Origin of the sequence: Vibrio injensis (assembly GCF_001895205.1) — a bacterium.
Lineage (GTDB): Bacteria > Pseudomonadota > Gammaproteobacteria > Enterobacterales > Vibrionaceae > Vibrio > Vibrio injensis.
In genome coordinates, this window is sequence record NZ_BDJF01000011.1 from 57,672 (window position 1) to 115,342 (window position 57,671).

Below are 57,671 nucleotides of genomic sequence, written 5' to 3' on the forward strand. Positions count from 1 at the left end.
ATAACGATGAATCGATTCTTGCACCGAAGAAAACTTGGCAACTTCATGGGTCATTCCTGCGCCTCTTGCTGCTGGAACGACACCACAGCCCGGAGAGTAACACCACTGACCAAAATAATTATTCGCTTCAGTTGCAAAACGCGAGGTTCCCCAAGCGGACTCATTAGCAGCTTGAGTCAGTACCAACGCTTCGGGTAAAACATCAACACGCTGCAACATCGCGTTCAACCACTCCCCGCTCAGACGATTGCCCTTATTCAGTGCTAATCCGTATTGTTCAGCCAATTGAGCCGCCAGTGTCTTATCTTTGCTTGACAGTTTACCCTGCTGAAAACGGGTTGCTAATCGTTGCAATTGTTGTCTTTCTTGTAAAATACGCTGATTCTCGAACGCAACTCCTGGTCTTAAATAAGAAAAAAACGCCTCTTTTTTCTCTGCTATATCCGTTATCGATGAAAAATCAGGTGCTGCAGATACGGCATGGCCAGTTAACTCAACCGGCCGGGGATCAGTAGTCCGAGTTGAATAATAAACGCTCCATCCAATGAGTACGATCACTAATCCGATAAGGATAAGGCGTTTACGCATTAAAAATTTGTGAATTTGCATCATGATCATCATCGCTATTGGTTTTGTTAGTGGTAACGATTTGTAGACGAATACCAAACATATTGCGGTAAATAATACCTTTCACATGAAAAAAGAAAGGTAAAACAAAGATTAAGCCAATGCCATAAAACAGGACGGCAGCTACGAACATCAACATCAGTAAAGCGTAAATAGCGGCTAAAGGGAGTAGTTTTTTGTTCACCGCACGTAATGATAACCACAGCGCTTGCATTGGGGGAACTTTCTTCTCACAGATCAGTAAAATCGAATTACTAAAGGCCAATGAAAAATACATCGAGAGGAGTGGGAAAACCATCCCTGCAACTCCTTGTAATACAAGGCTCAATAATGAAGCAATAATTACCGGTATGGTGAACTGCAATCCTTTAGTGATGTGATTCGTCTTGGTTTTAAGCCCGGCAGCATGACTCATAGCCATTAAACTCACTCCAGCATAAATCGGAGCACTGACGACTTCGTAACTAAAGTTAGCAATCAAAATCCCTTGAATAACGCCCGGAGGGATATTGCCCTCTTGAGCAAATAAAGAAAAAATGACCGATGGGTCACCGACCATCAATCTAAAGGCAATAATAAAAATTGCCAATTGGATCACGACCAAAATAACAATGGCAGGAGAAAAAGACAGGAAGTGTTTTAGGGTACAGTCCCATGCTTCTTTTAGTATCTCACCTATCTTAAGTTGATAATCACCAGAAAGAGCGCGTTGCAACGTTCCTCCTAAGTTAAAGTCTTTCTCGATATTATTGCTCATATTTCGCCCTAGTTTGGCCTGTCAAAATGCTTTTGAAACAAACGGAGATAGTTTTTCATTATACTGAAATACCGTCGAGTCTAAAATCTTACTGTTAAACTCAGCTTGCTTTATGCTTCATATGGCTGATAATTGACCACTTTAAAGCCTTTATTATTCGTTAACGGGGCATGGTAAAGAATCATCACTCAACGATGCAAAATTTTTTCTGTTTCAAGATAAGAAAATACTTTGATTTCGTCGGGTATGCTAATTATGATGCGCCCTTTGAAAAGGTATAACCAGTGTATAAATTCGATCAATAAATGCACCAAGCATGATACTGATTTATGACTGGTTTTCGTGTTATCCCCGAACAGCTAAGAAGTGATGGCAAACTGTGCTGGCACTTTGAGCTAAACGGGAATAATAATGCACTGTATATCACGCTCCTATACTCAAAACCGTCAAGGACGATTGCTTGAATGCACCATTCAACGACGTTTTTGCCATTTTTGGGTATACAACCACTGTGGGAGAAAAACAGACGTTGAACAAACAACACTCGGTAGGAAAGCCAGTTATTCGTCTATCTGGCATTAGCAAAAGCTTTGATGGTAAAGAGATCATTTCTCACCTGAATTTAGATGTCAATCACGGTGAATTCTTAACTATACTTGGCCCATCAGGGTGTGGGAAAACCACCGTATTACGAATGATTGCTGGTTTTGAGACGGTCGATAATGGCCAAATCTTACTTGACGGTCAAGATGTGACTCAAGTTCCTGCTGAGCAGAGGCATGTCAACACGGTCTTCCAAAGTTACGCCTTGTTTCCTCATATGACCGTGTTTGATAACGTAGCCTTCGGATTGCGTATGCAGAAAGTACCAAGCGCAGATATTGAGCCACGAGTCATGGAAGCGCTACGCATGGTTCGCTTAGAGCAAATGGCACAACGTAAGCCACATCAGCTTTCTGGTGGTCAGCAGCAACGTATTGCGATTGCTCGTGCCGTAGTCAATAAACCAAAAGTGTTATTGTTGGATGAATCTTTATCTGCTCTCGATTACAAATTGCGTAAACAAATGCAAATTGAGCTGAAGCAACTCCAACGTCAACTGGGCATTACCTTCATCTTCGTGACTCACGATCAAGAAGAAGCGTTGTCCATGTCGGATCGAATCATTGTTATGCGCGACGGATGCATCGAGCAAGATGGTTCACCACGTGAAATTTATGAAGAGCCCAAAAATTTATTTGTTGCCCGCTTTATCGGTGAAATCAACGTATTTAATGCCGTCACTCAAGATCGTATTGATGATAAATGCATTAACGTACAGATCGAAGGCGTTCCTGCGATTGTCTATTATGATCAACCCGTGACTAGCGGCGATAAGTTGCAAGTTTTGCTGCGCCCAGAAGATTTACGCATTGAAGAGATTAAAGAGTCTGAAAATGCGGGTATTGTCGGCCATGTTATCGATCGAACTTATAAAGGCATGACGTTAGAGTCGGTGGTTGAATTAGAGTCAGGCATGCGCGTTATGGTGAGTGAATTCTTTAACGAGGATGATCCAGACGTAGACCACTCTATCGGCCAGAAAGTCGCCATCACTTGGGTTGAAAGCTGGGAGGTCGTCCTCAATGATGAGCAACAAGCTTAATCTACAAAACGCGATCATTGTTTTGATTGTCGGTTGGTTAGGACTGTTTGTTCTGATCCCCAATCTGATGATCATCGTGACCAGCTTTTTAACGCGTGATGAATCGAACTTAATCGCTTTTACCTTTACGTTCGATAACTATATTCGTTTAATGGATCCGATTTATGCCAGAGTGATGCTGCACTCATTTTACATGGCTATCGTAGCGACCTTAATCTGTCTTGTGGTCGGCTATCCATTTGCGTATATCGTTGCCAAAATGCCGCAAAAATGGCGTCCTATTATGCTGTTTTTAGTGATTGTTCCGTTTTGGACTAACTCGCTGATCCGTACCTATGGATTAAAAATTGTTTTGGGCACTCAAGGCATTTTGAATAAAGCACTATTAAGCATTGGCATCATCGATACTCCGATCCGTATCATGTTCACCGAAACGGCGGTAATGATTGGTTTAGTGTATATCTTGTTGCCATTTATGATTCTGCCTCTCTATTCTGCGATCGAGAAACTCGATCATACTTATATAGAAGCCGCACGAGATCTTGGTGCGAACAAGTTGCAAACGCTGATTAAAGTCATTCTACCCTTAACCATGCCCGGCATTATTGGCGGTTGTTTACTGGTACTGCTACCAGCATTAGGAATGTTCTATATTTCCGATTTACTGGGAGGCGCGAAAAACTTATTGATCGGTAACGTCATTAAGAGCCAAGTGCTCAACGCCCGAGACTGGCCATTTGGTGCAGCGACAAGTATTGCCCTCACCTTAGCCATGGCCGTCATGCTCTACGCGTATTATCGAGCAGGTAAACTCTTGAATAAGAAATCGGAGCTAAGCTAATGGGAAAGACAGTTCGATTTAGCTTTATGAGCTTAGTGTACTTATTTTTGTACCTACCGATTATTGTTTTGATTGTGAACTCTTTTAACGACAACCGCTTTGGGATTCGTTGGGGTGGCTTCACGACCAAGTGGTATCATGCTTTGATTAATAATGACAGCTTGATGCAAGCCGCCTGGCACTCTATCAATATTGCGGTATTTTCAGCGACCGCAGCGACAATTATTGGTAGTTTGACAGCTGTTGCCCTATTTCGTTACCAGTTTAAAGGTAAGAAAATGGTCAATGGCATGCTGTTTGTCGTCATGATGTCACCCGATATCGTAATGGCAATTTCATTACTGGCGCTGTTTTTAGTCCTTGGCTTTCAATTGGGCTTTCTAACTCTTTTGATTGCGCACATCACCTTCTGCTTACCCTTTGTGGTGGTCACTGTTTATAGCCGTTTGAATGGTTTTGATGTGAAGATGTTAGAAGCGGCAAAAGATCTCGGAGCGAGTGAATGGGTCATATTGAAAAATATTATTTTCCCACTTGCTAAGCCAGCAGTTGCAGCAGGTTGGTTATTAAGTTTTACCTTGTCACTCGATGATGTCATCATCAGCTCGTTTGTGACAGGACCAACCTATGAAATTCTCCCTTTAAAGATTTACTCTATGGTTAGGGTCGGGATTTCACCAGAAGTGAATGCGTTAGCAACCGTGATGTTAGTGGTTTCATTAATCCTTGTTATCACTTCACAGTTGTTAGCCAGAGAAAAAGTGAAGTAATATACTCACTGTAGGTTAAAAAACACGAAACAGAATGGCCACCATGACCATTCTGTTTCTCTATGTAACGCCTTAATGGGCAACGTTTGGTTTGGAGCTAACGTCGATGAAAAAATGGGCTACTTTATTAGCTGGTAGTGCATGTGCGCTTTCACTGTTGTCAAATTCAGCTATCGCGCAAGATAAAGAATTGGTTTTCATGAACTGGGGACCTTACATTAACAGTAATATCCTTGAACAGTTTACTCGTGAAACCGGTATCAAAGTCATTTACTCAACTTATGAGTCAAATGAAACTTTATACGCCAGGCTAAAAACCCATAATCAGGGCTACGATCTTATTGTTCCTTCGACCTATTTCGTATCCAAAATGCGTGATGAAGGTATGATTCAGAAAATAGATAAGTCTAAGCTGTCTAATTTCAGTAACTTAGACGCTAACTACCTGAATAAACCTTATGATCCGAACAACGACTACTCAATTCCGCACGTGGTCGCCATTACTGGTTTGGCAGTCAATACCGATATGTATGATCCGAATGATTTCCAAAGCTGGGGTGACCTATGGAAGCCTGAGCTAGCGAGACAATTGATGTTAATGGACGATACTCGCGAAGTATTCCATATCGCTCTGCGTAAACTCGGCTATTCCGGTAATACCACTGACGATAAGCAAATTGATGAAGCCTACGCAGAATTGCGTAAATTAATGCCGAATGTTTTGGTGTTTAACTCTGACAACCCTGCAGCCCCTTATCTTGCTGGTGAAGTTGGTTTAGGGATGTTATGGAATGGCTCTGCAGCGGCAGCGCAAAATGAAGGATTACCGATTAAACTGATCTTCCCGAAAGAAGGCGGTATTGGTTGGGTCGATAACTTCGCTATTGCTTCAGGCGCGAAAAATGTCGACGCCGCCCATAAGATGATCGACTTTTTACTGCGTCCTGAAATCGCTGAGCAAATCTCTCGTGACACTGGCTACTTAACAGGTGTTGCCGAATCGAATGCGAAGTTCAAAGATATCGCCCCCCTATTCCCATCTCAAGAAGATTTAGATCGCGTGGAATGGCAAGATGCGGTGGGAGATAAAACCATTAAGTATGAAAACTACTTTATGCGTTTAAAATCAGGTTTATAAACCAACGGTATTAAGTAAATAGGCAGCATTAGCTGCCTATTTTTTTGTGAGCTGATATACTTGGCGGCTGATTTAGCTAATCTCTCTAGCCTATTTGGGCTTTTGCTACCAAAATACGGAATTGTAATGAAGAAAAGTAAACTGTATGCGGGCGTACTATGCGCAGCGACTCTATTCACTACCCACGCGATGGCCAACGATACCGAACTGTATTTTTATAACTGGTCGGAATATATCCCTAGCGATGTACTAGAAGAATTTAGTAAAGAAACGGGTATCCGAGTTATTTATTCGACGTACGAATCAAACGAAAGCATGTACGCGAAGTTAAAAACTCAAGGCTCTGGTTATGATTTAGTGGTTCCTTCAACTTATTTTGTGTCTAAGATGCGCAAAGAAGGCATGCTGCAACCTATCGATAAAAATCAATTAAGCCATTTTGCGGATCTTGACCCTAATTTTCTCAATAAATCTTTTGATCCCGAAAACCGTTACTCAATTCCTTATATCTGGGGAGCAACAGGTATCGGCATTAATACCGATATGCTTGATAAATCAGCGTTGACCAATTGGAGTGATTTATGGGATGCCAAATGGCGTGGTCAGCTCATGCTAATGGATGATGCTCGTGAAGTGTTCCATATCGCTTTAAGTAAATTAGGTTACTCGCCAAACAGTACCAATCCAGAAGAAATTGAAGCGGCTTATCAAGAGCTAACTAAATTGATGCCAAATGTCTTGGTTTTTAACTCTGATTTCCCTGCCAACCCGTTTTTAGCGGGAGAAGTTTCGCTTGGGATGCTGTGGAATGGGTCAGCCTACATGGCGCGTCAAGAAGGGGCCAATATTGAGATTATTTGGCCAGAAAAAGGCGCTATTTTCTGGATGGACAGCATTGCTATTCCTGCAGGAGCGAAAAATATTGAAGCGGCACATAAAATGATCGACTTCTTATTACGTCCAGAAAATGCAGCAAAAATTGCGCTGGAAATTGGCTACCCAACACCCGTCAAAACAGCCCATAAGCTATTACCTGCCGAATTTGTCAATGACCCCAATATTTTTCCACCACAATCAGTAATGGATAGCGGTGAATGGCAAGATGATGTCGGCGAAGCATCGATACTATACGATAACTACTTCCAACGCCTAAAAGTGAAGTAATCACCATTCGATTCATATCAAAGCGGCTAATGCCGCTTTTTTCTGCTCTCTTTTCAGTGCTAGACGAAAACGATGTAACGTTACCAAAAAGTGAGCTTCTTTTCTTCTTATCTTGGGGTATCTTGCAGCATTAATAGCTCTTTAACTAAACGAGGGACCTCCAGCGTCGCTTTGCCATAACGTTTTTCAGCAAATTCACTCTCAATCGCGCTCGGTTCTAAATTAATTTCAATCGTATGTGCGCCATGCATCCTCGCATCATGCACAAAACCAGCCGCCGGATAAACCACACCAGAAGTACCAATAGAGACAAATAAATCGGCTTTTTCTAATGCGCTATAAATATCCCCCATCCTTAAAGGCATTTCCCCAAACCAAACAATATGAGGCCGCATTTGTTGCGGAATTTGACAGCAATGACACTGTTCGCCAGTCAATAAATCGCCCTTTTGCTCAACCACTTGATTCGATACGCTGCAGCGAGCTTTGAATAACTCACCATGCATATGAATAATATTTTGACTACCGCCTCGCTCGTGCAGATCATCGATATTCTGGGTAATGATGGTTACTGAACCATTCAGTTGTCGCTCTAAATCGCCAAGAGCAAGATGAGCCGCATTGGGTTGAATCTCAGAAGAACCCAGTTTTCTACGGCGCTGATTATAAAAATCTTGTACCAAATCAGGGTTACGAGCAAAACCTTCCGGTGTAGCGACATCTTCAATCCGGTGGTTTTCCCATAATCCATCTTGGGCCCGAAAGGTTTGAATACCCGACTCCGCAGATATCCCCGCGCCAGTCAATACTACAATATTGCGATAGGGAAAATTCATCATCCATTCCTTATTTTCAATCTTTACACCAGTTTAGCATTGATAAACGAGCCTCCCTAATTTCAAAACTTAGACAATAGTCGAAAAAACACCCAGACTCGCTGGGTGTGATGATTAAAGATTCGGACCTTTCGTCGGGCGATGAGCAATATCGGCTCGTAGCTGCTTCATACCTTGCACCATGCGCCAAAACCATAAGGTAATGGCACCTAAGGCAATGATCGCGCCAAGGTAAGGGATAGCGTAGCCAATCGTACTTAACCAAGTATTACTAAACCAATAACGGTTGACTCCCATCAGAACGCCATTTGCCGTAGCAACGGTGACAATTAGCACCACAAAAAAGGTTAAGAATAAGAAAAAAGTGCGAATTAATCCGTAATAATGGGAATTCGCCACCTCGCCATCTTGGTTTTTATCCAACCGATAACCAGCATAGATGATGCCAATCACCCCGGAAAGTAACCCGGTAAAGGGTGTCAGCAAACTGGCGATATACACAAACCAAACGGATTTATTTTTACTGGCGGGGATCATCATGACTCTCCTGTTGTACCTTTGGAACTTGATGGTCAGCCGCTTCAATTTCGCCTCGCGCTTTGACTTCTTCATACCATAAATCATGATGTTCTTTGGCCCAAGTCTCATCAACTTTACCCGTTACCATTCCCTCTAATGCCCCCTCCATACCAAATAAACCAATATAAATATGGAAAATAAAGCCACAAATAAGGATTAAAGCGGAGAACATGTGGATCAAATTCGAGAGTTCCATATCGCGGCGCGTCTGCCCAAAAATCGGAAAGTCTAAAATAAGTCCACTGATCGCGGCAAAGCTACCAAATACGATCAACAACCAATAGATGGCCTTTTCACCACCATTGGAAAAGCCAGCCGAAGGATGGGTTCCTTTATGTTTCCCCACCATTCCTCCCAATTTTAAAAACCATTGGAAATCGACCTTATTGAATAAAGATTTTCGCCACCATTTCAGCAGCATAAAAATCAGCAACACAAAGAATAAGGGGCCAACGTAATTGTGGTATTGCTTAGCGGAATAAATGACCATTCCCCACCAATCGGTAGGAATGTAAGGTTTAAGAAAGTGTTTACCATAAACCAACATTAAACCACTGAACGCCAAGGTAAGAAAAGTAAACGCCATACTCCAGTGCAACGCTCGATCCAAACGCGACCAACGTTTTAATTTTCGCCCCGTTCTTGGCTGACTAAGCATGATCGGGCCCATCAACCAATAGGCCATTACAACCATGACAATACTACCAAAAATCGCCACTGCTCCAGCAGGAGACATCCATTTCTCTTTTAAGACAAACCACATCTCACCCGGTGTACTGATTAACACGCCATGCTCAGGAGAACGTGATGTGGTATAGCCTTCTTGACCTTGCCTCACTTGACGCCAAAAGTCGGCACCCGCTAATTGAGAAATCTCTTTTTGCGCCACATTGTGATTAGTGGACTCGCCCTCATTGGCTAATAATGGGAGAGATAAACAACTAAGAGTTAAGATCAATAGCACCAAGACCTGCTGAAACGCACGCTTTATCCGATATTGCATCGCTACTTAACTCCTTGTGGCATCGAAAGCGAGATCTTCGCCATTGGTCCACCCAGCATTTTTAGCACCGCGCTCTACCACTCGCTGACGGAAAATATCCGAAACCACCGCTGCATCACCAGCCAGTAGTGCTTTAGTCGAACATAAGGAAGCGCACATCGGTAATTTACCTTCAGCAATCCGGTTAGCACCATATTTACGACGTTCTTCTGGTGAGCCGGGTTCCGTTTCAGGTCCACCAGCACAGAACGTACATTTATCCATTTTCCCACGCTCAGCAAAGGCAGACTGCTTAGGAAACTGCGGAGCACCAAACGGGCAAGCAAATAAGCAGTAACCACAACCAATGCAAAGATCTTTATTGTGCAGCACGATGCCATCTTCCGTTTTGACAAAACAGTCCGCCGGACAAACCGCCATACAAGGCGCATCAGTACAGTGCATGCAAGCTACCGAGATCGAGTTTTCTCCAGGTTCGCCATCATTGAGTGTGACCACTCGGCGACGTTGAATACCCCATTGCAGAGCATCGTCATTTTCATTTTTACAGGCCGTGACACAGCCGTTGCATTCGATGCAGCGTTTGGTATCACAAAGGAATTTCATTTTAGCCATTGGTTTACTCCTTACGCTTTACGAATGTTACACAAGGTGACTTTAGTTTCCTGCATTTGAGTAACAGGATCGTACCCATAAGTGGTCGCAATATTCGCTGACTCACCAATCACATAAGGATCGGTACCTTGTGGGTATTTATGACGAAGATCTTCACCTTGAAATTTTCCGCCAAAATGAAAAGGAATAAACGCCATACCGGGTTTAACACGACGAGTCACCATCGCTTTCACATGAATACGCCCTTTTTCTGCCCCTTCAACCCATACCATGTCACCATCCCTGAAACCAAGATCATTGGCATCTTTAGGGTTCACCTCAACAAACATCTCTTGCTGCAGTTCGGCTAACCAAGGGTTTGAACGGGTTTCTTCACCACCACCTTCGTACTCGACTAAGCGCCCAGAAGTCAGAATGATCGGATATTCTTGGGATTTATCGATATCTTGAATCGATTTGTATAACGTCGGCATTCTAAAGATCGCGTCTTTATCTTCCCAAGTAGGATAATCAGCGATGAGATCGCGTCTTGGTGTGTAAAGAGGCTCACGATGTAGTGGCACTCGATCCGGAAATGTCCACACGATCGCACGAGCTTTCGCATTGCCAAATGGAATGCAGCCATGCTTAATCGCCACTCGTTGAATACCGCCAGAAAGATCCGTTTTCCAATTTTGTCCTTCTGCGGCGACTTTTTCAGCGTCTGTCAGATCGTCCCACCATCCTAAATGTTTGAGCAATTTATCGGTGAATTCCGGATAACCATCTTCAATCTCACTGCCTTTTGAAAAACTATCTTCTGCGAGTAGTGATTGGCCTTCAAACTCAACACCATAGCGAGCTCGGAACGTCCCTCCACCCAGAGCAACCGGTTTAGACGTGTCATACAAAATATGCGTTCCAGGATGCTTCATCTCTGGAGTCCCCCAGCAAGGCCACGGTAGACCATAAGTCTCACCATGAATCGGTCCCCCTTCAGCTTCTAAAGTGGTCTTATGGAAAGTGTGCCAATGCTGTTGATGCGCTTTTAAACGTTCAGGGCTTTGTCCGGTATAGCCGATGGTCCACATCCCTTTATTAAATTCACGGGTAATGTCTTCTATGAGTGGTTGATCATTCTCAACTCGAATGTGTTTACAAAGTTGCTCGGCAAAACCGAGTTTTTTACTCAGTAAGTACATGATTTCATGATCAGGTTTGGAGTCAAACAACGGTTCAATGACTTGATCACGCCATTGCAAAGAGCGATTTGACGCGGTCACGCTGCCGTAAGTTTCAAATTGGGTTGTGGCCGGCAGCAAATACACGCCATCACGGCGCTCATTCATCACTGCAGCAACAGTTGGATAAGGATCAACAATCACCATCATGTCGAGTTTTTGCATCGCTTTTTTCATTTCTACACCACGGGTTTGCGAGTTAACCGCATGACCCCAATAGAACATAGCGCGAATATTTTCTCGTTGTTGAATATTGTCTTTATTCTCCAGAACGCCATCAATCCAACGAGATACCGGAATTCCGAAACTATTCATTGGCTTAGTGCCACCGTAAGTCCCTTGATCAAAACGATTCGCTATCCAATCAAAATCAACATCCCACACCTTGGCCCAATGACGCCATGCCCCTTCTGCGACGCCATAGTAACCAGGCAACGAATCAGAAAGCACCCCTAAATCCGTTGCTCCTTGAACGTTATCATGACCACGGAAAATGTTCGCACCGGAACCCGGTTTACCCAAATTCCCCAAAGCCAATTCAAGTACACAATAAGCACGAGTATTGTTATTTCCTGTTGTATGCTGAGTGCCGCCCATACACCAAATGATACAACCGGGGCGATGTTCAGAGAGTAGCTTCGCGGTTTGATAAACATCCGACTCACTCACTCCGGTAACCCGTTCCACCTCTTGAGGTGTCCATTTCGCCACTTCTTGACGAATTTCATCCATGCCAAACACACGTTGGCGAATGAATTCTTTATCTTCCCACTGATTGTTAAATACGTGCCAGAGCACGCCCCAAATAAAGGCGACATCCGTTCCGGGACGCAATGACACATAGTGATCCGCTTTGGCTGCGGTGCGCGTACGACGAGGATCGGCAACCACAATTTTGCAATTATTCTTCTCTTTGGCGATCAAGATATGTTGCATTGCGACCGGATGTGCTTCCGCAGGGTTCGAGCCAATGAACAACATCGACTTACAGTTATGCATATCATTAAAGGAGTTGGTCATTGCACCGTAACCCCAAGTATTGGCAACGCCTGCTACAGTCGTGGAATGGCAAATTCGCGCTTGGTGATCAACGTTATTGGTTCCCCATAATGAGGCCATTTTACGAAAGAGATACGCTTGTTCATTGCTGTGCTTAGCGCTGCCAAGCCAGTAGACCGAATCTGGTCCCGATTGTTGACGAATTTTTAGGATCTCATCGCCGATTTCATCGATTGCCTGTTGCCATGAGAGCTTTTTCCATTTTCCGCCCTCAAGCTTCATTGGATATTTCAAACGTCGCTCACCATGACCATGCTCGCGTAAGGCTGCCCCTTTTGCGCAATGCCCACCCGCATTAAAGGGGTGATCAAAAGCCGGCTCTTGGCCTGTCCAAACCCCATTTTGAACTTCAGCATAAATGCCGCAGCCAACGGAACAGTGCGAACAGATGGTGCGCTTAACTTCCGTTTTAACCTGATTAGATCGCGAGGTTGCCTGAGCTTTTTTAATCATTCCAGGAGCAAATAAAGCGGAACCAACAACCGCACCACCCGCAGCTAATGAACTGTTGCGAATAAAAGCTCGACGACTGAGTCCTAATGTATTTGGCTGTTCGACCTGCTCTGAACGTTTGGTCAGTTTCATTATTGGCTCCTATAAACTCGCGTAGTAATCACGGATATGTTGAGTTTCGTGATACCCTTTTTGTAATGGCTGTGGCGTCGCCTCTTCCGCTGTCTCTACCGCTAATGCAGACTGACCAGTGGAAGCCACCACACCTCCGACAACGGCGGCACCGGCCATACTTTTTAATACCGTGCGCCGACTCTGATTAATATCTGATTGTTTTTTCATCGCTTCCTTCCTTTTTTCCATATAACCGCGGTGATGGTTCCACTGCCGTCGTAGGATGTTTGTTATCATTCGCTGACATTCTGCTCAATGGTGTTTTTGACATGCATAACATGGGTATTACCTTGACTAGCAATGCTAGCTGGTGTCATCTGAATACTCTCTAGGCTTAAAAATGCCTTGCACACTTGAGATACCGCTCGATAAAAATTCGCATGTTCGGCTTGCTCAATTTGTCGTACTAGGTGATTAAACCAAGGACCAATATGGCGATGAAAAAACTCACCTTGTTGCTCAGGCGTATCGCTGATCAACCAAGCCATACTTTCACATAAGGCGGCAATGTGATCTTCTGGCTCTTTCACCGAGTCTGAACGCTGCAAACCAAGCTGTGCCATATGTTGGCGAAGATCCGCTAAAGGTTTTTCCATTAATGATCCAGTCAGGTGCCATGAGGCAAAGGGCACCACTTCACCTCTTCCGATACCAATAAATAGCCATTGATATTCCTCTTCAAGGCTATCAACATCAGTATGTTGTGCGGCGTGTCTTAAAGCTAACCAACACCGGCTCATTACGCTTGAGTTATCTTCAATCTCTAAGTCAGCCAAAAACTGCAATTGTGACTGACTAGGAGGAGCGCGAAATAAGGAGGCTAACATCAGATAAATATCGGTGCGGATAGTGTCTGTAACTTGCATAAACATCGCCTTAATAGTGAAGTTGCTGCTCTGGGTTTTCAGCCATCGCTTCAAAAATATCAATCACTCGACAGTCTTCGCACATGGCGATTCGATTCAGAGACATGGGATCTGAAAAATGAGAGTGACCACGTAACTTATCTTGCAGCATGGTGATCATTGATTGAGGCGCAAATGCTTTTTGACAACGTAAACAGCGAGCTGGCTCTTCTTGATGTAACACCTGCGCTGCTTGTCGCTCATCATGGTCCCAATTGATTCTTGGTACCGCCGTCAAGACTTTTTCAGGACATGCAGTGACACATAAACCGCACTGCACACAATCTTGTTCAGTAAAATGCAAAGCAGGTATATCACCACTATGATGCAAAGCTCGCGTAGGACAGACCGCGACGCAGCTCATACACAAAGTACAATCTTGACTGGCGCACTCAATTGAACCAAAAGGGGCTGAGCTATTCAGTGGTTGAATCATGGAGTCTGGTTGATACTGACTGGCAAGTGCATCTAATGCTTGATACAAACGTTGGCGTTTATTACCAGAGAGCTCACCCAATCGAAGCATCAAATCTTCTTCACACATAACTGGGAGTCCTTCGCTCAGCGATTCCAAATAGAAAATATCAATCCGCTGCTTGTCTAAGCCTAATGACGCTAATAGTGTTTGTGCTAACGACACTTCTTGATGAAGAATACGCAATACGGTCGCAGGCATATGCTGGCTAGCTGCAAACAGTACCTGAGTCGCGCCATTAACCAGTGCCGCGAACCAAGTATCCATACCGACAGAAAGAAGTTCTTCTAGCATCACCGGAATAACATTATCGGGTAAAGCTTTCAGCGCCATAAGATGATGAGCTTCGTGGCGATCACTGCAAAAAAGAATGATCGGTGTTTCGCCTTGGGCCTGAAAATAATGGTTAAGTAGTCGCTCAACAAACTTTTGTGTATCGGTAGGGTTAGGTAAAGCGTAGTGGATCGCTTCCGTTGGGCAAGCCGTCGCGCACGTTCCAATACCTTGACAAAGATAGGGATTGATTTCTATTCGGTGTCCTGTTTGTGCTGACCCTTCACTAGAAAGCGCACCCGCCGGACAAGCATCAACACACCGCTCACAACCTTTCACCCCTCGTGAGCTGTGTGCACACAAATCGGTATTGAGACGGAAATATTTCGGTTTATCAAAAGTACCGATTAATGTTGGAATGGTTTCTAACGCTTCAACGAGTTTGTTTTCGCCTCGCCCCACAGGAAAGTATCCAGGAACAGGCACTTCTTCACTCATGATTCCGCTGAGTGAGAGATCCAATACAATATCAAAACATGCTTGCCCAATTGCCGCTTGTGCCAAATTGATACTTTGACCACGATTGACCACCTGAATATCGAATGCCCCCAAATAGCCACTGATTTGTACCGAATCGGCAAAGTAAAGTGTGCTTGAATGCCCCTGATGGCCGTCAATCGATAAAAGCGTCAAAGAGCCCATTGCAGACAGTTGTTGGACCGCACGTTCAATCAAACTGGTGGGACCAATTAATAATGTATGACCACCACTTTGATAACTAACCGTTGGTGGGATCAAATTCTGCAGCTCAACAGTATGTTGCAGCGCAAACCAACGCGCTTGACCAGAAGCACTGGAGGCTTGTTGTAGATAGTCGTTTAACATTGCTCAGTTCCATGCTGAAAGCAGGCTCATTGGCCTACCCTTATTTATTACATGGATTTAGCAAATAACGTTCCAATTAAAAATATAATTTATCTAATTGATTTGTATGCAATTTAAGTGAAATTCTTATCAGAAAGAATCCAATAAGACATTTTGTCTCATTAGCAAGCTAAGAAGTGAGACAAAATGTCCCTACTTTTTGTCCGCCCATACTGCCTCATCTTCATCCATCCGATCACGCGGCATAATTGGTTGATGGTGAGCGAAGTGGTTATGGTTATTTTGGTGTTCAGATTGGTGTTCAGGTATCAGATCTGCATTCGATGGGTCGACATCAATAAGCCATTCACGGACGCTTTGTGCTAGTTCACTCGCCAAGGGTTTTAACGCATGATAATCACCATCATAATCATCTAGACCATCGACTTGATTGAACTCGCCATTGAAAAAAAGCTGCCGTAACGCCTTTTTTTTCAACTCAGCAGAAGCCGAAACCAATAGCGTGGAAAGCTCATTTTCGGTAGCAAGGCTCTCTTCTTTCACCGACTCTGCAGGAGAGGCTGTCTGATTGCGGGTTAAGGTCGTAGACAGTTCAGAATCACTCTCAGATTGTAGATCACTCGGTAATGCTTTATCGCCACTATCCGATGCCTCAATAACCTCGTCTTCTGATACCGTTGCTTGATCTAATTTACGCTTTGACCAGCGATTAAAGAAAGAATCAGTTGCCACATGATCTCCCGGCACCTTTACGCTTTTTAGAACGGTAGTCGAGCAATTCGCCTTCTCGACCAATGAAGGCTTCAATCCACGCTTGCACCGCTAAAGGCATAGGCTCAGAAAGTACTACATAGTCGCTATCCATATAACGAGCCGCCACACCTTGCGAGGCGGTAATGCACACCAGTTTGGGTTGATCATCATCGGTACTATTTTCTACGATCACGAATAACTTAGGCTCTCGCGAGCTGAGGTTAAATCGATAATCGCTTCGCTCATCGCGAAAGAGCTCCAATACGGCTCGCGCTTTGAACTCAACCTGAGGCATTAATTCAAAACCGCTTAATTGCCATTGGCTCGTTACCCAACGCCCAACATTAAACGAGCGTAAATGAAGTAGGCAGCCAATGGACCATTGAAATTCGTTTTTGATCAACGGCACTGAATGTGAAATGGGGAAAGCCATGAAGAGTAAATCCTTGCTTGAGTCAATACCATCAACAACATATGCTCATTTAAGCAATTATTACGCCACCCCCATTAATCGACATAACATACGACGAAAAAGAGAATATGGAATGATATTTGCTGCTCTCTTTATCTCTGCCTCACTCGTATCATCGATCACGATTGGCGATTAACACACTTTTAGCATCGGTATAGGAAAATTTTGTGTCAGCATTCTCTCTCATTCAGCCGACTGAAAATCCACAACAAACCATGGAAGTAACGGTTTATGATCAATATGGTGAACCATTAAGCAAATCCATCGCCTGTGAACGCCCTTTAACCGTACTGTTAAATTGGCAAGAAGTGGTGACGCTAATGACTCTAGGCTCTCGCCCCGAAGCGTTAGTGCTCGGCTACCTAAAAAATCAAAGTTTTATTTCTGATCGAGAGCAACTTCAATCAGTGATCATTGATTGGCAAACGCATTCAGCCGCCGTGGTGACTAAAGAGAATATAGACCGTGTTCAACCGGCGCTTAAGAAAAAAACCGTTACCTCTGGATGTGGTCAGGGCACGATGTATGGCAATGTCATGCAACAATTAGAAGGCTATCAAGTGCCACAGACACGCTTGAAACAGTCACAGATCTACGCAACGTTAGAGGCGCTCACCCATCATAATCAAACCTATAAAAAAGCCGGCGCCGTTCACGGCTGTGCGATTTGCCAAAATAACCATGTGCTCTCTTTTGTCGAAGATGTAGGTCGGCATAATGCTGTCGATACATTAGCTGGCGAACTCTGGCTGCAAGGGGATTCGGGTCATGACAAACTGTTTTATACGACTGGACGGTTAACCTCTGAAATGGTGATTAAGGTTGCGCAAATGGGTATTCCCGTCCTACTTTCTCGCTCTGGGGTCACTCAAATGGGCTTAGACTTGGCCAATCAGTTTGGTATTACCACCATTGCGCGAGCGAAAGGCCTGCGTTTTGAAATCTACAGTGGCGCAGAAAAAATTGATTTTGATATCAAAGGCTAATCTTACGTGAAAAGATTGATGTTCCTCTCTGAATGAGTGCCATCACTCATTCAGAGAAAAGGATTATTCAGAAAATGAGTGAGTCGTCGTGATCAATAACGGGCTTTCCGCTTTCGCCAGCAAGTAAATACTAAAAGTACTGCCTTGTCCCTCAACAGAGTGAACTCGAATTTCACCGCCAACTTGACTGAGTAAGCTCTGTGATACCGATAACCCCAACCCCGTTCCTTGCCTTTTGGTTGTATAAAAAGGGGCAAAAATTTTGCTCAGTTGCTCAGGTTTGATTCCACAGCCATGGTCTTGAACATGAATGATCGCGCCGAATACTTTTCCGTCTTGTTGCCAATCTTCGCTACTAATGATCAGTTGACCTTTGCCTTGCATCGCGTGAATAGCATTGATCTGTAAATTGACTAAAATCTGCAACAGATGATGATGATTCACTTCAACAGAGCAGTGCGCTTGCAAGTGTGTAATAAACTCAACGTCGCGTCTCTTACTGCCCGCTTTAACGAGTGTAATACTCTCTTCGATAATTGGATTAACACGCTGCCAGGTAATTTTATCTTGCACGCCACCATGACGACTGTATTGCAGTAAACTGCGAGTAATATTGCGGATCCGATCGACTTGCAGCAAGATTGCCTCAATTTCCTCGGCCACCCTTGGTGCTTGTTCTGCCAGCTCAAAACGGATAAGTTCGGCATTACCAAGAATCACTGCGGTAGGATTATTAATCTCATGCGCGATACCTGCGGTTAGCTCTCCAAGTGCCGCCAGTTTTTCATGAGCAATCAATTTATTACGAGTTTGATTCAATAACTGAATGTGGTGTTCTAATTGCTGAGTTTTTTCATGCAAACTGGCGGTGCGCGATTGAACCTTTTCTTCTAATTCATCGGCAGCGTGCTGAATCTGCTGATTACGCTGTTGCAGTAAATCCAGCATATGATCAAACTGTTTCGCCAGTTGAGCTAGCTCATGTTTTTCATCCAACCCTAATGAGCCAATACGTTTATTTTGATCAACTTGAACCTGTTTAACAACGTGATGGATACGTTCAATGGGGCGAAACAAATCACGTGAACCGCGATAAACGAAAAAACCTGAAACAAGCAATAAAATCAATGCCATACTGCCCATTTCGACAATGTTGGTTAAGTAAATTTTAACCAATGGCCACAGTAAATAGCCCGTATAAAGCATACCAATAACTTGATCATATTGATCACGAAGTGGCTGATAAGCACTGATATACCAAGCATCATAGACATACGCCTTATCTACCCATTGCTCACCTTGTCTTAATACCTGATCGGCTACTGGTTGAGAGACTCGTGTACCAATCGCTCGTCCAGCTAGAGTAGAACTATCCAACGGTACATTAGTGCTAACCCGTAAATCATCCAAAAATAACGTTAGCGTGCCTGCTGGACTTAATCGATTGGCTTGTACGGGGTAGATTAAATCTCGAATTTGGTCGACGAGTAACGTGCTATTGTTGAGCAGCAACCCTCCTTCTAAAAAACCGATGATCTTTTGATCAATCAAGATCGGAACAACAGTTCGGCTGACTAATCCACGCGATTCTACCGAGCGATCGTTTAACATCGGGGTTTGTGCGCGAATCGCTAAATCGGGATCCAATTGCTGTAATTCAGCCGCACTCAGCACATCAAAAAAAGACTCTTTTCGCGTCAGATCCAAATAACGGAACTGCTGTTCTAGCGTGTTAACCAATTGAAAATGCAGAAAGTCTAATTCGTAACGTTTTTTCTGTTGCTGAACCCAATCCATAAACTCTGGCTGGTAGTAATAACCCTCTCGAAGCCCATGTTGAAAATCATAAGAATCAGCGAAGGCGTGAACATAACTGGCCTGTTTTTGTTGCAATAGCGTCACACTATTTTGAGCAACCCCCAAGCGCTCTGATACATCCACCAAGACACTTTGCCACGTGTAATGCAAAGACCAATAAAAGCTGATACCGATCAAGGCCATTAATGTGACGGCTATCGGTACGGAAGTCAGAATCAACAGTCGGTAGCGGACCATACTTCGGAAGCGATGGTGCCAAGCTCGCCACCATGAAGGTTTAGCGCACCTTGATTTGCTCATCACTTTCCCACTCTTTGAATTTTCGCTCTAATGTTTTGCGAGCAACGCCTAAATCCCGAGCGGCTGCCGATTTATTGCCTTGATGAAAAGCAACGATTTGTTCTATATGCGCCTTCTCGACTTGTTTTAAACTCCAATCCGTCGGATAACCACAAGCTTCCTCTCGGTTTGGTCTATCACTTTCCGATGATAATTGTGACAATGTCACTTCAATGTCACTGTTTTGACCATCACGGGGTAATGGCTGCCAGTAATGCGCTAACGGTTGACCGATTAATAAACAGCGCTCAATGAGGTTTTTTAATTCGCGAATATTCCCCGGCCAGTCGTAATCAAACAGTGCATTAATATCTTCATGGGCCCATTTAGGCGTCGGCAACGACAGATCTGCACACAGGGTTTGTGTAAAAAAAGGCACCAACTCATGCAAATCGGCTTTGCGCGCTCGTAGCGGCAAGACCTCAATTTTGAGTACATTTAATCGATAATAGAGATCGGCGCGAAAACGGCCTTCTTCTACCTCCTGAAACAGATTTCTATTTGTCGCAGCCACAACTCGTACATCAACTGGCAGCTCTCTTTCTGAGCCAACCGGACGGATCGCTCGCTGCTCTAACACTCGCAACAAAGACGATTGCATATTAAGTGGCATCTCACCGATTTCATCTAAAAACAGGGTTCCACCATGAGCAACCCGAAAAAGGCCCTCACGATTTTTCTTAGCGCCAGTAAAAGCGCCCTGTGTATGTCCAAATAGCTCACTCTCTAAGAGCTCTGGGGCAATTGCGCCACAATTAACAGGCACAAACGGTCCCTGCCTTCCACTGGCTTCATGAATGCCGCGCGCCACCAACTCTTTCCCCGTGCCAGATTCACCTTCAATCAACACGGAAGCACGAGAAGGAGCAAATTGCATAATCAATTGTTTGAGTTGCTCGGTCTGTGGCGATTGCCCCAAAATTTGGCTAACACAATGACGTTGGACGTCACGTTGTAACGCATATTGCATGCGTTGATGTAACCGCTTATCCATGCATCGTTCAACCGCTTTGAGCATCTGTTCAAGGTTAAATGGTTTGAGAATAAAATCAGCAGCGCCCAACTGCAGCGCACTGATGGCTGTCTCTAAGTCGGCGTAACCCGTCATGAAGATCACATCGGGTCGCTGATCTTGTTCAGCAAAGATCGCTTCCCATTCAATCCCTGAGCGGCCGGGTAAATTAATGTCTAAAATAATCAAATCATAATGGGTCGTCGCGCGTAGTATTTCTGCTTCATCAATGCATCCAGCACAATCTACTTTCGAAAACCACTTACGTAATGCTTTTTGTAAAATAGACTGCATGCCTGTTTCATCATCCACCACCAATACCGAAAAAGCGTGGTAGTGTTGCGCTGATTTACGATCACTCAAATAAGCCATGATTTCCCTTGGGTTTTACTATAAATAGAGAGACAAAAAACCTTATCATTTATCAGGATAAGTTGAGACATTTTGTCTTAGCTTGAACAAATTGTCACGCGGCCTGAGTCAAAGGAATAGCAACTCGCTGAAATTATTGATGTTTAGTAAGCCATTTCAAGACTCAATATTGGCATCGACTTTGCTTGTCAACACAGCATTAACCACCACTAAAAATCGATAGGGATATGAACAAGACCTTACTGCGCTTGCTGACTTGCTTGTTATTGTTAAGCAATAGCCACTTCACTTTCGCCGATGCTTCGTTACGCATTCGTTTAGCCACCACCACCAGCACTTATCACTCTGGTTTACTGGATTATTTATTGGATGAGTTTAAAAAAGACTCAGGCTATACGGTGGATGTTTTAGCAACAGGTACGGGAAAAGCGTTAAAACTGGGTGAAAATGGCGATGTGGATCTTGTGATGACTCATGACCCAAAAGCTGAAGCGCAATTTATCGAGAAGGGTTATGGTATTTTGCCACGTAAAGTTATGTATAACGATTTTGTTTTAGTCGGTCCTCAAAATGACCCTGCAAAAGTCAGCGAACAAGACAATATCCAACAGGCTTTTAGCGCAATTGCCGAGCATAACCATTTGTTTATTTCTCGCGGAGATGAGTCTGGGACCCATAAAAAGGAACTGACGATTTGGCAAGCGAATCAGATAAAGCCGATTTTTTCTCAATATCGCTCGGTAGGTCAAGGCATGGGCCCCACTCTGACCATGGCATCGGAAATGCGAGCTTATACCTTGACCGATCGAGGAACGTGGTTAGCTTATCAGAATAAACTCGACCTTGTGATTTTGTATCAAGTCGATCCCTTACTGTTTAATCCGTATCAGGTGATTTTAGTGAATCCGGAACGTTATCCCCATACCAATTATCAAGGCGCCAAAGTATTCAGTGATTGGTTAGTCAACCCTAAGGGCCAGCAACTAATTAACCAGTTTCGAGTCCATGGACAAGCGCTATTTGTCGCCAATGCCAATGAGTAAGCCGTAATGAGTCTTTGGCAAACGACACTCGATGCGTTAGCACTTCTGCTCAATTTCGACGCTGAACTTTGGCATATTGTCGCCGTCTCATTTAGCGTCTCTTTAGCCGCAGTGGGGTTAGTTTTACTGCCTGCGTTATTGCTGGCTTTTGTCTTAGCCTACAGTCACTTTCCGGGCAAATGGTTACTGCTTTCGCTGATCAATACCTTACAAGCCGTACCCACCGTGGTGATTGGTTTACTGCTGTATATGTTACTGTCTCGAGCAGGACCTCTAGGTGATTGGCAACTACTGTTTACCCAAAAAGCGATGATTTTAGGTCAAATGCTCATCTGTCTGCCGATTTTAGTGTCCATGATGCACGGCGCGTTACAATCGAGTGATCGGCGTTCAGTCGAAACCGCGATGACCCTAGGAGCATCACTACCACGGATAGCTCTGACCATGATGTGGGAAACTCGCTTTCCACTTTGTGCAGCCGTGATCGCTAGTTTTTCGCGTATTGTCACCGAAGTTGGCTGCTCAATGATGGTCGGCGGGAATATTATGGGGTTAACACGTAATATCCCAACCGCGATTGCGATGGAAAGTCAAAAAGGCGCGTTTGCACAAGGAGTGGCGCTCGGAATGGTATTACTCAGCTTAGCGCTCCTTCTGAATTTTTTGCTCTCTAGCATGCGAGGGAAAGGTTATCTACGCGCATAATATACGAGGTCACATGTCGATATCACTTACTGCCCATCAGCTATCCATGCGTTTCAAAGATCGAGGCTTATTCCATATTCCGACGTTAACATTAGGCCCTCATGAAGCGGTTTATCTTAAAGGCGATAATGGCGTTGGCAAAACCACGCTATTAAAGATTCTCGCTGGATTGCTGAAACCAACGACGGGCTCGGTCTCTCATCATCGCGTTTGGTGGCAACGCTTATTGGGTTGCAGAGCTAATCCGCGCATTATTTATCTTCATCAAACCCCTTATTTATTTGATGATACCGTCTATCGCAATATTGCTTATGGGCTCCGTTTCTGTGCCTTATCAAGCCAAGAAAAACGCCGCCAAGTAATAGTCGCCTTGCGTATGGTTGGGTTAGAAAGTTTAGCGAACGAACACATGTCTGTACTTTCCGGAGGTGAAAAGCAACGTGTGGCGATGGCAAGAGCATGGATCTTGAATCCTGCTATTTTATTAATGGATGAGCCCAGCGCTTCACTGGATGAGGAATCTATTGCCAGATTAGTTATAATGGCCAACGATTTACTGAATCGTGGCTGCAGCTTGGTGATCACCAGTCATCAAAATAATCCATTAACCGAATTGTGTCATAAACAATGGTGGATAAAAGAACATCAGCTGTTTGAATCACCACGGCTACACGTTATTTCCCCTACTACCACAGAGAATCGCAATGTTACCTCCATCTCACACTAGCTGGGTCATTTTAGCCGGAGGGCAAGCTCGGCGCATGGGGGGCGACGACAAAGGATTAATCCTCCTTAATGGTCAACCATTAATTGCCCATGTTATTGAAAGACTACGCCCGCAAACAAGGCAAATTTTTATCAATGCCAATCGAAATCAAACGCAGTATCAACAGTATGCACCAGTGATCAGTGACATTGTTAAGGACTTCCCTGGCCCACTGGGCGGAATTCATGCTGGATTAACTCATTCTCCAACAGAGTGGGTGGGCTTTGTGCCTTGCGACAGTCCATTAATTAACGATGATCTGGTCGAGAGGTTCTGCGCTGCGGTCAATCCACAGAGTGAGATTTTAGTTGCCTTTGATGGCCAGCATCAACAACCCGTATTCACCTTATTTCATCGGCGAGTATTACCTAAGCTGGATGCCTTTTTAGCGCGTGGCGATCGTAAAATCGTTTTACTCTACGATGAATGCCATACCCAACAGGTCGACTTTAGTGATTCACCAGCCTGCTTTTTTAATTTAAATACGCCAAAAGAACTGACTCAATTTGGAGCGTTAAATACATGACAACGTCACGTCCTACTCTACCAATTCTGGGGTTCGCCGCTTATTCTGGAACGGGAAAAACAACATTACTGGAAACTCTGCTCCCCCATCTTACCCAGCAAGGATTGCGTATCGGAGTCTTAAAACACGCTCATCACGATTTTGATGTCGATGTACCCGGTAAAGATAGCTATCGCTTGCGTAAGGCCGGTGCATCGCAAATGCTCGTCGCTTCACGAAAACGTTACGCGTTAATGACCGAAACTGTCGATGCTGAAGCGGAATTTGATTACCTTTTGCAGCGTTTTGACTCACAACAACTCGATTTAATTCTGGTTGAAGGATGCAAAAATATCGCTTTTCCCAAAATTGAACTCCATCGAGCGGCACTGGCCAAACCTTGGCTCTATCCCAGTGACCACAATATTATTGCCATTGCCGCCGATGAAACCGTTGATACCTCGTTACCGCAAATGAACATCAATGATATTGAAGCGATAAGTCAGTTTATTTTGCACTATGTAGACCATTATCAACCGCACTCTGATCTAAAGCCTCAAAAGCCTTCTGTAGCTAAAGCCAATTGCGACACCTTGTCACCCGCCTCTCTCTCGGTAGAACAAGGGCTCGAAAAAATTCTTTCTGCCGTCTCATCTTTAAGTGACGTTGAAAGCATTGCGGTCAGTGATTCTTATGGCCGAGTTATTGCTGAGCCAGTTTTCTCACCAGTGAACGTCCCTGCTTATCGTAATTCTGCGATGGATGGCTATGCCATCCGCAGTGATGATTTACAACGCGAACGCTATACACAGGTCGCAGAAGTGATGGCAGGCCAACGTTATGCTTCCCCTTTGGCGTTAGGTGAATGTGTGAAAATCATGACTGGAGCGGCCATGCCCGATAATGCCGATACAGTGGTGATGCGTGAGCAAGCGGTTGTCGAATCATCTTTGATCTCATTTTCTCACGCCTCGATTCAAGCTGGGCAACATGTTCGTCAAGCAGGGGAAGATATCGCTTTAGGCAGCCGCGTTTTTTTACCGGGACAGCGTATCCAATCGGCCGAAATGGGTTTATTAGCCTCACTCGGTATGACCGAAATCTCGGTGTTTCGCCGTCTCAGCGTCGCGATCTTCTCCACTGGAGATGAAGTACAAGCCCCGGGTAGCCAAGCCACACCAGACACTATCTTTGATGCCAATCGGTTTACATTGATTGGCTTACTGACCCATCTTGGTTGCCGTGTTATTGATCTTGGTATTCTCGGCGATGATCAAACACTCATGACACACGCTCTTGAGCAAGGCGCCAATAAAGCTGATGTGATTATCACGTCTGGAGGCGTTTCTGTCGGTGACGCCGATTTTATTAAATCAGTATTAAACCGATTGGGGCATATCGATTTTTGGCGGATTAATATGCGTCCCGGTCGTCCGTTTGCTTTTGGTCATATCGCGACGCGTCCTTTCTTTGGCTTGCCCGGAAATCCTGTCGCGGTCATGGTTTTATTCATGCAATTTGTCGAGCCTGCACTGCGTAAAATGCAGGGCGAAACAAATTGGCAACCATTAAAAATAAAGGCCATCGCCAGCGAAGAACTACGTTCACGCCAAGGGCGCAGTGAGTTTAGCCGAGGCATTTACCATATTGACCACAATGGACAGTTAACCGTACGTACAACGGGGCAACAAGGCTCTGGAATTCTTCGTTCGATGAGTGAGGCAAACTGTTTAATTGAAATTGAACCCGCAGTCGACAAGGTTAATATCGGTGAAAGCGTGACAATCATCCCACTTCAAGGCAGAATTTAGCCCATGACAATTTGTTCAAGAGCAAAACATGGTTCGTACAATTATTTATACCTATAAAGAACAGCAAAAAACCTTAACCTTTTCTTATCAAAAGCACCGTAATATTCATGAAGCGGTTGCGGAAGCCGAAGGTATTGATATATCAGACTATTTAAAAATGGAACTGCAGCTAGAGGCGATTTCGGATACTAAAGCGGTACGTAATTACCGTGATAATTATTTTAAAAAGCTCGGTTTTGGGGTCATCACGTTACAAGCGAAAGAGAATCATGGCGTTGGTAAAAAACCAAAGAAAACCAATTAGCGCTCTTGTAAAAACAACGACTCTATCAATAAAAGTGGGCTTGTCGAATGACAAGCCCACTTTTATTTGAATGTGCAACAATCAGTAATTACTTAATGTTGAGAAAAGCTGCGCCTCTAACACCACCTGAATCACCATGTTTCGCTTTAATGATTTTTGGACATTTTGCGATAGGTAGTAGGTATTTAGGTACACGTTTAGGCATTTCTTGATAAATCAGCTCAAAGTTTGAAAGACCGCCACCCAAAGCGACAACATGCGGATCATTGGCGGTGAAAAGATTAGCAAAGCAGATAGCCAGCAGTTCCATAAAGCGCTCAACATGTTCAACCGCTTTAGCTTCACCGGCTTCATTGGCATGGATAATATCAATCGCTTTTTTCTGTTCACCATAATAGTGTTGATAAAGTAACTCAAAACCACGACCAGAGAGATAACTGTCTAAACAGCCTTTCTTACCACATCCGCAGCCAAGCAGTGGTGCATTATCCCCAAGATGAAACCAAGCGTCGATCGGTAAACGCATGTGGCCTACTTCACCTGCCACATGGTTGCGACCAGAGAATATCTTACCTTCATAAACTAAACCGCCACCAAAACCAGTACCGAGAATTAATCCCATCACTGACGGTTCATTTTTCAGTTCCTCATCCCAAGCTTCGGAAAGCGCAAAACAGTTGGCATCATTTTCAATTTTGACCGTACGCCCAATTCTTGCTTCTAAATCCGCTCGTAAAGGTTTGTTTTTTGCTGCGGGGATATTAACTGTCAATACATTCCCTGTATCGGCTTCCTCGGACCCCGGTAAGCCAAGGCCAATTTTACCTTCAACAGCAAATTGAGCATCGTATTTAGCCACCAATCCAACCAGCGTATCGACCAATAAAGCGTAGTCTTCTGTAGGGGTTGCGACACGTTCTGTCGCCACGCGTTGTAAATTCTCATCAAAAGCACCAAACTCAATTTTTGTGCCACCGACATCAAAGCCGTAATACATGCTTATCTCTCCTTCAACACCCAACCTTGGGTTAAAATATCAAAAATAAAAACGCCGATATTATCCATCATAGCGATGGTTTTATCCGTGACTCATCCCCGAGTTTATCGTTTTCTGCTGCCCGTTTGCACAGGAAACCAGCATACCTTTATGTAACGTTAGAGGCAGTTCACTTTATTGTTATGGGCATTGGGATCCCAATAACGTAGAACTTGAGTAATCTTGCCAGTGCTGCAAAGCCGGTCTTTCTCCTTTAATGTGGAGCAAATTCTGAGTTTTACCGAACAGATAACTCTCTTTAAATGCTTCAAACCACAGTTGTAGTGTTTCTGAGGCTTGTTGTTCTTCGCAAAGGGAGAGCACTAAACTCGCGACTTCAGCGGTGGCGAGATATTGATCCTTACTGGCTTTACGCATTAAGTAACTAGAGACTTTTTCAGGCTCAATCGATAATAAAGGCAAGGCGGCTAAATAGGGAGATTTACGAAAAATCCGCTTGGCTTCTCGCCAACTACCATCAATAAAGATCAATAAAGGTTTACGTGTTCCTCTATTCTCGGCCACGGTAGTCAGTTGACGTTGTTTATCTTGATCGGTTTGGGCTGGAAAAACAACAACAGGGAAAAATTTCGGGTCAGATAATAATGAGAGTAAATGAGGATCTGGCTGAGTTCGATGCCATTGATACACATAAGTTTCTTTCACCGTATCAGCGATCAAACGCCCAGTATTACTCGGTTTAAATACTTCATTGTCAGAGACTAAGAGTATCACCGCGACTTGAGTCTCTATATTCGGTTGAAAATCACACAAACAGTATTGTTGCGCGACCTGACAAAACGAGCAACGAGAAATTTTTGAACCACGGGCAAGAAAAGGTTTGGTTGATTGCTGTAGACGTTCCTGATACAAACGATGAAAAGCGTGGACTCTCATAACTCGCACACAATGATAAAATAGGGACGGCGATTCTACCGCTCACGACGATGAGCGGCTAGTGTTTTACGATGAGAACATCCGGTTTATCTTCCAAGGAGGCTGTTAAGCATGCAACCAGAAACGGTTCGTTTGATTATTTTCGGTGTCGTACTGATCAGCTGTGCGATATGGGAAGTCCTCTGTCCTAGGAAAATGCTTACCCAGAATAAATGGCTACGCTGGGCTAATAATCTTGGCTTAGTTGGTCTCAATAGCTTATTAATTATGCTATTAATGCCTATCGTCGCATTTTCTGCTGCCCAATGGGCACAAGAGCAGCAGATAGGTATTTTTTACTACTTAACTCTTCCTTCATGGCTAGTCATTCTGCTTTCATTGCTCTTATTGGATATGATCATTTATGGGCAACACGTCTTATTCCATCGCGTGCCTTATCTCTGGCGCTTACATCGCATGCATCATGCGGATCAAGATATTGATGTGACAACAGGAGCACGCTTTCATCCTATCGAAATACTGTTATCAATGTGGATAAAAATTGGCACGGTGTTATTACTCGGGATTCCACCTAGCGCGGTCTTATTGTTTGAAATCATCCTTAACGCAAGTGCTATGTTTAATCACAGTAATGCTAAGTTAGCTATCCCGATTGATTATTGGCTGCGAAAATGGCTCGTAACACCTGATATGCATCGAGTTCATCATTCGATTATCCCTAAAGAAACTCATGCTAATTTTGGTTTCTGTTTGTCAATTTGGGATAGATTATTCGGTACTTATCGTGATCAACCCGAGCATGGGCACGATAAAATGATGATCGGCTTACCCCTTTTTCAGAAAAGCAGAGAACAATGGCTGGATAAAATGCTTAGCCAGCCTTTTCGTCGTGATTAAGAGAAATAGTATGAGATTAAAAACGGTCGGAATGGTATCACTGTTGATTATCAGTGGGTGCGCATCACAGCAAGAACAAATAAACCAACAAGAGGCATCAAATTGGCAGCAGGCCGAGCAATGGCCAGACACGTCATTATTTAACGTGTATCAGCAGTGGCAAGGCGTTCCTTATCAATTAGGAGGAAACGGTAGAAATGGCATTGATTGCTCAGCTTTTGTACAAATCGCCTTTCGTGATGTCTGGCAGCATCATTTACCACGAACCACATGGTTACAGAGTCAACAAGGCAAAGCTGTCGCCTACCGCGACGCACAGTACGGTGATTTGGTTTTTTTCAAAACTTCATCTTCTACTCGCCATGTCGGGGTGTATTTAGGAAACAAAAGCTTCGTTCATGCTTCAACCTCGCAAGGCGTAACCATATCAAGATTAGATAACCCTTACTGGGCTGCAAGATTTTGGCAAATCAGAAGAATAGAAAAGCCACTTTAGTCATCAGTGGCAAGGCTGGCATGAGCATCTCTACCTAATCCGATTAAGACTCTCAGATCAGTCGTACTTACTCACTGCGGTATCAAATAAGTTTTTAACTAAAGCGACATACTCATCAAGAAATAAAATTTGCTCGTTGGTCGCAGGTTTATGCCAAACACTCGTCAGGACTTCACCTAAATCATCGACAACTAAATCCGCTTCTTTTAACAAGCGAAAACGAACACTTGAGTGTAACTCTGGATTTTGCTCGAAGATCGCCATGATGTTACTGGCAATCATATCGGTAATGACATCTTCAACGCTCTCTTGCCCAATATCACCATCACGGGTAAAGATATCCATGTTCATCGCCAAATGTTCGATCAGAGCTAAATAACCATCGGTTTCTACAACCACTTTTCTTCTCCGTTTACCGCTTATTGCCAGAATCAACGTTGCCTTGAGTAATATTAAGTCATCAACACACTTTTTCACAGTCTAATGACTGAGAATCTTTATGTTATGTCTTAGCTTTTCTCAAATTATAGGTCGCTTTTGCTGTTAATGAATGCCTAACTACAAGAGCGTGGCAAGATTTAAGGTATGACATTATTGTATCTTAAAGCTGGTGTACAGCTAAATGTGCCGCGGGTTATGGTTAGGAAACTTGATTGTAATCACATTTATTTCTTTTTACTTCCGTCAAACGCTAACTAAATGAAATTATGTGCATTTGAAGTCTGAAATCCTCACCTATTTCACCTAAACTATCGGTAAGTTCATCGACATGGGAAAAGCATTATGTGGCAAGCCATCGTGCAACAGCTATCAGCGGCCCTAACATTTCAATTTGATCTTGTTGAAAAAAGCAGATTAGAAGCGGGAGATATTCATGATTGTTACATGATTTCTAATGGCAATGAACGCTACTTTGTCAAAGTTAACCATCGTGACAATTTACCTCTTTACGAAGCGGAGGCGAATAGTCTGCGTCTGCTCTCAGAGAGTCAATCCGTCTTGGTTCCACAACCGATAGTCGTCGGAGTGACCAAAAATCACTCCTTTATTATCTTAGATTATTTGCCAACCAAACCACTAGATGACCTCAATAACCAGTATCGATTCGGTCAACAGATGGCGAAACTTCATCGGTGGGGAGAACAAAAAGAGTACGGCTTTGATGAAGATAATTATCTCGGTGAAGTCCTTCAGCCCAACCCCTGGAATAAGAAATGGCATCTTTTCTTTGCAGAGCAGCGTATCGGCTGGCAACTACAATTACTCAAAGAAAAAGGGATATTTTTAGTTAACATTGATGAATTTGTCGATGTGATTAAACAGCAACTGACCTCTCACACACCTAAACCTTCTCTTTTACATGGTGCACTCTGGTTTAGTAACGTTGCCCATTCTGTCACCGGGCCAATTTGTTATGATCCGGCTTGCTATTGGGGTGATCGTGAATGTGATATTGCAATGACAGAGTTAGTGACAGGATTCCAAGATGAATTTTATCAAGGCTACCAAAGCCTACTTCCTCTAGACAATAAATACCAACAACGTAAAGAAATTTATAATCTTTATCATCGCCTTAATCATTGTAATCAATTTGGTGGTCACTATTTAAATCAAGCCGATGACGCGATACAGAAAATTCTCGCTTTTTAAATTCAAGGTAGGAATAACAAGATCCCTATCTAACGAACCCACTCATCCCAACACGGCATGCTCTAAAACATACCGTGTTGGTTTTAAACCTCAAATGATCACTTTAGTTTGACCGCCGTACCAAAAGCCAATACCTCGGAAGAGCCATTCGTAATCGCACTGGTGGTAAAACGAACCCCAACCACAGCATCCGCTTTGAGTTGTTTTGCTTCTACCAGTAGACGCTCAATCGCCACCCCACGAGCCTCAGTCAGTAGTTCAGTATAGCCATGCAACTCACCGCCAATGATTCCCTTTAAATTGGCCATAATATCTCGCCCTACATGCTTAGACTGAACGACATTGCCCATTACAACACCAAGAATATCAACAATCTCTCTACCAGGAATGGTTTCTGTTGTGGTGTAAATCATCAAATACCTCACTATTTATCTATTTGCTTTTACACAGATTAATTAAATTTACCAGCTATACTTTATAAAGTCGCTGACTATTTGGAAGGTATGTAATGACACAACAATACACAGATGCCGTAAGCAATCCTTTTTCAAGTCGGATAGGCAGACGTATCATTATCATTATGGTGATCTTGAGTGGTATTTTAACCCTCACGACAACATTGCTACAAATCTACTGGGACTATAGACAAGAGATCAATGACATCAACCAAAAACATTATGAGGTAGAGAATGTGCATTCCGAGCTGCTCGTTAGCTCACTATGGTCTTACGATTTAGCGCTATTACAACAGCATCTCGACCTATTGGTTAACCTCCCAAAAATTCAATACTTAGAAATACAGTCGGTCCAAACGGTATTGAGCGCCGGAGAAAAAGTGGAAAACTATCCAATCACCGATACTTATCCATTGGTTTATTTCAATTTGCCTGATCAGAGCTTTGAAACCATTGGTACCATTTATGTTGAGTCTAATGCAGAAGAAATTTATACCGCCCTCTTTCAACAATTTTTAACCACTTTAGCGATTAACGCGTTTAAAACTCTTTTTGTATGTGGGATATTATTAATAGTTTTCCATTCCAGTATTAATCAGAGAATATTTCAAATCGTTGAGTATTTACGCCGCTACAATCCAAGGCACCCCGCTTTACCTTTACAGTTAAATAATCATAAATGGGTGATGGAAAAAAATGATGAGCTTGATCTTCTTGGTTACGAAGCTAATCGTATTACGGCTAATATCACCAAGCTATATCAAAATATCCAACAAGAAAAAGAACGGCTGGCTGATTTCACACAAGTCTCATCAGATTGGCTATGGGAGACCAATCAACAAGGAGAGTTAATTTATTGTTCAGAAAGCATGATAAATACCTTAAAAATCGATCTCGAACAAAAACCTACTTTTAATGACATTGACTGTTTTTCTAAAACTGATGATCTATTGATTGCTCTCGATCAACAACGCAATTTTAATCACTGTGAAGTCACAATAGAACAAGCTTCTGGCAAGCAATATCTGATGTTACAAGCTATCGCTCGTTATAAAGAGGAGACTTTTATTGGTTTTCGTGGTACGGCATTAAATATCTCCTCACTCAAAAACACTCAACTTCAATTGCATGAGTTAAATGAAAGTCTTGAACAACAAGTCGTCATTAGAACTCACGATCTCGAACTGAGCATGGCGCAATTAAAAGCGACGCAAAAACAGCTGATTGAAGCCGAAAAATTATCGGCATTAGGGGGATTGGTCGCCGGCGTTGCCCATGAAGTGAATACTCCTCTTGGTATCTCTGTGACTGCCGCATCTGTCATTAATGAAACTGCCATGGCACTCAATCAAGCGTTTTCTAATCAAACCTTAACCAGCACTGAATTTTCAGAATTAATGCAAAGAATGACTTCTAGTGGTCAAATGCTCGAAAACAATTTAAATCGAGCAGCAAAATTGATCCGAGATTTTAAACAAACAGCCGTAGATCAAGTATCTGAAAGTCGCTGCGAATTTGAGCTTGTACAAACCTTAGATGCTTTAATGGCCAGTTTGCATTCCGAGACAAGGAAAATTCCTGTTGAACCGGAAATTATCAGCCCTAGCGGTCCAATAAAAATGAATAGCTTACCGGGTGTGATTACGCAAATTATCACTAATTTAGTACTCAATAGTGTTAATCATGCTTTCGACCAGCAACCTAATGCAAAAATCTCGATTCAGTTATCGGAAATCAATGACAGTGTATTAATTAAATATCAAGACAATGGTTGTGGTGTAGCTCGCCATTTACATCACAAGATATTTGAACCTTTCTATACCAGTAAGAGAGGTTATGGCGGTTCTGGTTTAGGACTAAACTTGGTGTTTAACTTAGTCAAACAAAAATTATGCGGAGATCTTACTTTTGAATCTGAGATTAATCATGGTGTTAAATTTATAATTCGTATCCCTAAAAAACTACCATTAGTGATTGATGACACTAAAGAAGAATGATTAAATGTTCGAGATAAGTGGGTTATTGGTTATTCAGTGAAGTATTTTTCTATCATTTTATCCAGTTGACCCGCTGATCGTAACTGTTGTATTCGCTGATCAAAGATAGATTTAAGCTCTTGACCATCAGATATTGAGCGTGAAATAAGCATATAAAATTTATCACCACTAATGCCAGGAATACTGACCACTTTTAACCCATTAGTAAGATGATCAATTCCCTCTGATGCTTTAAAGCCAGCCAATATTTCATAACGAGCGAGAAAGACATCACATCGATTCGCTTCTAGCATTTTTACGACCTGCTCAAAGGTTCTGCTATTTTTACGAACTTTGCTATCATCAACGCCAAACCCTGTATAGTTATATCCTTGTAAGCCACAAGTTCTTAAGTAATCGAGATCTTGCGCAGTTCGGATAGGTAATCCTTCAGGATAAGTGATTGATGAGTATACATAACTAGGTTGAAGAGTGTAATAATAATCGGTTAAAATATAATCTTCATCTCGCTCTTCACTATAAGCGGCACTCAAAGCGATATCATATCGACCTAATTTTGTTTCACGTAAACAACGTTGCCATGGTGGTAGATCTACCGTTATCGTTAGGCCTAATGGCGAGAAAATTTCCTCTAAAACATCGATGTCATAACCAATTACTTTTCTCTCTTTTTCAAAATGATAAGGTGGCCAACCACTGCCATCCCCACAAATTGCAAGCGATGTTCTTTCTAATGCCATTGTCGATATGGATAAAAATATACCCGTAAGTAGTATTACTACGGTAATTACTTTTCTCATCATAACATCCCTGAAATTTAGCTACTATTTTTAATAAGTATTAGAACTGCCAATCATCATAAGGTAGATGGATCGCTTTATAAATAGCCTCTAACTCACCACTATCTTTAAGTTTATCAATCATTCTTGTTAAATAATCATCAATCCAATCACCTTTAGGCCCTTTAGGAATGATAAATACATCCTCATGGTCATAAAAATGCTGGCGATAAATATTTGTCAGGTTTAGACTTCTTAGAGCAATGTCGGCTTCTTCTTGTGCCCAAACAAACCCATCAATACGACCAGAAGACAGTTTAAGTAATGATGTATTAATACTATTAGAGCGCATTACTGGAAAAGGCATATCATCAGGAAATGCTTCGATTATATAATGATTAGGGTTCGCCCAAAGCTGATCGACGCTAAATGGTTTATCCTTATTAGTATAAAGAACAGAGGCCACTAAACCAAAAGAACGACTACTAAACCGGTAAGCCAGTTTGTCATCCGGATCATCCACTCTAATCGCTGGCAATGCAAAATCAGCTTGACCATTCACAACACCATAAATAGCACGATGGAGTGGATAAACATGAATAATAATATTTACATTAGGATCAATTGCATCAATACGTCGTACTAAATCAACAAAAGGCCCACTACCATCAGCATTAATCAACCCAGGAATTTCACCCAGATGGGCAATAATTTCATTCCTAGATTGTTCTTTTTCTTCTGCATTAATAGAAAATAAAATAGGAAAGACAATAAATGATGCATATATAAAAAATCGATTGCAACCCATTAAAAAACTCATAACAACACCTATAATTAATAAGTAAATAAACTTAATCAGGATACTGTTCACGAATAGCAATAAAATATTCCCAATTTTCAATTAATAAATTAACTAAATTTGGGTCGAAATGTTTACCATTTTGAGAGGTTAATTCATTTTTAATATCATTTTCCGACCAAGGCTCTTTATAACTACGTTTAGATCCTAAAGCATCAAACACATCCGCTAACGCGGTGATACGACCACTGATGGGAATCTGTTCACCGACCAATCCATTGGGATAACCGCTGCCATCCCATTTTTCATGATGACTAGCAGCAATTTCTTTTGCTTTCACAATCAGTGGACGATTGGATTTACTCAGTATTTCAACACCATAGTCAACGTGCTTTTTCATAATTTCCCATTCATCAGCCGTTAACTTACCTGGTTTATGCAAAATACTATCCGGTATTGCGACTTTACCTACATCATGCAATGGTGAACCGTTTTTTATCATGTACACCTCTTGCTCTGGTAAACCACACAACTCAGCCAGTTTTTCAGCAATCAAGGAAACCCGTTGTACGTGTGCCCCCGTTTCTTTACTTCTTGCTTCTACCGCATTAGCTAGGTTGTAAACCAACTCTTTGGATGTTTCTCGTAAATCAAGCTGTAAGTTTAAGTTATTAAAGGTCAGTGCAATATTTTGCATGTAAATCTCAAGCAACTGAGCATCCGCCTCTCTCAACTCCTCTAATAGATTAATATATAATAAATTTTCAGTTCCTCGACTATCGAGCATATAAAGAATAGCCGCGTCATGAAAATTTTCAGAGCGTTGATTATTTAATACTTGCTGACACCGCTGTGCGACTTCATCAGGTAAATGTGAAAAATCACACTCACTAGAGAGATCAACAAACCCACCTATCGCGGCCAAAGTTAACGCATAAGTTGCAGTACCGTCTGCTTTCGGACGCACCACGCAATAAAAACCAGAAGCGGGTAACTTTAATAGTGACGTAAGTTGATTGAGAACTGATTCGGCATACGCTTTTAAGGTTGTGGTATTTTGTACTTGTGCCGATGCTTGAATTACTCGCTTTAATCCCTGTTTTTGTTCTTCGATTAAGCATAAATCGCGATAAGAACGTAGCATCGAGTACATTAATGTGCGCAATTTTTGAGTCGTTAATTCAGTTTTTTCTTTATAGTCATCAATCTCATATTGTTGAATGACTTTATCTTCCGGCGCTTGTCCCGCTTGCCCTGTACGCAACACTAAACGGATATTTTTATTGCTGCACTCTCGGCGAATGTATTCCACCAAATCCAAGCCTGCGTGCTCCGTCTCCATAACAACATCAATCAGCGCCAAAGCGATGTCTGGGTTATCTTGAAGTACCTGCTTCGCTTCTTTAGCCGATAATGCAGAAAGCAGCTCTAACTTTCTGGATTGAAAAGTAAAACCGGATAAAGCGATTTGCGTGATCTGATGGATTTGCTCATCATCATCAACCAGCAATACTTGCCAAGGCTTTATGCTTGCCGTCATGGGGCTTTTTTTCTCTGCTCCTGAATTGTCTTGGGAGCGATAATCAGCAAATAGATCCATAATAACCATCTTATTGTTTAACGACCTACTTATAGGTTTAGCACATCAACGATGATTTTATAAACTCAAACATCGTCCTTGATGGAATAAGTCTCGAGGGGAACAAACTTTGCACTTAATTTTCTGTTTTAAGCAACTTTACTGGCTAAGATTAACGATGTGAGAGTAACAGTAAGGAAAGCGGTATGAAGAATTTTACGGAGAGAGCGGTACTATGCCCACACTGTGGTCATACAATCCGCATCACTTTAGATTCCAGTAATGGCAGCCAAGATTTCTATGACGATTGTCCAGCGTGCTGCCATGCTATTCACCTTAATATGCAAGTTAATGAACAGCAAGATTGTATTGATCTTTATATTGATGCCGATGACGAACAAATTTTTTAATTTAATGGTATTTATTCTCTTAAGGGCGCGCTTTTCAACACGCCCTTAACACTTCGTGACTAAGATTGCTTAACCAACACCCGTTCAACGGTATCAACGATCGCTTGCGTCTGAGGATCAATTTCTACATTAATTTTATCGCCAATTTTACGAGATCCAAACAACGTACGCTGCAACGTCTCTGGTATTAGATGAACATTGAATCGATTCGCTTCCACTTGGCCAATCGTTAATGAGCAACCATCAAGGCCAATATATCCTTTAGGTAATACATATTTCATTAGCGATTCTGGGATTTCAAACCATAAGGTTTTGTTATGCGCTGAATCGATAATATCAACCACTGTTGCCATGCAGATAATATGCCCAGACATTGAATGACCACCAATTTCATCGCCAAATTTAGCCGCTCGCTCAATATTTACTGCGTCGCCAACATTAAGTTGACCTAAATTAGTTAAGCGCAAGGTTTCTTGCATGAGATCGAAAGAAACTTGATGCCCATTAATATGAGTCACCGTTAGACAACAACCGTTATGCGCCACCGAAGCGCCTACGGCTAAGCCACTAGAGAGAGGCTCTGGAAGATCGATAACATGAGTTTGAAACTGTGCTTTTTTATCGATAGCGACAAGTTTTGCCGTCCCTTGTACAATACCTGTGAACATAATGTGATTCCGGTAGATTTTCGTGGTGCTTAGTGTGACATTTCTTTATCATTCTCTCTAGACCCTAAGTACTCGAAAGTACCTCCCTTTTTATCTCTTGAGTCACTATTTGACCTAGATTTTCCTTTTTCGGAGAAGTGTGTGCAACGTTATAAAAAAGAAGCCTCAACGTTAATTAAACTGGCTACCCCTGTATTAATTGCCTCTATTGCCCAAACAGGGATGGGGTTTGTCGATACGGTAATGGCCGGAGGCGTGAGTGCGACAGATATGGCTGCGGTGTCTATCGCAGCGAGTATTTGGCTGCCCTCGATCTTATTCGGTATTGGCTTACTAATGGCATTGGTGCCGATAGTCGCCCAACTTAATGGCTCTGGACGCAAAGAACAGATCGCATTTGAAATACAACAAGGCGCAATATTAGCATTATGGGTGTCGCTACCGATCATTTTGGTCTTATTCCAAACTAAAATTATTTTAGGCTTTATGGACGTAGAAGCGCTAATGGCAGAAAAAACCATCGGCTATATGTTTGCTGTCATGTTTGCTGTTCCAGCCTTCTTGTTATTTCAAACCTTACGCAGTTTCACTGATGGAATGTCATTAACCAAACCCGCCATGGTCATCGGCTTCTTGGGTTTACTATTTAATATTCCACTCAACTGGATCTTTGTCTATGGCAAGTTTGGTGCGCCCGCCCTTGGTGGTGTGGGATGTGGTGTTGCGACTACCATTGTTTATTGGATCATGTTTTTGATGTTACTGGCTTATGTCGTCACATCGAACCGTTTAGCTCACATTAACCTATTTGGGCAATTTCATCCGCCGAAACTAAAAGCACAACTGCGCTTGTTTAAATTAGGTTTTCCTGTTGCTGCAGCATTATTTTTTGAAGTAACACTTTTTGCCGCTGTGGCTTTATTAGTCGCTCCGCTTGGTTCTTTAGTGGTCGCGGCACATCAAGTTGCGCTCAGCTTTTCTTCATTAGTCTTCGTCATTCCGATGAGTATAGGTGCTGCCGTATCCATCCGTGTTGGACATACTATTGGTCAGCATAATCTCCCCGGTGCTGCCGTTGCCTCTAATGTAGGTTTGCTGGTCGGTGTCGCGGCTTCTTTGTTGACCGCGACTTTTACCCTGATCTTTCGACAAGAGATTGCTTTGTTGTATACCAATAATTCAGAAGTGATTACCCTTGCAATGCAGCTACTGATTCTGGCTGGTATTTATCAATGTGTCGATGCTATTCAGGTAGTTGCTGCAGGCGCTTTACGTGGTTACAAAGATATGGCGGCGATTTTTAATCGTACCTTCATTGCGTATTGGATTTTAGGTTTACCGACCGGCTATGTGTTGGCGATGACCGACTGGATTGTTGAGCCAATGGGCGCAAGTGGTTTCTGGATTGGCTTTATTGTTGGCTTAAGCTCTGCGGCTTTAATGCTTGGTTTACGTTTATATTGGATGCAAACCCAAGATGAAGAGATACAAATGCAATTTGCTGCTAAGTAGCTAAAAACACGGTAGTTTCAAGTCGTAATAACCAAGGCCAAGTGATGACTCTGACTGAACTTGGCTTTTTTATTTTACGTATACAGACAAAGATGGTTTTAGGAGGACAATCCGTGTATCACAATCATTTTCGGCAAGCCAATAGAAATAAAATACTGACTAAGTATCTGTATGCGATTGTCGTAATGAGTGTATTGGCTGGCTGTGATAACTCTAATCCATCATTAGAGAGTGATTTTTCTACTTATTTAACTCGAATTGCCAACGTTCAACAAGCCGAGCGGTTAACCAATCCCCAGATGTTATCGCAAACGTTACCGGACAAACGCAACATTGAGCTGACGATCACGCCACGGACTTTGGGCTTACTTGATAGTTATGAACTAAGAAAATGCCAGCTTTTTCAACTCATTGCCCAAAGAAACTCCTCCCTTGGTCGAGTCCAAGATGAATTTCGAGGGTTTGACTACGAGATACAATTATTAAACGGCATCGAACACTGTTTGCAAATAAACTCGCTTTCTGAAAGCGTCAGTACACAACTAAAAACGATTGCTGAAATTAAAGGAGAAGATCTTCATAAACATTGGTATAACTTACTCTATACCAGCGTGGCGATGCGCGCACAGCTGACCAGCCATTCGTGGTTAGCAAATAACATCGAACTCAGTGAATTAACTCAAGCGTTAAAAACCTTTACTACCGTTCATCAACGTCTAGTACTTGAGCAAAGCTTACCCGATACAACGATTACCCCTTATCAAGAGGTGCTTGAAAAACAGCGAATTTTAGGTTCACTCAAGTTTTCATTAGACAATGCAACGCGTTGGCTTAAGACGACGACTCGGCAATTACAAGATAACGATAGCGCAATCTTATGCGGTCCAAACCAAGATCGTACTCGTCTTCATTACTTACAAAATGTCTTCAACCGTTATTATATTCAACAAATTCAGCCAGCATTAACTCGGATTGATAGTGTCTATCTTCAATTAGAAGAGTTCTTAATCATTTTTGAATCCAACGATAATATGAAGAGCCACTTTACCGTGCAAGACAGCCACCAACAATTTCGTGATGCCCTTGCATTACACGTACACTATTGGCAGCAATTATTTCAACGCTGTTCAGTCAGCGTCGGCCGTTAACATATAACGTCTCGATTACGCATAAAACGAGCAAAACGAGGGATGCCTGAATCGGTATAACCATTATATTGATAAGTAATTAAACAGCCTATTTCAGGTGGAGTTTGGCGTAATCGATCCGTTAAACCACTACCGATCGCAAATTCAATACCGTCTTCAGTACGTACAATCAGTGCTCCAATCATGCCCGTATATTTACCTTTTCCTGGCCGATAACCAATCACTTGGGCCTCTGCATCTTGATGTTTTTTTAACTTGAGGAGATCATCACTGCGCCCAGCTTGATAATCGGCGGCAACTCTACGTAGCATTACCCCCTCCCCACCTAATACGAATAGTGTTTCAAGGTCACTTAGCAACGCCTGCTCTGATTCAATCGGCTGATGGACGATATACTGAATATGTTTCGCTCCAATGCTCGTCGTTATCTCAATTAAATGTTGATACCGTATCCGAAAATCGCCTTCCATCGTGGGCAGATCAAACAGCATAAAATTGATTTTTTGCCAAGCCGAATCCGAAGGCTGTCTATCCAATACGGTTTGTTGAACAAAAGAAAACTGCTCGCGTCCCGCCCATAATTCACCTTCTAACGGGTAGCTGGGCAGCGGTTCGGTAAACCATGAAGGCGCATGGATCGGGTAGCCATTACGAGTGGTGAGTTGTTGCCCATCCCAAATCGCACGAATACCATCCAATTTTTCACTTTGCCAATAATCTCCTAACTCAATCCCTTGGCGATATTCTTTTGCATAGACAATGGGTAACGGTTGGTAATCGGCAGACCAAACTGGCGTAATTGTTATAGTTGGTGCAATAAGCAGCAGCGAAGCGGTAATTAACGAGATTTTATATGACATTACTTGCCCTCAAATTTTCACTCTAATGATGCGCTAGACATCTGATTTAAAAGTGAGGAAAGTATGCCCACATCAGCAGTTATTTGAGTGACAGAAAAAGACAACTAGCGAGGTATTTCACACTAATTGATGCCCTAAATACACGAGATTCACTCCCCATCTAGCCTAAAGATCATCATCAATAATGATATTCACAATAGAGTAGATGGGGCATAGAGTGGTAATAAAACCACGATTCTAAGAGGCTTGGTGCCTTGAGTTAATTTCACGCAACTGGGTTAAATAGTTAATCCAGCCTTGAGCTTCATTATTGGAAGGTTGTAAATGTTGAGCTCTTTTAGCCTGAGCTAACGCATCATCGAGTCGATTTAACTTATACAGGGCACGAGCACGAGCTAAAGCAACCTCAGGTTGACGCGCTTTATCAGTGACTTTATCCAGTGCGCTTAAAGCTTGTCGATATTCACCTTGCTGATTGTAGAGTAATGAGACGTTCCAATAGTATTTAGCATCAAATTGCGCAGCTAAAGTCCAAGTTTCAATCGCTCTATCCCACTCTTTGGCTCGTTGCCAATAAGAAGCTCGCTCGGTGATCAAATCAAGATCACTGTCAGCATTCTCTATTGAACCAAGAATTTGAGCCGCTCGCTCAGGAATTCCGTTTTGAGCGTACAGTTGAGCAAGCAATCTTAACTCTTGCTGATTGAGTTCAATGCCGTGTAACTTGGCTAAGCCCAAGCTACTCAAGGCTTCTTTCGGTTGCCCAGTACGCAACTCCAAACTCACCAATTGTAGCCACCAACTGCTCTTGTCACTTTCTAAAGCAATCAAGCGTTTTAAGGTTACAATCGCTGGCTTCCATCGTTCGAGCTGAAGTTGAGCACCAAGTTTCAGCGATAGTGGTGTCACCTCATCGATTGACGTTAGTTGCTCATAGCGATCAATCGACGATAATGTCTTGGCCCATTGCTGCAATTGATAATGGACTTGGCTAATCCTCAGCCATAATTCGCTAGTGGTTTGCTTTTCATTACCGTCTTTGATCACTTCTTTTACAAGCTGATAGTAATGCGGTAAGGCGGATTGATATTGTTGATCCATAAGTAATAAATCGGCCAACATGCGACGAGTGGCCCAGCCTTGCTCATCAACCAATTCTCCGCTACCCACCGCTTCTGTCAACGAACGTATCGCCAAAGAAAGCTGCTCATTTTGCCAATAAAAAACCCCCAGCATACGGTCAAAATACGCTTTATCGTATCCTCGGCTTACTTTGGTTTCTCTTAATAGTTCGATCGCTTCGGCAAAACGCTCTTCTTGAGCGAGTTGATTTGCTTGCAGCGCTTTATTCGCCGCATAAGGGCTGAGTTCTACCGCAAAAGAAGAAGTAGAACCAATCAGCAATAAGTAAACTATCCATCGTCTGATCATTTGGTTAACTTAAACTCCAATTTAATCGTTTGACCGGGTTGAGAAACCGCATGCCCATCCAGCAATTTAGGCTGATATTTCCAACTCCGTAAGGCTTGCATCGCTTCACGCTCAAACATTCGCCGCGGATTGGCATCCACCACCTCAATATCCGTTGGTCGTCCCGTTTCATCTATTGTAAAACGCAGTAGAACATAGCCTTCAACATTGCGTTTTAAAGCACGTGCTGGATAGTTAGGCTCAACACGATACAGCGGTAAAGCCTGCTGATTAGCCCCAAAATCACCAAGAGTGGGTACATTGATCGCAATACCATTGATCGCCGTATCGAGACCTAATGTGGGAACCGATGTTGAGGTTAACGTATTGGTCACCGAGCTCTGTTGCTTAGACACTGGCGATTGTGGCGGAGGCTGTGGCACTTTAGGCTGTTCAGGCACAGCGCGTTGTCGGCGCTGCACCTCTTGCTCTTGCTCAACCATCACCATAGTAAAGCTGAGAGCGTTATTTTGCGTCGGTGAGCGCAAGCCATCGTTATTGATCATCCAAGCCATGAATGAAAATAAGCTCACTGAAATCAAAGCCGCAAAAGGCGTAGCCAGCAATAAACGTAGCATCAGCGCTTCTCCGCCGCCAATGCAATGCTTTTCACGCCCGCGCCTTTCGCCGCATCCATCACTTTGACAACGGTTCCATTGTAAGCATGCTCATCAGCTTGAATCACTAAGGCAGCCTCTGGCTGCTCAAGTAATAAGTGCTCTAATGTGGCCTGCACTCTTTCAACATCAATTTGTCTTTTATCGATATAAATATCGTTTGCTGAGGTAATGGCAACAAAAATACCCGCATCTTTTTGTGCTGTCACATTTGAGGCGGATGGACGATTCACCTCAACCCCAGATTCACGGACAAATGAGCTGGTTACGATAAAGAAAATCAACATAATAAACACAATATCCAACATCGAGGTTAAATCGATTTGTGCTTCCTCTTGATTGGACGAACGTCGGCCCAGTCTCATCGCTGACTCCTTAAGGATTTTTCTAACTTCAATTCATATAAACGGCACGTTTTCGCCAACCGAGCATAAACAAACATCCCCGCTAAAGCAGCGACCATGCCTGCCATAGTCGGAATCGTCGCCAAAGAGATTCCCGATGCCATCAATTTGGGATTACTGCTACCTTGAGTCGCCATCACATCAAACACCGAAATCATCCCAGTAACCGTACCCAGTAAACCCAACATCGGAAAAATAGCCACCAACACTTTAATTAAATTAAGGTATTGAGTGAGTTGAATGTGTGCTTGACCCAACCATCCAGAACGAATCGCTTGCGCATGCCATGAATGATGATCGTCACGCGCGTGCCATTGTTCAATCCACTGCTTACGCTGTTTAGGAAAGGTAACTAATAAGTAAATTATCCGTTCTATCACTAGCAACCAGCAGACCGCGACTACCGCGGCCAGCCACCAGAGTACTGTTCCACCCTGAGCCATAAACTCGGAAAGGGGCAGAAAGAGCTTTTGCAATGAAAATAACCCATCTGCTTGATTCATGTTCATCCCTTACGCCGCTGCGTGGTTGACGGCTTTTTTAGTATTCACCGCTAGAGACTCACGTTCTGCTTGTTCAGCAACAAGTCCAATCCCTTGTTTCTCTAAGATGGTACGAATCGTTTCTGCTTGAGAGCTTAAGATATTGTGAGCCAGCAATAGAGGCATTGCTGCGACTAGACCCAATACGGTTGTCACCAGTGCCATAGAAATACCTCCCGCCATGACTTTAGGATCACCATTACCAAATTGAGTGATCACTTGGAAAGTCTCAATCATTCCCGTAACGGTACCGAGCAATCCAAGCATCGGTGCTAAGGCAGCAAAAAGCTTCAGCATCGACAGTCCTTTTTCTAAACCAGCTTGCTCATCAACCACCGCCTCAAGTAAACGCAGTTCTAGTGCTTCCACACTGCGATTTTGCTCTTTGTCATAAACCGATAACACTCGGCCTAATGGGTTATTACTGTTTGGCTCAGATTGCTTAAGTTGTTGTTGAATACGTTGTCGAGCTATCACTAATACAATGCCTCGATAAACCGCAATTCCTAAACCAATCGCGAGTAATACCAAGATGATATTACCGATCACGCCACCAGCATCAAGGCGTTGCTTCAATGTTGGAGTTAACGCAAGCTGTTCAAATAGAAGACCTTGTGAAGGATCTAATACCAGCGATTGCATGTCTCCTTGTTTAAGATCGGTTAATGAAGAGAAACGCGCACCTTGAGCAGGCTGCTGTTGATAAGCTACCGCGTCTTGACGGCGATTATTCCAACTGACATAACCTTGCTCAGTGACTAAAGCCATCGCACCAAGTCGAACCGCATCCACTTGTTGCGTTCTGCCTTCACCATCAATAAAAGCAATCGTATTCGTGCTGATTTCGCCACTGGCAATCACTTGCTCTTGCATTGCCTGCCATAAACCAATCAGTTGCTTCATCGAAGGTAATGATTGAGCCGCAACAATCTGATCAACCACAGGAGCATAGTATTGACGATCAACACCCGTTACAGAATCACTTAGTGTCGCTTGTAACTCTTTTCCATTTTGTCTAACGACGCCAAATATCTCACCTAAACTGCCCGTTTCTAAACGCAGCTTTTCTTCTAGACGAGCAAGGCTATTTTCATTTTGGCTAAAACGGGTAGACAATTTATCGGCTTCTGCTTGTAAGCGATCTCTTTGCGCTATCAGAGCCTTTCTTTCATCGCGTAATTGCTGTTCCGTTTTTTGAAATGTTGCTTCACGCTGGACATTATGACTGCGTTGTACTCGACTCTCATTTTGTGTCTGTTCGGTCAAACCGCTACTTGCATGAACTGGGTGAAGTAATAGTAGGCTTAAACTCAATGCAGCAAGGCTATGCTTAGTGATCATTATTTTGCCTCCGCAGGAGTAAGAGAAACCGGTAGATAAAGCAGCGTTGGTGCGATTTGCTGATAAGCCAATTGATAGGCGGTATCAATATCCCCTTTCGATTTAATCGATAATGCTTGCCACTGCCCTTGCTTTTGGTCCCAAGACCAATAGCGTGAACCATTACGATTGCGAGCCAATAATGAAACTCGGCCAACGTAAAGAATGTCCGCCTCAATCGTGTCTTTATCGGCTAAGGTGATTTGATCTTGGTAAACCCCCAATTTCGTGCCGTAATCCATCTCGATTTGATACGCTTCAAGAATTCGGCGATATTTCTCAGCATCACTCACATCAGAACGTGGCATTAACTCTTTTAATCGCTCGAGACGCTCTTGGCGAGCGGAAAGACGCAAGGGTTTATCTTCACTGATTAAAATATCTAAGCCATCGATCATTTGATACATCAAAGGCACAATCCCCTGACGAGTTTGATGCACTTCAATAATCTGCTCATCTAGGCTTGCCATTTCATTTTCCTGGCTAGCCACTAGTGAGAGTAAATGATCACGATAAATAGTTAGGTTTTTCACTTCTTCATTTAATCGCTCGATGTCCGCTTGAAGAGATAAAGTCGCTTCAGCACTTTTATCGACTTTTTGTTGGCTCACCGCTGATGCGTGATTGGTGTTTTTTTGGATTGTCTTTGCATCATCCAGCACACTGGCATGAGCGGATAACACGCTAAGCGCTGAAAATAGAATGAGGCTTGGTTTGGTTAAATTCATCGTTGTCATCAATTACCACATGAGAATAGTGATATGTTATTGATAAAGGCTCTCATTATCAACTGTATTTTCAATTAAAATCAGCGCTAGACGCGATAACTCGTGTAAACAATGTAAAGCGTTCTATCGATAGTAGAGATAATACTCATGGGAGATAATAAATAACGCCATGCCCATAAGTTAAATAGAGACAAGAAGATAACCAGAATGGAGAAACCAATAAACCCAGTTATACCGCTGCTGCGGCAAATCAGAAGCCGTATGCTGCACGCTCATTGTCGTTACGCGAATAAAAAATAGAGTGCGTTCACTTGATGTGCTGAGTAAAACGCAGAATTTGTTTAGGAATCGCCGCTAAAGGACAAATGGTTTGTACTGCACCAAGGGCAATCGCCTCTTTTGGCATTCCAAAAACGACACAGCTGGCTTCATCTTGCGCGACAGTTAACGCACCATGGTCAAACATCGCTTTTAACCCTCTGGCTCCATCATCGCCCATCCCAGTCATAATGATCCCTAATGCATTGCTTCCGGCCTGTTGAGCGGCGGAACGAAACAACACATCGACGGCCGGTTTATGTCGATTGACTAAAGGACCATCAAACACTTCGACTTTGTATTGAGCGCCACTACGCAACAACTTAGTATGCTTTCCCCCAGGAGCAATCAACGCGACTCCCGGTAGCACTCGATCGCCACTTTTAGCTTCACTAACCGTCATTTGACTCAATGAGTTGAGGCGCTCAGCAAACATTGCAGTAAACTTTTCTGGCATATGTTGGACAATAACGATCCCCGGTGCATGTTTCGGCAAATGAGTTAAAACGTATTCCAAGGCTTGCGTTCCCCCAGTCGAAGTACCAATCACGACGATTTTTTCGCTACTCAGTAATGAATTGATCGGTAATGGGGCTGCTGGCTGAGTCTGAAATTTATGTTCCGTGGATAATGATTTGTCAGAATGAGATGCTGATGCTGAAGCATTGAACAAATTTTTAACTTTTGCCTTAGCGGCTCCTCTAACGGCTTGCAGCACTTGATTGGCACTATCTTCTAAAAAATCTTTTAAACCCATTTTAGGTTTAGTGATAATGGTTACTGCTCCGGCTTGTAACGCTTCTAAGGTCACTTGAGCGCCTTTTTCGGTCAGCGTTGAACAGATAATGACTGGCGTTGGTCGCTCGGCCATGATTTTCTTCAAGAAGGTAATGCCATCCATACGCGGCATTTCAACGTCTAAAATGATCACATCGGGCCAATTTTTTTCCATGCGTTTCATGGCAAATAGAGGATCCGCAGCGGCGGGAAGTAGCTCGATATCCGGTTGATCGACTAATATTTGACTGAGCACCTGCCTTACAACTGCTGAATCATCAACAATCAGAACTTGTATTTTATTATTTATCATTAACCTTACCTATCGAGGTAAAAGAGCCATAGCAATAATTGACGCTGATTTATTGTTCACTGCCATCATGCTGATTATTATAGCTTTTGATAAATCGATGGACGGATGAGCTTTAATGGCGCTTTAATCGACTGCAACGTCTCTGCATGACCAATGAGTAGATATCCCCCCGGATTGAGCTGCCGCTGAATATTATCGATCACTTTTTGCTTAGACGCTGCGTCAAAGTAGATCATCACGTTACGCAGTAAAATCAGATCAAAATGCCCAAATCGCGCTAAGCTCTCTTGTAGATTGGCTTGCTGAAAAGTGACCCGATCACGTAGAGAACGAATCACTTTGAACGTATTCGCTTTCGCCCCTATTCCCTTACGGCAATATTTTTGTAAATAATGCAATGGAATATTACTACTTCGAGATAGCGGATAAATTCCGCTACTGGCTTGCGATAGAACCCGACTATTGATATCGGTCGCCACTATCTGCCAAGGTCTTGGGTTGTTATCCATTAATAACATCGCCAGAGAGTAAGCTTCTTCACCTGATGAGCTTGCCGCGCTCCAGCAACGCAGTGTTTGGGGATAATAGTTGGGGATCACCTCTTGTTGTATGAACGTAAAGTGTGCCTCTTCACGAAAAAAATACGTTTCATTAGTGGTCAGTAAATCAATCACTACCTGTTGCTCTGCTTTTTTATCGGCATTGTCTGGTGCTAAGGCAAAGAAATCGAAATATGCCTCATAACTTTTCAATCCAAGCTGATGTAAACGAACATTAAGGCGACCAATAACTAACGATTTTTTCGTTACGTTAAGAGAGATCCCCGCTTTTTCATATAACCAGCGTTGATAACGAACGAATGTCTCATCCGATAACTGTGGCTGACACTCTGCATAGACAGATTCAAGAAAAGCCATACTACACCTCTTAGCTCTTACCAAGCTCCTTGGCAACTTTATCAACCATAGCGAGCTCATCAACCGATAGCACTTTATCTTCCGCTAGAATGATGACAAAGTTATCCTGTAACTGAGCCATCGCGCGAATAAAGTCAGTCCGTATCTGGCAACTAAAAGCCGGCGCAGCACGAATATCGCTCATCGGAATATCAATCACCTCTGAAACGCTATCCACCAGCACCCCTAAATCTTGGCGCTGATCATCGGTATCGACTTCAATAATCACAATACAGGTTCGTTTCGTGATCGCGCGAGCCTCAATTTGAAAGCGATGTGCCAAATTAATCACTGGAACCACTTCACCACGTAAGTTGATCACCCCTTGAATGAATTTAGGCATACGAGGGATCGGGGTTACTTTTCCGTATTCGAGGATCTCTTTGACATTAAGTATCGCAAACGCATACATCTCTCCGTTCAACAGAAAAGTTAAATATTGCTGATCGTTGATACTCGTTGCCAAGTTGGGTGTCGCTAACTGTCCCATCATACGATTCTCCTAAAAACGAACATAGTCCGAATCATCATCGTCTTGAGTGACTCTTGATACTTCAGGCGATGCTTTGGCGGAGGGTTGCTGTTTTTTATTCGCCAATTTCACTTGTCGCTCATCGGTCTTAAAGAAGGTCATCAATTGCTGTAACTGCTGAGCTTGGCTACTCATTTCTTCGGACGTGGAGGCTAACTCTTCGGATGCTGATGCACTTTGTTGAGTAACACTGTTGAGCTGTTCCATCGCTTGATTGATTTGTGAGGCCCCCGTGGCTTGTTCCATAGATGCCGCGTTGATTTCTTGTACCAGATCGGCGGTCTTTTGGATCGAAGGGACGATTTCTTCTAACAAACTTCCAGCTTGCTCTGCCAAGGCAACGCTATTTTTCGCTACTTCACCAATCTCTTGCGAAGCCACTTGGCTGCGCTCGGCCAGTTTTCTTACTTCTGCCGCCACAACAGCGAATCCTTTACCGTGGTCACCAGCCCGAGCCGCTTCAATCGCTGCATTTAAAGCCAATAAGTTAGTTTGATAAGCGATATCGTCGATAATACTGATCTTTTCTGCTATTGATTTCATCGCCGCAACCGTCTTACCTACCGCGTTCCCCCCTTCTTGGGCTTCCAAAGCCGCTTTACTGGCTATGCCATTGGTTACTTTGGCATTTTCGGTGTTTTGGGCAATAGAAGCTGACATTTCTTCAATTGAAGAGGTCGTTTCTTCAACACTCGCTGCTTGTTCACTCGCGCCCTGACTTAAGTTTTGCGCCGTCGCTGAAACTTGCTCGGATGCCGAGGCTAATGCATTACTTGCCCCATTCACTTCACCGACAATACTCGATAATTTACGAACCATTTGTTGCATGGAATCAAGCAAACGCCCCATTTCATCTTTACTGGTTGCTTCTAACTTGGTGGTTAAGTTGCCCTTCGCCAACTCTTGAGATAGATGGACCGCTTTTTCTAATGGGCCACAAATCCCTCGAATTAAAGCAATCCCAAAACTGAAAGCCAAAATCAGTCCAACCACTATCGAAGAGATGGATACCAAACGTAGCGTTTCATACAATGTGCTTTCTCTATTATATTCGGCTGCTGCTTCTTGAATTTGCAAGTCAACCAATAGATCCAAAGACTGAGCAACGGGGGGATATAAAGGTCGAACTCTTTCCAATGCTAATGAGGTGGCAGTTGCAATATCGCCCATTCTTAATGCCACCAACGTGGGTTCAATGGCTTGTTCAATGAAAATTTTATTGTCGCGCTGAAACTGATTGACCAACCGAGCTTCTTCCTCGGTTAACGTTGTCGTGATGTATCGAGACCAGATTTGATCAATTACTTTTAAGTTATCTTCTACGTTCTTGACTTGAGCGTTGATATTCTCATCATCGGGATACAACTGAGCAAATGCCATTGCAATTCGATTTTGTAAGAAGCGAACTTTAATGTCATTTAACTGACCAATCGGAATGGTTCGATCAAGATAAACACTTCTCAATCCATCAACCATTTTGCTCATGCCGTATAAGCCAGCCGAACCAACACCGATTAATAACACACCTAACAAACCAATGAGTAGGCTGAGCTTAATTTTTACTGATAGATCCTTAAACATTGCCAGATTCCTTATAGCGGTGACGCGCGTTATGCGCTTAATCTGATACCTTGTGCGCTGTCGATATTAATGAAGCGCAAATTGTTGCGATTCTTGTTGAATCATTTGCTGTGTTAAGCCAGGAATATCTAAAATCAAGGCAATATCCCCATTCCCTAAAATCGTAGAGCCACTGATCCCTTGGATATTCTCAAAAATAGGTCCGAGCGGTTTAATTACGGTCTGCAACTCTCCTAATAATCGGTCAACCACCAATCCGGCCATTTGTCCACCAGTTTGAACTACAACCACATTTTGCCGACGAGGTGCTTGCTTGTTTAAGTTGAACTGTTTGCGTAAATCAATCAGTGGTAAAACGCTGCCACGCAAATTAAGGTGGCTGCTGACTTTTATCCCTTGCTTAGTCACTGGATGATGAAGTTCAACGCATTCTTTAACAGCATCAAGAGGAACGACAAACTCTTCATCGCCGACTTCAATTAAAAATCCATCGATGATCGCCAGAGTCAATGGCAAAATTAGTCGAACTGTGGTGCCTATCGATAGCTCACTTTCTATCTCGACTCGACCACGTAATTCATTGATGTTTCGACGGACCACATCCATACCAACCCCTCGTCCCGAGAGATTAGAAACCTCTTGCGCCATAGAAAAACCCGGTTCAAAAATCAATTGATACATCTCATCTCGGCTTAATACCGTATGCTCATCTATCAGACCTTTTTCGATGGCTTTTAAGCGCAGTTTTTCAGCATCAAGTCCTTTGCCATCATCAGTAATCTCCAAAACAATATTGCCTGAGTCATGATAGGCATTTAAGGTGATCAGCCCATCACGACTTTTGCCTTCTTCTCGCCTTTTGTCCGGCATTTCAATACCATGATCCATCGCATTACGGATCAGGTGCATCAGCGGGTCACCGATTTTCTCGACCACTGATTTATCAAGCTCGGTATCTCCGCCGTGAATATCAAGCTGGATCTCTTTACCTAACTCTTTGGCAACATCGCGTACGACCCGTTGAAAACGGATAAACGTATTACCAATCGGTACCATTCTTAACTTTAATGCCGCATCTCTGACTTCTTCTAATAAGCCATTGAGCCGAGAAACCGATTCTTGCATTGCGCTATCAGCATGACTGCTGGCTTGTAAAGCGCATCCAGCCCCAGCGGTCACCAATTCACCAATCAAGTTAATTAACGTATCAAGCTTTTCTGCATCAACACGTAAGCTTTTTTGTTCCCGATTGACGGCTTCATTCGCCGCTGGTTTTGCCACGGCAACGTCCGATTTAACCGGCTTAGTCTGAGTGATGGATTGAGCGGGGTCTTCTTGCACTTCAATCGGTGACTCAGCGTCAATCAACGGCTCAGACATGAGATCCAGTTGTAAGCCACAGGCTTGAAAATGCTCAAGGTTGTGCATACCTTTCTGTTGTAATTCATCAAGTAAGGCTGGAGTACACTGATTGGTAGAAAATAAATACACCTCACCTTCGTCCCGAATAAATTCGAAAACCGCTAAAACTTCCTCATCTTGAGCATCACTACTGAGCGCTATCTGCCAACTCAAGTAACAATTTTCCGCGTCAAAATCTGCCCACTCTTGAGGTAAGCCACTGTCATCGAAAATAATCTGTTCGATTTGGCCTAATTTGGCTAAATAAGCAAAAAAGGACAGCGGATCCATCCCATCTTGTAAAGCACTTTGCGGAAACTTTACCCATAGAAAACGCTGAGCATCCACCGTAGCCAGTGGGTTATCTTCGATCGGTGCTTCACTGATTTTCACGTCTGGTTGATCGCCAAGAAACGCGTTTAATTGTTCAATCAGTGTTTCACTGATTTTCTGGTTATCCGCGTGATGCTGCTGTTCAAATTGTGCTTCATCGAGCAAAGTTAACATATGATCACGACAGCGAAATAACAGGCTGATCACTTCATCGGTCAAGACCAATTGCTCTGAGCGTAACTGGTCAAGTAGGTTTTCCACTTTATGTGTAAAGTGAACAATCGCATCGAGATTAAAAATGCCCGCCGAGCCTTTAACCGTATGTGCAGCACGGAAGATAGCATTGAGTCTCTCGTTTAAATCTTGATGATTACCCGCTTCAAGCTCGAGTAAATCTAGCTCCATACCTTCTAACAATTCACGGCTTTCGGTGTAGTAAGTTTCAAGTGCAGCCAACAGCATCGGATCCATGTTTATACTCCTATTCGCGCATTACGTATTGGGCTGCAATGCCAAATTGTGGTTAAGGGCATTAACCCCTAATTTAGCCATCACTTGGATAAACAAAGGATTTTCTACCAGTAACAAACATTGCTGCTGTTGCTCTCGTTTCGCTTTATTGACCATCACCAATAATTGAATCGCGCTGGTATCTAGATCAGTGATGCGTGTAGCATCAATCAATAAATCAATCGGCTTCATAACCCATGGCGTCAAAAACTCATACATTTCCTGCGCTTGATAAATCGTTAACTCGCCGGATAACTCAATTTTGACGTGTTGATCGTTTTCTTCGAGGATCTGCATACCTTATCTCCTAGGCTGGCATCAGTTTATTCACCGCTGCCAACATTTGATCAGGCACGAAAGGCTTAACCACCCAAGCCTTCGCGCCGGCTAAACGGCCTTGATCTTTTTTCGAAGCTTCTGATTCCGTGGTCAACATGATCACGGGCGTGAATTTGGTCGCAGGTTGTTTTTTCAGTTCTTTTAGTAAGGTCAATCCATCCATGTTGGGCATATTGACATCGCTGATCACCAAGTGGACTTTAACGCCTTGAATTTTTCTTAGCGCATCAGCACCATCAATGGCTTCAATCGTTTGGTAACCTGCGCCTTTTAGAGCAAGGCTAACAACTTGGCGAATTGCTGCAGAATCATCAACAACCAAAATCGTTTTACTCATCTTCAAACCTCCTGCTTATGGTTTGCTGTTCGTTAAAAAAAGGTAATGTCAGATTGCACTTCCGGTTTACTACCATGAGTAGATTTTTTACCCGTATGAACTTGATGCTGCTCAATCATGGTGTAACTACTCTTCATTTTATCGAGCCATTTTTGCGGCGATAATTGTCCGACAATCGGATGATTTCTATCTTGTTGCACTAAGGTAATAGCATCGCCTAACTCGGTTAAATTACGAGTAATTTGCTCTAAAATTTGGCTCACCCTGTCTTGGAATTGAAGGCGGATGATCACGTGTGTCACCGTCTCTTTAACTTGTTGGGCATCTTCAGTGAGCCCTTGAGCTTGTTCATCTAACGTTTGTACTATGTGTTGAAAATGGTTGATAACTTCATCAATACATTGCTCGGTATTGTTCATTTGCTCGGTTTCATCTTTGTTGACCTGTTCAACCATTTCACAGGCTTTCTCGATGGCAGCATTAACGCTATTCACTTGCTCTGTCATCTTGCTGGCGGTTTCTCTTGATTGTTGAGATAAACCACGCACTTCATCGGCAACCACGGCAAAACCTCTTCCGGCTTCCCCAGCTCGCGCGGACTCAATCGCGGCATTGAGGGCTAATAAATTGGTTTTATCTGCGATACCAACCACTTCTCCAGCCATTTTTTTCAGTGATGTGGTGTATTTCATTAATTCACGCATCTCACTCAATACTTGCTGTCTTAGTGTTTGCCCAGCTCGTAATGCATCCACCGCGTTGTTGAGCATGCTACGACATTGATGAATTTCTTCGGTTACCGATTGCTCTTTACCGTGACTGTTCACCCCAGTGAGAGATAAGGTATGACTGAGCCGTTCCACCAGTTGAGAAAACTGCTGGCTCAACTCTGAAACTGAATCGGTTAAATGTTGATTAGCGGAATCAATATGGCGAGCCCATACAGGCAATGATTCGAGAAACAAAGGTTCTAATGAATGATAAGACTCTAATTGAGACTCCTGTGAGGCCGAGAGATGCTCAATTTGTTTTTTTTGCTGTTTGACGGTCTGAATGTACGATTCATAATTCCAAGCGACGTAACTCAGACTAGCCATTGAGGCTAATACCAACAACGCGCTGATGTACAGAGGTAAACTCGAATAGATCACAACCATGCCCGATAACACTAGGGCAGGCATGAATAGAGGAACAAGCCTGAGCGCTAACATATGTGCAGTTATCCTATGCCGAACTAACGTAAAATTATGATTATTATTAGATGACTTATTCGTTAGCGCTAATCCATTAACACTAAAAAGCACTTGGGCGCATAACAAAATTAAGCTCAATTAAAAAGTAGCAGTCAGATATCAACTACGCAAATAATGGAATCGAATAATGGAATCGATTTAACAGTATCAACTCCGATGAGTAGATAATGTTATCCACTACGACTGAAATATGGTTGGTAAAGCTCGTAAGATAGGCGTCCGTGTTCTGAAAATAAGATTAAGGCTTAATCAGTCATCAACGAGGGAAAAAATGAGCCAATGGGGTAAACAGAAAACGTTTAAGCTTAATTTTAACGACTCGCCAATGAGTGGCAGGCGTTGTCGGTGTCGTGTCCATTAAATGTTGATAGGCATGCTCATTAAGTATGGCTTCACCACCATGAGCCAGTAATAAACGTTGCGGATTGAGTTCATATACCCGTGCAACCGAACGACGATACTGTTTAGGATAAAAAATAGGAAAGGGAGAAATCAGCTGTTTTTTCACTTCGACGATCAAATCGGCGACGTACAAAATACTTTGCTGTGGATGAAAGAGAGAAATATCTCTATCGGTGTGTCCTGTCGTTTCTAATACTTGCCATTCAGAAAAACCGGGGATCGCTTCACCATCGGCCAATTGGTGATCCGCAGATAATTTACGCGGAAACCATAAACGACGCCTTGGTTTACCCAAGCGCTTTGCCATCCAATGCGCCAAAGCTAAATCAGCCCAAAACATCACAATCCCTAGCCCACCTTGATACCAATGACCCATTTGCGCACCAGAGACTATCTTACAGCCGGTTTGACGCCGCAATAGATGTGCACCACCAGCATGATCAGGATGCATATGAGTGACCACCACCACTTTAAGATCGGTAACGGAGCGGTGCAGTTGATCAACGATATAACTCAGTATCAAAGGCACATCGGCGCGACATCCTCCGTCCAATAGCATCAGCTTATCGGGATAATCAACCAAATATAAATTTTGGATATGGCCGCGAAGGGTATGAATTCTCACAAAGTTTCTAACTGGTCGGTCCTGAAGAAAATAGAACTAACCATACCACCACAAGAAACAATAAAGAAACAAAAAACCAACAAAAATGTTAACTCTGGCGCATTACAAAAAACAAACCATCACAAAATCAAAGTGAAATGAACATTACATTAAATTGAAATATTTGACCGCCACCCTATCCAGCGAACGACTATTTTCACTCCAATTGAATATTAATAAGGGAAATACAATGCATAAGCTATGGCTAGCAGGTCTGATGGCAACCACTTTTTCTGGGTACACTCTAGCGGCAACCGAAATCACTTGGTGGCATGCGATGGGAGGACAACTAGGAGAATCGGTCAACCAACTCGCGGCAGATTTTAATGCTGCACAAAAGGACTATACCATCACCCCTATCTACAAAGGGGACTATACCGAAACGTTAACCGCAGGCATTGCTGCATTTCGTGCAGGTCAATCACCGCATATTCTCCAAGTGTTTGATGCCGGAGCTGCAACCATAATGAATGTCCCTGGTGTGGCAAAACCAGTGCAAGATATTCTTATCAATGCCGGTTATTCATTTAATGCTCAAGATTATCTATCTGGCGTGCGTAACTTTTATGCAGATAACCAAGGAAAGATGGTCGGTATGCCCTTCAACAGTTCCACTCCCGTTCTTTATTACAACAAAGATATTTTAAATAAAGTTGGAGCAACGGCACCACAAACGTATGAACAACTTGAAGTCTTAGCCGAAAAACTAAAAGCAAAAGGTTACGTTACTTTTTCACAATCGCATACGCCATGGATTATGTTTGAAAACTTCAAATCTCGTCATAACTTACCGCTCTCTGATCAGCACAATGGTTATGCCTCTCTTTCATCACAACTGATGTTTAATTCGCAAGATATGCTGATGCATTTCAATAAGCTTAAAGAATGGTCAGATAAGGGCTACTTCAAATATTACGGAAGTAACTGGGATGCCAACCAAACGCCTTTTGAACGCCAAGAAGTGGCGATGTGGATGGGCTCATCGGGATCCTTCGGTGGACTGCGCGATAGAGTCCCGTTTGAGTTAGGTACTACCTACTTACCACATTGGGAAAAATTAAACGCTCAGGGCACTCATACCTTTATTGGCGGCGCAGCTCTGTTTGCTTTAAGTGGTCATACTAAAGAAGAAGAAAATGCCGTCGCAGCTTTCTTTACTTATCTTACTCAGCCTGAAGTACAGATGAATTGGCACACATCGACCGGCTATGTACCAGTAACGAATGCCGCTTATAACCTAACCAAAGCCTCTGGATATTATCAAACCTATCCCGATGCTGAAGTAGGCGTAAAACAGTTAAGTCTACCTTCCGGCGAATGGACACA

General features: G+C 43.1%; 58 protein-coding genes (2 of these 58 cut by a window edge). 20 read left to right on the forward strand and 38 right to left on the reverse strand.

The window, feature by feature from the left end; translation table 11 throughout:
• Positions 1–588, reverse strand: partial view of a glucosaminidase domain-containing protein gene (locus BSR11_RS03575; RefSeq protein ID WP_072669360.1) — the 5' portion only. It extends 207 nt beyond the left edge of the window; 588 of the gene's 795 nt are visible here — the first part of the coding sequence; its start codon is at positions 586–588; its stop codon lies beyond the left edge, outside the window.
• The gene (locus BSR11_RS03580) at positions 581–1,384 is read right to left on the reverse strand and encodes a DUF2189 domain-containing protein (RefSeq protein WP_072669114.1); all 804 of its coding nucleotides are present in this window, start codon (positions 1,382–1,384) and stop codon (positions 581–583) included. The genes BSR11_RS03575 and BSR11_RS03580 overlap by 8 nt, the downstream gene beginning before the upstream one ends.
• A gap of 511 nt (positions 1,385–1,895) precedes the next feature.
• Between BSR11_RS03580 and potA the strand changes: the two genes are divergently transcribed.
• The 5 genes from potA to BSR11_RS03605 all read left to right on the forward strand — a co-directional run bounded on the left by potA (position 1,896) and on the right by BSR11_RS03605 (position 6,942).
• Entirely contained in the window at positions 1,896–3,029 is a 1,134-nt protein-coding gene (gene potA / locus BSR11_RS03585) for a spermidine/putrescine ABC transporter ATP-binding protein PotA (RefSeq protein ID WP_072669361.1), read from the forward strand.
• Positions 3,013–3,870, forward strand: coding sequence for a spermidine/putrescine ABC transporter permease PotB (gene potB / locus BSR11_RS03590; RefSeq protein ID WP_181397507.1), 858 nt, complete (start codon positions 3,013–3,015; stop codon positions 3,868–3,870). Before potA ends, potB begins: the two co-directional genes overlap by 17 nt.
• Positions 3,870–4,640, forward strand: a complete 771-nt coding sequence (gene potC, locus BSR11_RS03595; protein WP_004395273.1) for a spermidine/putrescine ABC transporter permease PotC — start codon at positions 3,870–3,872, stop codon at positions 4,638–4,640. The genes potB and potC overlap by 1 nt, the downstream gene beginning before the upstream one ends.
• A gap of 106 nt (positions 4,641–4,746) precedes the next feature.
• Positions 4,747–5,778: an extracellular solute-binding protein gene (locus BSR11_RS03600; protein ID WP_040904305.1), complete on the forward strand. Its 1,032-nt coding sequence runs from the start codon at positions 4,747–4,749 to the stop codon at positions 5,776–5,778.
• A gap of 126 nt (positions 5,779–5,904) precedes the next feature.
• Positions 5,905–6,942, forward strand: coding sequence for an extracellular solute-binding protein (locus BSR11_RS03605; protein WP_072669116.1), 1,038 nt, complete (start codon positions 5,905–5,907; stop codon positions 6,940–6,942).
• A 107-nt stretch (positions 6,943–7,049) separates the two neighbouring features.
• On the opposite strand, the gene cobB is transcribed toward BSR11_RS03605, so the two are convergent.
• The 10 genes from cobB to BSR11_RS03655 form a co-directional block, all read right to left on the reverse strand.
• Positions 7,050–7,778, reverse strand: a complete 729-nt coding sequence (cobB, locus tag BSR11_RS03610) for a Sir2 family NAD+-dependent deacetylase (RefSeq protein WP_072669117.1) — start codon at positions 7,776–7,778, stop codon at positions 7,050–7,052.
• Positions 7,779–7,892: 114 nt separating this feature from the next.
• Entirely contained in the window at positions 7,893–8,315 is a 423-nt protein-coding gene (locus tag BSR11_RS03615) for a hypothetical protein (protein WP_040904303.1), read from the reverse strand.
• Positions 8,299–9,360 (reverse strand): formate dehydrogenase subunit gamma, encoded by a 1,062-nt coding sequence (locus BSR11_RS03620; protein ID WP_072669118.1) that lies wholly within the window; start codon positions 9,358–9,360, stop codon positions 8,299–8,301. Before BSR11_RS03620 ends, BSR11_RS03615 begins: the two co-directional genes overlap by 17 nt.
• 6 nt (positions 9,361–9,366) lie before the next feature.
• Complete coding sequence (fdh3B, locus tag BSR11_RS03625; RefSeq protein ID WP_004395267.1) at positions 9,367–9,975, reverse strand: formate dehydrogenase FDH3 subunit beta; 609 nt, start codon at positions 9,973–9,975, stop codon at positions 9,367–9,369.
• Positions 9,976–9,986: 11 nt separating this feature from the next.
• Positions 9,987–12,839: a formate dehydrogenase subunit alpha gene (locus BSR11_RS03630; RefSeq protein WP_072669119.1), complete on the reverse strand. Its 2,853-nt coding sequence runs from the start codon at positions 12,837–12,839 to the stop codon at positions 9,987–9,989.
• 9 nt (positions 12,840–12,848) lie between these two features.
• The gene (locus BSR11_RS03635; RefSeq protein WP_072669120.1) at positions 12,849–13,049 is read right to left on the reverse strand and encodes a transcriptional initiation protein Tat; all 201 of its coding nucleotides are present in this window, start codon (positions 13,047–13,049) and stop codon (positions 12,849–12,851) included.
• Between the two features lie 65 nt (positions 13,050–13,114).
• On the reverse strand, positions 13,115–13,747 hold the full coding sequence (locus tag BSR11_RS03640) for a TorD/DmsD family molecular chaperone (protein ID WP_072669121.1): 633 nt from the start codon (positions 13,745–13,747) through the stop codon (positions 13,115–13,117).
• A 10-nt stretch (positions 13,748–13,757) separates the two neighbouring features.
• Positions 13,758–15,419 (reverse strand): 4Fe-4S dicluster domain-containing protein, encoded by a 1,662-nt coding sequence (locus BSR11_RS03645; RefSeq protein WP_072669122.1) that lies wholly within the window; start codon positions 15,417–15,419, stop codon positions 13,758–13,760.
• Between the two features lie 192 nt (positions 15,420–15,611).
• Complete coding sequence (locus tag BSR11_RS03650; RefSeq protein WP_072669123.1) at positions 15,612–16,151, reverse strand: DUF3306 domain-containing protein; 540 nt, start codon at positions 16,149–16,151, stop codon at positions 15,612–15,614.
• Positions 16,141–16,605, reverse strand: a complete 465-nt coding sequence (locus BSR11_RS03655) for a DUF3305 domain-containing protein (protein WP_072669124.1) — start codon at positions 16,603–16,605, stop codon at positions 16,141–16,143. The genes BSR11_RS03650 and BSR11_RS03655 overlap by 11 nt, the downstream gene beginning before the upstream one ends.
• A gap of 254 nt (positions 16,606–16,859) precedes the next feature.
• On the opposite strand from BSR11_RS03655, the gene BSR11_RS03660 reads away from it, so the two are divergent.
• A complete protein-coding gene (locus tag BSR11_RS03660) occupies positions 16,860–17,630 on the forward strand; it encodes a formate dehydrogenase accessory sulfurtransferase FdhD (RefSeq protein ID WP_422636399.1) in 771 nt (256 codons plus the stop codon).
• Between the two features lie 63 nt (positions 17,631–17,693).
• Here BSR11_RS03660 and BSR11_RS03665 read toward each other — a convergent pair whose 3' ends face one another.
• Positions 17,694–19,748: a sensor histidine kinase gene (locus BSR11_RS03665; RefSeq protein ID WP_072669126.1), complete on the reverse strand. Its 2,055-nt coding sequence runs from the start codon at positions 19,746–19,748 to the stop codon at positions 17,694–17,696.
• Entirely contained in the window at positions 19,726–21,171 is a 1,446-nt protein-coding gene (locus BSR11_RS03670; protein WP_072669127.1) for a sigma-54-dependent transcriptional regulator, read from the reverse strand. Before BSR11_RS03670 ends, BSR11_RS03665 begins: the two co-directional genes overlap by 23 nt.
• Positions 21,172–21,398: 227 nt before the next feature.
• Between BSR11_RS03670 and BSR11_RS03675 the strand changes: the two genes are divergently transcribed.
• The 6 genes from BSR11_RS03675 to BSR11_RS03700 are packed head-to-tail and all read left to right on the forward strand — an operon-like array spanning position 21,399 to position 26,305.
• Entirely contained in the window at positions 21,399–22,214 is an 816-nt protein-coding gene (locus BSR11_RS03675) for an ABC transporter substrate-binding protein (protein WP_072669128.1), read from the forward strand.
• A gap of 6 nt (positions 22,215–22,220) precedes the next feature.
• Positions 22,221–22,919 carry an ABC transporter permease gene (locus BSR11_RS03680; protein WP_072669129.1) on the forward strand — a complete coding sequence of 233 codons (699 nt, stop codon included), beginning with the start codon at positions 22,221–22,223 and terminating at the stop codon, positions 22,917–22,919.
• 13 nt (positions 22,920–22,932) lie between these two features.
• Positions 22,933–23,646 carry an energy-coupling factor ABC transporter ATP-binding protein gene (locus BSR11_RS03685; RefSeq protein WP_072669130.1) on the forward strand — a complete coding sequence of 238 codons (714 nt, stop codon included), beginning with the start codon at positions 22,933–22,935 and terminating at the stop codon, positions 23,644–23,646.
• The gene (mobA, locus tag BSR11_RS03690; RefSeq protein WP_072669131.1) at positions 23,624–24,211 is read left to right on the forward strand and encodes a molybdenum cofactor guanylyltransferase MobA; all 588 of its coding nucleotides are present in this window, start codon (positions 23,624–23,626) and stop codon (positions 24,209–24,211) included. The genes BSR11_RS03685 and mobA overlap by 23 nt, the downstream gene beginning before the upstream one ends.
• Entirely contained in the window at positions 24,208–26,001 is a 1,794-nt protein-coding gene (locus BSR11_RS03695; RefSeq protein WP_072669132.1) for a bifunctional molybdopterin-guanine dinucleotide biosynthesis adaptor protein MobB/molybdopterin molybdotransferase MoeA, read from the forward strand. The genes mobA and BSR11_RS03695 overlap by 4 nt, the downstream gene beginning before the upstream one ends.
• Positions 26,002–26,029: 28 nt before the next feature.
• Positions 26,030–26,305, forward strand: a complete 276-nt coding sequence (locus tag BSR11_RS03700) for a DUF2960 family protein (RefSeq protein WP_072669133.1) — start codon at positions 26,030–26,032, stop codon at positions 26,303–26,305.
• Positions 26,306–26,393: 88 nt separating this feature from the next.
• Here BSR11_RS03700 and nagK read toward each other — a convergent pair whose 3' ends face one another.
• The gene (gene nagK, locus BSR11_RS03705) at positions 26,394–27,302 is read right to left on the reverse strand and encodes an N-acetylglucosamine kinase (protein ID WP_072669134.1); all 909 of its coding nucleotides are present in this window, start codon (positions 27,300–27,302) and stop codon (positions 26,394–26,396) included.
• A gap of 180 nt (positions 27,303–27,482) precedes the next feature.
• Positions 27,483–28,238 (reverse strand): tRNA-uridine aminocarboxypropyltransferase, encoded by a 756-nt coding sequence (locus BSR11_RS03710; RefSeq protein WP_072669135.1) that lies wholly within the window; start codon positions 28,236–28,238, stop codon positions 27,483–27,485.
• Between the two features lie 111 nt (positions 28,239–28,349).
• Between BSR11_RS03710 and BSR11_RS03715 the strand changes: the two genes are divergently transcribed.
• Positions 28,350–29,135: a sterol desaturase family protein gene (locus BSR11_RS03715; RefSeq protein WP_072669136.1), complete on the forward strand. Its 786-nt coding sequence runs from the start codon at positions 28,350–28,352 to the stop codon at positions 29,133–29,135.
• A gap of 10 nt (positions 29,136–29,145) precedes the next feature.
• Positions 29,146–29,631 (forward strand): NlpC/P60 family protein, encoded by a 486-nt coding sequence (locus tag BSR11_RS03720; protein WP_072669137.1) that lies wholly within the window; start codon positions 29,146–29,148, stop codon positions 29,629–29,631.
• 57 nt (positions 29,632–29,688) lie between these two features.
• Here BSR11_RS03720 and BSR11_RS03725 read toward each other — a convergent pair whose 3' ends face one another.
• Entirely contained in the window at positions 29,689–30,030 is a 342-nt protein-coding gene (locus tag BSR11_RS03725; protein WP_004395248.1) for a DUF3802 family protein, read from the reverse strand.
• Positions 30,031–30,414: 384 nt separating this feature from the next.
• On the opposite strand from BSR11_RS03725, the gene BSR11_RS03730 reads away from it, so the two are divergent.
• On the forward strand, positions 30,415–31,281 hold the full coding sequence (locus BSR11_RS03730) for a fructosamine kinase family protein (RefSeq protein ID WP_072669138.1): 867 nt from the start codon (positions 30,415–30,417) through the stop codon (positions 31,279–31,281).
• A 98-nt stretch (positions 31,282–31,379) separates the two neighbouring features.
• Here BSR11_RS03730 and BSR11_RS03735 read toward each other — a convergent pair whose 3' ends face one another.
• Complete coding sequence (locus BSR11_RS03735) at positions 31,380–31,694, reverse strand: heavy metal-binding domain-containing protein (protein ID WP_072669139.1); 315 nt, start codon at positions 31,692–31,694, stop codon at positions 31,380–31,382.
• A gap of 95 nt (positions 31,695–31,789) precedes the next feature.
• On the opposite strand from BSR11_RS03735, the gene BSR11_RS03740 reads away from it, so the two are divergent.
• A complete protein-coding gene (locus BSR11_RS03740; RefSeq protein WP_072669140.1) occupies positions 31,790–33,733 on the forward strand; it encodes a PAS domain-containing sensor histidine kinase in 1,944 nt (647 codons plus the stop codon).
• A gap of 29 nt (positions 33,734–33,762) precedes the next feature.
• Here BSR11_RS03740 and BSR11_RS03745 read toward each other — a convergent pair whose 3' ends face one another.
• From BSR11_RS03745 to BSR11_RS03755, 3 genes are read right to left on the reverse strand one after another with little or no spacing between them, the layout of a single operon-like run.
• Positions 33,763–34,536 (reverse strand): substrate-binding periplasmic protein, encoded by a 774-nt coding sequence (locus BSR11_RS03745; RefSeq protein ID WP_083544844.1) that lies wholly within the window; start codon positions 34,534–34,536, stop codon positions 33,763–33,765.
• A gap of 37 nt (positions 34,537–34,573) precedes the next feature.
• Positions 34,574–35,332 carry a transporter substrate-binding domain-containing protein gene (locus BSR11_RS03750; RefSeq protein WP_072669142.1) on the reverse strand — a complete coding sequence of 253 codons (759 nt, stop codon included), beginning with the start codon at positions 35,330–35,332 and terminating at the stop codon, positions 34,574–34,576.
• Positions 35,333–35,363: 31 nt separating this feature from the next.
• Positions 35,364–36,911, reverse strand: a complete 1,548-nt coding sequence (locus tag BSR11_RS03755) for a DUF3369 domain-containing protein (protein ID WP_072669143.1) — start codon at positions 36,909–36,911, stop codon at positions 35,364–35,366.
• Positions 36,912–37,096: 185 nt separating this feature from the next.
• On the opposite strand from BSR11_RS03755, the gene BSR11_RS03760 reads away from it, so the two are divergent.
• Positions 37,097–37,300 carry a CPXCG motif-containing cysteine-rich protein gene (locus BSR11_RS03760; protein ID WP_040904293.1) on the forward strand — a complete coding sequence of 68 codons (204 nt, stop codon included), beginning with the start codon at positions 37,097–37,099 and terminating at the stop codon, positions 37,298–37,300.
• Between the two features lie 59 nt (positions 37,301–37,359).
• On the opposite strand, the gene BSR11_RS03765 is transcribed toward BSR11_RS03760, so the two are convergent.
• Entirely contained in the window at positions 37,360–37,968 is a 609-nt protein-coding gene (locus BSR11_RS03765) for a riboflavin synthase subunit alpha (RefSeq protein ID WP_072669144.1), read from the reverse strand.
• A 141-nt stretch (positions 37,969–38,109) separates the two neighbouring features.
• Between BSR11_RS03765 and BSR11_RS03770 the strand changes: the two genes are divergently transcribed.
• Both BSR11_RS03770 and BSR11_RS03775 read left to right on the forward strand, forming a co-directional pair.
• Positions 38,110–39,480, forward strand: coding sequence for an MATE family efflux transporter (locus tag BSR11_RS03770; RefSeq protein ID WP_072669145.1), 1,371 nt, complete (start codon positions 38,110–38,112; stop codon positions 39,478–39,480).
• A gap of 113 nt (positions 39,481–39,593) precedes the next feature.
• Positions 39,594–40,628 (forward strand): DUF3080 family protein, encoded by a 1,035-nt coding sequence (locus tag BSR11_RS03775; protein ID WP_240004039.1) that lies wholly within the window; start codon positions 39,594–39,596, stop codon positions 40,626–40,628.
• Here BSR11_RS03775 and BSR11_RS03780 read toward each other — a convergent pair.
• From BSR11_RS03780 to BSR11_RS03855, 16 genes are all read right to left on the reverse strand, one after another.
• Positions 40,625–41,488: a DNA ligase gene (locus BSR11_RS03780; RefSeq protein WP_072669146.1), complete on the reverse strand. Its 864-nt coding sequence runs from the start codon at positions 41,486–41,488 to the stop codon at positions 40,625–40,627. The two genes, BSR11_RS03775 and BSR11_RS03780, sit on opposite strands and share 4 nt — an antisense overlap.
• A 237-nt stretch (positions 41,489–41,725) precedes the next feature.
• The gene (locus tag BSR11_RS03785; RefSeq protein ID WP_072669147.1) at positions 41,726–42,919 is read right to left on the reverse strand and encodes a tetratricopeptide repeat protein; all 1,194 of its coding nucleotides are present in this window, start codon (positions 42,917–42,919) and stop codon (positions 41,726–41,728) included.
• Positions 42,916–43,536 (reverse strand): energy transducer TonB, encoded by a 621-nt coding sequence (locus BSR11_RS03790; protein WP_072669148.1) that lies wholly within the window; start codon positions 43,534–43,536, stop codon positions 42,916–42,918. Before BSR11_RS03790 ends, BSR11_RS03785 begins: the two co-directional genes overlap by 4 nt.
• Positions 43,536–43,940 (reverse strand): ExbD/TolR family protein, encoded by a 405-nt coding sequence (locus tag BSR11_RS03795; RefSeq protein WP_072669149.1) that lies wholly within the window; start codon positions 43,938–43,940, stop codon positions 43,536–43,538. Before BSR11_RS03795 ends, BSR11_RS03790 begins: the two co-directional genes overlap by 1 nt.
• Positions 43,937–44,482: a MotA/TolQ/ExbB proton channel family protein gene (locus BSR11_RS03800; protein ID WP_072669150.1), complete on the reverse strand. Its 546-nt coding sequence runs from the start codon at positions 44,480–44,482 to the stop codon at positions 43,937–43,939. The genes BSR11_RS03795 and BSR11_RS03800 overlap by 4 nt, the downstream gene beginning before the upstream one ends.
• 9 nt (positions 44,483–44,491) lie before the next feature.
• Complete coding sequence (locus BSR11_RS03805; RefSeq protein WP_072669151.1) at positions 44,492–45,862, reverse strand: MotA/TolQ/ExbB proton channel family protein; 1,371 nt, start codon at positions 45,860–45,862, stop codon at positions 44,492–44,494.
• The gene (locus BSR11_RS03810; protein ID WP_072669152.1) at positions 45,862–46,629 is read right to left on the reverse strand and encodes a DUF3450 domain-containing protein; all 768 of its coding nucleotides are present in this window, start codon (positions 46,627–46,629) and stop codon (positions 45,862–45,864) included. Before BSR11_RS03810 ends, BSR11_RS03805 begins: the two co-directional genes overlap by 1 nt.
• 307 nt (positions 46,630–46,936) lie before the next feature.
• Entirely contained in the window at positions 46,937–48,037 is a 1,101-nt protein-coding gene (locus tag BSR11_RS03815) for a protein-glutamate methylesterase/protein-glutamine glutaminase (RefSeq protein ID WP_072669153.1), read from the reverse strand.
• A gap of 77 nt (positions 48,038–48,114) precedes the next feature.
• Positions 48,115–48,954 (reverse strand): CheR family methyltransferase, encoded by an 840-nt coding sequence (locus BSR11_RS03820; RefSeq protein ID WP_072669154.1) that lies wholly within the window; start codon positions 48,952–48,954, stop codon positions 48,115–48,117.
• Positions 48,955–48,964: 10 nt separating this feature from the next.
• Entirely contained in the window at positions 48,965–49,486 is a 522-nt protein-coding gene (locus tag BSR11_RS03825; RefSeq protein ID WP_110166926.1) for a chemotaxis protein CheW, read from the reverse strand.
• Between the two features lie 9 nt (positions 49,487–49,495).
• Positions 49,496–51,106, reverse strand: a complete 1,611-nt coding sequence (locus BSR11_RS03830; protein ID WP_072669155.1) for a methyl-accepting chemotaxis protein — start codon at positions 51,104–51,106, stop codon at positions 49,496–49,498.
• Between the two features lie 66 nt (positions 51,107–51,172).
• Positions 51,173–53,311, reverse strand: coding sequence for a chemotaxis protein CheA (locus BSR11_RS03835; protein WP_072669156.1), 2,139 nt, complete (start codon positions 53,309–53,311; stop codon positions 51,173–51,175).
• Positions 53,312–53,332: 21 nt separating this feature from the next.
• Entirely contained in the window at positions 53,333–53,647 is a 315-nt protein-coding gene (locus tag BSR11_RS03840; RefSeq protein WP_072669157.1) for an STAS domain-containing protein, read from the reverse strand.
• A gap of 10 nt (positions 53,648–53,657) precedes the next feature.
• Positions 53,658–54,026, reverse strand: coding sequence for a response regulator (locus tag BSR11_RS03845; protein ID WP_004395227.1), 369 nt, complete (start codon positions 54,024–54,026; stop codon positions 53,658–53,660).
• A gap of 32 nt (positions 54,027–54,058) precedes the next feature.
• Positions 54,059–55,237: a methyl-accepting chemotaxis protein gene (locus BSR11_RS03850; protein WP_072669158.1), complete on the reverse strand. Its 1,179-nt coding sequence runs from the start codon at positions 55,235–55,237 to the stop codon at positions 54,059–54,061.
• A gap of 298 nt (positions 55,238–55,535) precedes the next feature.
• Positions 55,536–56,306 (reverse strand): MBL fold metallo-hydrolase, encoded by a 771-nt coding sequence (locus BSR11_RS03855; protein ID WP_072669159.1) that lies wholly within the window; start codon positions 56,304–56,306, stop codon positions 55,536–55,538.
• Positions 56,307–56,535: 229 nt separating this feature from the next.
• Here BSR11_RS03855 and BSR11_RS03860 point away from each other — a divergent pair, with 229 nt between their 5' ends.
• Positions 56,536–57,671: the 5' portion of an extracellular solute-binding protein gene (locus BSR11_RS03860; protein ID WP_072669160.1), read on the forward strand. The gene runs 157 nt beyond the window's last position; only the first 1,136 of its 1,293 coding nucleotides appear in the window; its start codon is at positions 56,536–56,538; its stop codon lies beyond the right edge, outside the window.

Excerpts from the sequence above, each read along its gene's own strand:
- BSR11_RS03580 (WP_072669114.1), bottom strand. The coding sequence starts at position 1,384 with ATGAGCAATAATATCGAGAAAGACTTTAACTTAGGAGGAACGTTGCAA.
- potB (WP_181397507.1), top strand. The coding sequence starts at position 3,013 with ATGAGCAACAAGCTTAATCTACAAAACGCGATCATTGTTTTGATTGTC.
- potC (WP_004395273.1), top strand. The coding sequence starts at position 3,870 with ATGGGAAAGACAGTTCGATTTAGCTTTATGAGCTTAGTGTACTTATTT.
- BSR11_RS03600 (WP_040904305.1), top strand. The coding sequence starts at position 4,747 with ATGAAAAAATGGGCTACTTTATTAGCTGGTAGTGCATGTGCGCTTTCA.
- BSR11_RS03605 (WP_072669116.1), top strand. The coding sequence starts at position 5,905 with ATGAAGAAAAGTAAACTGTATGCGGGCGTACTATGCGCAGCGACTCTA.
- cobB (WP_072669117.1), bottom strand. The coding sequence starts at position 7,778 with ATGAATTTTCCCTATCGCAATATTGTAGTATTGACTGGCGCGGGGATA.
- BSR11_RS03615 (WP_040904303.1), bottom strand. The coding sequence starts at position 8,315 with ATGATCCCCGCCAGTAAAAATAAATCCGTTTGGTTTGTGTATATCGCC.
- BSR11_RS03620 (WP_072669118.1), bottom strand. The coding sequence starts at position 9,360 with ATGCAATATCGGATAAAGCGTGCGTTTCAGCAGGTCTTGGTGCTATTG.
- fdh3B (WP_004395267.1), bottom strand. The coding sequence starts at position 9,975 with ATGGCTAAAATGAAATTCCTTTGTGATACCAAACGCTGCATCGAATGC.
- BSR11_RS03630 (WP_072669119.1), bottom strand. The coding sequence starts at position 12,839 with ATGAAACTGACCAAACGTTCAGAGCAGGTCGAACAGCCAAATACATTA.
- BSR11_RS03635 (WP_072669120.1), bottom strand. The coding sequence starts at position 13,049 with ATGAAAAAACAATCAGATATTAATCAGAGTCGGCGCACGGTATTAAAA.
- BSR11_RS03640 (WP_072669121.1), bottom strand. The coding sequence starts at position 13,747 with ATGCAAGTTACAGACACTATCCGCACCGATATTTATCTGATGTTAGCC.
- BSR11_RS03645 (WP_072669122.1), bottom strand. The coding sequence starts at position 15,419 with ATGTTAAACGACTATCTACAACAAGCCTCCAGTGCTTCTGGTCAAGCG.
- BSR11_RS03655 (WP_072669124.1), bottom strand. The coding sequence starts at position 16,605 with ATGGCTTTCCCCATTTCACATTCAGTGCCGTTGATCAAAAACGAATTT.
- BSR11_RS03660 (WP_422636399.1), top strand. The coding sequence starts at position 16,860 with ATGGAAGTAACGGTTTATGATCAATATGGTGAACCATTAAGCAAATCC.
- BSR11_RS03665 (WP_072669126.1), bottom strand. The coding sequence starts at position 19,748 with ATGAGCAAATCAAGGTGCGCTAAACCTTCATGGTGGCGAGCTTGGCAC.
- BSR11_RS03670 (WP_072669127.1), bottom strand. The coding sequence starts at position 21,171 with ATGGCTTATTTGAGTGATCGTAAATCAGCGCAACACTACCACGCTTTT.
- BSR11_RS03675 (WP_072669128.1), top strand. The coding sequence starts at position 21,399 with ATGAACAAGACCTTACTGCGCTTGCTGACTTGCTTGTTATTGTTAAGC.
- BSR11_RS03680 (WP_072669129.1), top strand. The coding sequence starts at position 22,221 with ATGAGTCTTTGGCAAACGACACTCGATGCGTTAGCACTTCTGCTCAAT.
- BSR11_RS03685 (WP_072669130.1), top strand. The coding sequence starts at position 22,933 with ATGTCGATATCACTTACTGCCCATCAGCTATCCATGCGTTTCAAAGAT.
- mobA (WP_072669131.1), top strand. The coding sequence starts at position 23,624 with ATGTTACCTCCATCTCACACTAGCTGGGTCATTTTAGCCGGAGGGCAA.
- BSR11_RS03695 (WP_072669132.1), top strand. The coding sequence starts at position 24,208 with ATGACAACGTCACGTCCTACTCTACCAATTCTGGGGTTCGCCGCTTAT.
- BSR11_RS03700 (WP_072669133.1), top strand. The coding sequence starts at position 26,030 with ATGGTTCGTACAATTATTTATACCTATAAAGAACAGCAAAAAACCTTA.
- nagK (WP_072669134.1), bottom strand. The coding sequence starts at position 27,302 with ATGTATTACGGCTTTGATGTCGGTGGCACAAAAATTGAGTTTGGTGCT.
- BSR11_RS03710 (WP_072669135.1), bottom strand. The coding sequence starts at position 28,238 with ATGAGAGTCCACGCTTTTCATCGTTTGTATCAGGAACGTCTACAGCAA.
- BSR11_RS03715 (WP_072669136.1), top strand. The coding sequence starts at position 28,350 with ATGCAACCAGAAACGGTTCGTTTGATTATTTTCGGTGTCGTACTGATC.
- BSR11_RS03720 (WP_072669137.1), top strand. The coding sequence starts at position 29,146 with ATGAGATTAAAAACGGTCGGAATGGTATCACTGTTGATTATCAGTGGG.
- BSR11_RS03730 (WP_072669138.1), top strand. The coding sequence starts at position 30,415 with ATGTGGCAAGCCATCGTGCAACAGCTATCAGCGGCCCTAACATTTCAA.
- BSR11_RS03735 (WP_072669139.1), bottom strand. The coding sequence starts at position 31,694 with ATGATTTACACCACAACAGAAACCATTCCTGGTAGAGAGATTGTTGAT.
- BSR11_RS03740 (WP_072669140.1), top strand. The coding sequence starts at position 31,790 with ATGACACAACAATACACAGATGCCGTAAGCAATCCTTTTTCAAGTCGG.
- BSR11_RS03745 (WP_083544844.1), bottom strand. The coding sequence starts at position 34,536 with ATGATGAGAAAAGTAATTACCGTAGTAATACTACTTACGGGTATATTT.
- BSR11_RS03750 (WP_072669142.1), bottom strand. The coding sequence starts at position 35,332 with ATGAGTTTTTTAATGGGTTGCAATCGATTTTTTATATATGCATCATTT.
- BSR11_RS03755 (WP_072669143.1), bottom strand. The coding sequence starts at position 36,911 with ATGGATCTATTTGCTGATTATCGCTCCCAAGACAATTCAGGAGCAGAG.
- BSR11_RS03760 (WP_040904293.1), top strand. The coding sequence starts at position 37,097 with ATGAAGAATTTTACGGAGAGAGCGGTACTATGCCCACACTGTGGTCAT.
- BSR11_RS03765 (WP_072669144.1), bottom strand. The coding sequence starts at position 37,968 with ATGTTCACAGGTATTGTACAAGGGACGGCAAAACTTGTCGCTATCGAT.
- BSR11_RS03780 (WP_072669146.1), bottom strand. The coding sequence starts at position 41,488 with ATGTCATATAAAATCTCGTTAATTACCGCTTCGCTGCTGCTTATTGCA.
- BSR11_RS03785 (WP_072669147.1), bottom strand. The coding sequence starts at position 42,919 with ATGATCAGACGATGGATAGTTTACTTATTGCTGATTGGTTCTACTTCT.
- BSR11_RS03790 (WP_072669148.1), bottom strand. The coding sequence starts at position 43,536 with ATGCTACGTTTATTGCTGGCTACGCCTTTTGCGGCTTTGATTTCAGTG.
- BSR11_RS03795 (WP_072669149.1), bottom strand. The coding sequence starts at position 43,940 with ATGAGACTGGGCCGACGTTCGTCCAATCAAGAGGAAGCACAAATCGAT.
- BSR11_RS03800 (WP_072669150.1), bottom strand. The coding sequence starts at position 44,482 with ATGAATCAAGCAGATGGGTTATTTTCATTGCAAAAGCTCTTTCTGCCC.
- BSR11_RS03805 (WP_072669151.1), bottom strand. The coding sequence starts at position 45,862 with ATGATCACTAAGCATAGCCTTGCTGCATTGAGTTTAAGCCTACTATTA.
- BSR11_RS03810 (WP_072669152.1), bottom strand. The coding sequence starts at position 46,629 with ATGAATTTAACCAAACCAAGCCTCATTCTATTTTCAGCGCTTAGCGTG.
- BSR11_RS03815 (WP_072669153.1), bottom strand. The coding sequence starts at position 48,037 with ATGATAAATAATAAAATACAAGTTCTGATTGTTGATGATTCAGCAGTT.
- BSR11_RS03820 (WP_072669154.1), bottom strand. The coding sequence starts at position 48,954 with ATGGCTTTTCTTGAATCTGTCTATGCAGAGTGTCAGCCACAGTTATCG.
- BSR11_RS03825 (WP_110166926.1), bottom strand. The coding sequence starts at position 49,486 with ATGATGGGACAGTTAGCGACACCCAACTTGGCAACGAGTATCAACGAT.
- BSR11_RS03830 (WP_072669155.1), bottom strand. The coding sequence starts at position 51,106 with ATGTTTAAGGATCTATCAGTAAAAATTAAGCTCAGCCTACTCATTGGT.
- BSR11_RS03835 (WP_072669156.1), bottom strand. The coding sequence starts at position 53,311 with ATGGATCCGATGCTGTTGGCTGCACTTGAAACTTACTACACCGAAAGC.
- BSR11_RS03840 (WP_072669157.1), bottom strand. The coding sequence starts at position 53,647 with ATGCAGATCCTCGAAGAAAACGATCAACACGTCAAAATTGAGTTATCC.
- BSR11_RS03845 (WP_004395227.1), bottom strand. The coding sequence starts at position 54,026 with ATGAGTAAAACGATTTTGGTTGTTGATGATTCTGCAGCAATTCGCCAA.
- BSR11_RS03850 (WP_072669158.1), bottom strand. The coding sequence starts at position 55,237 with ATGTTAGCGCTCAGGCTTGTTCCTCTATTCATGCCTGCCCTAGTGTTA.